At 66.6% G+C, this 57,223-nt stretch carries 50 protein-coding genes, 1 pseudogene and 1 riboswitch (2 of these 52 only partly in view); of the genes and pseudogenes, 21 read left to right on the top strand and 30 right to left on the bottom strand.

Going from position 1 to position 57,223, the window contains the following annotated elements; translation table 11 throughout:
• A protein-coding gene (gene purD / locus AUL32_RS05720) for a phosphoribosylamine--glycine ligase (RefSeq protein ID WP_062112593.1) crosses the window boundary here: on the bottom strand, positions 1-206 show its 5' end (the start). It extends 1,054 nt beyond the left edge of the window; 206 of the gene's 1,260 nt are visible here — the first part of the coding sequence; its start codon is at positions 204-206; its stop codon lies off the left edge, out of view.
• 180 nt (positions 207-386) lie between these two features.
• Between purD and ubiA the strand changes: the two genes are divergently transcribed.
• Positions 387-1,388 carry a 4-hydroxybenzoate octaprenyltransferase gene (gene ubiA, locus AUL32_RS05715; protein ID WP_062112475.1) on the top strand — a complete coding sequence of 334 codons (1,002 nt, stop codon included), beginning with the start codon at positions 387-389 and terminating at the stop codon, positions 1,386-1,388.
• Between the two features lie 11 nt (positions 1,389-1,399).
• Here ubiA and AUL32_RS05710 read toward each other — a convergent pair whose 3' ends face one another.
• The 8 genes from AUL32_RS05710 to ypfJ form a co-directional block, all read right to left on the bottom strand.
• Entirely contained in the window at positions 1,400-1,975 is a 576-nt protein-coding gene (locus tag AUL32_RS05710) for a DUF6101 family protein (RefSeq protein ID WP_061975583.1), read from the bottom strand.
• A gap of 180 nt (positions 1,976-2,155) precedes the next feature.
• Positions 2,156-3,586, bottom strand: coding sequence for an FAD-binding oxidoreductase (locus AUL32_RS05705; protein ID WP_062112473.1), 1,431 nt, complete (start codon positions 3,584-3,586; stop codon positions 2,156-2,158).
• Between the two features lie 51 nt (positions 3,587-3,637).
• Positions 3,638-4,606, bottom strand: coding sequence for an L-threonylcarbamoyladenylate synthase (locus AUL32_RS05700; RefSeq protein WP_062112471.1), 969 nt, complete (start codon positions 4,604-4,606; stop codon positions 3,638-3,640).
• A gap of 93 nt (positions 4,607-4,699) precedes the next feature.
• A complete protein-coding gene (locus AUL32_RS05695; protein ID WP_062112469.1) occupies positions 4,700-4,948 on the bottom strand; it encodes a hypothetical protein in 249 nt (82 codons plus the stop codon).
• Between the two features lie 204 nt (positions 4,949-5,152).
• Positions 5,153-6,637: a glycoside hydrolase family 25 protein gene (locus AUL32_RS05690; RefSeq protein WP_082659314.1), complete on the bottom strand. Its 1,485-nt coding sequence runs from the start codon at positions 6,635-6,637 to the stop codon at positions 5,153-5,155.
• Positions 6,638-7,088: 451 nt separating this feature from the next.
• Positions 7,089-8,174 (bottom strand): acyltransferase family protein, encoded by a 1,086-nt coding sequence (locus tag AUL32_RS05685; RefSeq protein WP_062112464.1) that lies wholly within the window; start codon positions 8,172-8,174, stop codon positions 7,089-7,091.
• Between the two features lie 2 nt (positions 8,175-8,176).
• The gene (gene glyS / locus AUL32_RS05680) at positions 8,177-10,306 is read right to left on the bottom strand and encodes a glycine--tRNA ligase subunit beta (RefSeq protein WP_062112462.1); all 2,130 of its coding nucleotides are present in this window, start codon (positions 10,304-10,306) and stop codon (positions 8,177-8,179) included.
• An 84-nt stretch (positions 10,307-10,390) separates the two neighbouring features.
• On the bottom strand, positions 10,391-11,275 hold the full coding sequence (ypfJ, locus tag AUL32_RS05675; RefSeq protein WP_062112459.1) for a KPN_02809 family neutral zinc metallopeptidase: 885 nt from the start codon (positions 11,273-11,275) through the stop codon (positions 10,391-10,393).
• Between the two features lie 164 nt (positions 11,276-11,439).
• Here ypfJ and AUL32_RS05670 point away from each other — a divergent pair, with 164 nt between their 5' ends.
• Positions 11,440-11,865, top strand: coding sequence for a DUF4112 domain-containing protein (locus AUL32_RS05670; protein ID WP_061975571.1), 426 nt, complete (start codon positions 11,440-11,442; stop codon positions 11,863-11,865).
• 5 nt (positions 11,866-11,870) lie between these two features.
• Here AUL32_RS05670 and AUL32_RS05665 read toward each other — a convergent pair whose 3' ends face one another.
• The gene (locus AUL32_RS05665; protein ID WP_061977762.1) at positions 11,871-13,091 is read right to left on the bottom strand and encodes an alanine racemase; all 1,221 of its coding nucleotides are present in this window, start codon (positions 13,089-13,091) and stop codon (positions 11,871-11,873) included.
• A gap of 146 nt (positions 13,092-13,237) precedes the next feature.
• Between AUL32_RS05665 and AUL32_RS05660 the strand changes: the two genes are divergently transcribed.
• Positions 13,238-14,497 (top strand): amidase, encoded by a 1,260-nt coding sequence (locus AUL32_RS05660; RefSeq protein WP_062112457.1) that lies wholly within the window; start codon positions 13,238-13,240, stop codon positions 14,495-14,497.
• A gap of 333 nt (positions 14,498-14,830) precedes the next feature.
• Here the strand turns inward: AUL32_RS05660 and metF are convergent, their stop codons facing one another.
• Positions 14,831-15,754: a methylenetetrahydrofolate reductase [NAD(P)H] gene (gene metF / locus AUL32_RS05655; protein WP_062112456.1), complete on the bottom strand. Its 924-nt coding sequence runs from the start codon at positions 15,752-15,754 to the stop codon at positions 14,831-14,833.
• Positions 15,755-15,765: 11 nt separating this feature from the next.
• A complete protein-coding gene (locus AUL32_RS05650) occupies positions 15,766-16,767 on the bottom strand; it encodes an ArsR/SmtB family transcription factor (RefSeq protein ID WP_062112454.1) in 1,002 nt (333 codons plus the stop codon).
• Positions 16,768-16,885: 118 nt separating this feature from the next.
• Between AUL32_RS05650 and tsaA the strand changes: the two genes are divergently transcribed.
• Both tsaA and AUL32_RS05640 read left to right on the top strand, forming a co-directional pair.
• Positions 16,886-17,377, top strand: coding sequence for a tRNA (N6-threonylcarbamoyladenosine(37)-N6)-methyltransferase TrmO (gene tsaA / locus AUL32_RS05645; protein WP_062112452.1), 492 nt, complete (start codon positions 16,886-16,888; stop codon positions 17,375-17,377).
• Positions 17,377-17,688 (top strand): annotated as a pseudogene (locus tag AUL32_RS05640) (DUF2293 domain-containing protein); the annotation flags it as partial. The gene tsaA and the pseudogene AUL32_RS05640, both read left to right, overlap by 1 nt.
• A gap of 96 nt (positions 17,689-17,784) precedes the next feature.
• Here the strand turns inward: AUL32_RS05640 and AUL32_RS05635 are convergent.
• The 5 genes from AUL32_RS05635 to ettA form a co-directional block, all read right to left on the bottom strand.
• A complete protein-coding gene (locus AUL32_RS05635) occupies positions 17,785-18,363 on the bottom strand; it encodes an MOSC domain-containing protein (RefSeq protein ID WP_062112448.1) in 579 nt (192 codons plus the stop codon).
• Between the two features lie 8 nt (positions 18,364-18,371).
• Complete coding sequence (locus tag AUL32_RS05630; protein ID WP_062112446.1) at positions 18,372-19,022, bottom strand: DedA family protein; 651 nt, start codon at positions 19,020-19,022, stop codon at positions 18,372-18,374.
• Positions 19,023-19,148: 126 nt separating this feature from the next.
• Entirely contained in the window at positions 19,149-19,532 is a 384-nt protein-coding gene (locus AUL32_RS05625; protein WP_062112445.1) for a response regulator, read from the bottom strand.
• Positions 19,525-21,105: a sensor histidine kinase gene (locus AUL32_RS05620; protein ID WP_244497678.1), complete on the bottom strand. Its 1,581-nt coding sequence runs from the start codon at positions 21,103-21,105 to the stop codon at positions 19,525-19,527. Before AUL32_RS05620 ends, AUL32_RS05625 begins: the two co-directional genes overlap by 8 nt.
• 1 nt (position 21,106) lies before the next feature.
• Positions 21,107-22,756, bottom strand: a complete 1,650-nt coding sequence (gene ettA, locus AUL32_RS05615; protein WP_061975556.1) for an energy-dependent translational throttle protein EttA — start codon at positions 22,754-22,756, stop codon at positions 21,107-21,109.
• Positions 22,757-22,969: 213 nt separating this feature from the next.
• Between ettA and AUL32_RS05610 the strand changes: the two genes are divergently transcribed.
• Positions 22,970-23,266, top strand: coding sequence for a Dabb family protein (locus AUL32_RS05610; protein WP_062112442.1), 297 nt, complete (start codon positions 22,970-22,972; stop codon positions 23,264-23,266).
• A gap of 4 nt (positions 23,267-23,270) precedes the next feature.
• Here AUL32_RS05610 and AUL32_RS05605 read toward each other — a convergent pair whose 3' ends face one another.
• Positions 23,271-24,266 (bottom strand): ribonuclease T2 family protein, encoded by a 996-nt coding sequence (locus tag AUL32_RS05605; protein WP_062112440.1) that lies wholly within the window; start codon positions 24,264-24,266, stop codon positions 23,271-23,273.
• Between the two features lie 95 nt (positions 24,267-24,361).
• Here AUL32_RS05605 and AUL32_RS05600 point away from each other — a divergent pair, with 95 nt between their 5' ends.
• The gene (locus tag AUL32_RS05600) at positions 24,362-25,306 is read left to right on the top strand and encodes an alpha/beta fold hydrolase (protein ID WP_062112438.1); all 945 of its coding nucleotides are present in this window, start codon (positions 24,362-24,364) and stop codon (positions 25,304-25,306) included.
• Positions 25,307-25,377: 71 nt separating this feature from the next.
• Here the strand turns inward: AUL32_RS05600 and AUL32_RS05595 are convergent, their stop codons facing one another.
• The 6 genes from AUL32_RS05595 to ybaL all read right to left on the bottom strand — a co-directional run bounded on the left by AUL32_RS05595 (position 25,378) and on the right by ybaL (position 30,879).
• Entirely contained in the window at positions 25,378-26,094 is a 717-nt protein-coding gene (locus tag AUL32_RS05595) for a GntR family transcriptional regulator (protein WP_062112436.1), read from the bottom strand.
• Positions 26,095-26,200: 106 nt separating this feature from the next.
• On the bottom strand, positions 26,201-26,815 hold the full coding sequence (locus tag AUL32_RS05590; RefSeq protein WP_062112587.1) for a thiamine phosphate synthase: 615 nt from the start codon (positions 26,813-26,815) through the stop codon (positions 26,201-26,203).
• Between the two features lie 11 nt (positions 26,816-26,826).
• Positions 26,827-27,597 carry a thiazole synthase gene (locus AUL32_RS05585; protein ID WP_061975543.1) on the bottom strand — a complete coding sequence of 257 codons (771 nt, stop codon included), beginning with the start codon at positions 27,595-27,597 and terminating at the stop codon, positions 26,827-26,829.
• A gap of 4 nt (positions 27,598-27,601) precedes the next feature.
• Entirely contained in the window at positions 27,602-27,799 is a 198-nt protein-coding gene (gene thiS, locus AUL32_RS05580; protein WP_062112434.1) for a sulfur carrier protein ThiS, read from the bottom strand.
• Complete coding sequence (locus AUL32_RS05575; RefSeq protein ID WP_062112432.1) at positions 27,796-28,758, bottom strand: FAD-dependent oxidoreductase; 963 nt, start codon at positions 28,756-28,758, stop codon at positions 27,796-27,798. Before AUL32_RS05575 ends, thiS begins: the two co-directional genes overlap by 4 nt.
• Before the next feature lie 157 nt (positions 28,759-28,915).
• Positions 28,916-29,028, bottom strand: a riboswitch (TPP riboswitch).
• A complete protein-coding gene (gene ybaL / locus AUL32_RS05570) occupies positions 29,029-30,879 on the bottom strand; it encodes a YbaL family putative K(+) efflux transporter (protein WP_062112430.1) in 1,851 nt (616 codons plus the stop codon).
• Positions 30,880-31,149: 270 nt separating this feature from the next.
• On the opposite strand from ybaL, the gene AUL32_RS05565 reads away from it, so the two are divergent.
• From AUL32_RS05565 to AUL32_RS05515, 11 genes are all read left to right on the top strand, one after another.
• Complete coding sequence (locus tag AUL32_RS05565; protein WP_061975535.1) at positions 31,150-32,406, top strand: sarcosine oxidase subunit beta family protein; 1,257 nt, start codon at positions 31,150-31,152, stop codon at positions 32,404-32,406.
• Between the two features lie 31 nt (positions 32,407-32,437).
• On the top strand, positions 32,438-32,779 hold the full coding sequence (locus tag AUL32_RS05560; RefSeq protein WP_062112428.1) for a sarcosine oxidase subunit delta: 342 nt from the start codon (positions 32,438-32,440) through the stop codon (positions 32,777-32,779).
• Positions 32,776-35,748, top strand: coding sequence for a sarcosine oxidase subunit alpha family protein (locus AUL32_RS05555; RefSeq protein WP_062112426.1), 2,973 nt, complete (start codon positions 32,776-32,778; stop codon positions 35,746-35,748). The genes AUL32_RS05560 and AUL32_RS05555 overlap by 4 nt, the downstream gene beginning before the upstream one ends.
• A complete protein-coding gene (locus AUL32_RS05550; RefSeq protein ID WP_082659320.1) occupies positions 35,741-36,313 on the top strand; it encodes a sarcosine oxidase subunit gamma in 573 nt (190 codons plus the stop codon). The genes AUL32_RS05555 and AUL32_RS05550 overlap by 8 nt, the downstream gene beginning before the upstream one ends.
• 236 nt (positions 36,314-36,549) lie before the next feature.
• Positions 36,550-37,824, top strand: coding sequence for an aromatic ring-hydroxylating oxygenase subunit alpha (locus tag AUL32_RS05545; protein ID WP_062112424.1), 1,275 nt, complete (start codon positions 36,550-36,552; stop codon positions 37,822-37,824).
• A gap of 10 nt (positions 37,825-37,834) precedes the next feature.
• Complete coding sequence (locus AUL32_RS05540; RefSeq protein WP_062112422.1) at positions 37,835-38,938, top strand: hybrid-cluster NAD(P)-dependent oxidoreductase; 1,104 nt, start codon at positions 37,835-37,837, stop codon at positions 38,936-38,938.
• A 4-nt stretch (positions 38,939-38,942) separates the two neighbouring features.
• Complete coding sequence (locus AUL32_RS05535; protein ID WP_062112420.1) at positions 38,943-39,959, top strand: GlxA family transcriptional regulator; 1,017 nt, start codon at positions 38,943-38,945, stop codon at positions 39,957-39,959.
• The gene (locus AUL32_RS05530; protein WP_062112418.1) at positions 39,956-41,998 is read left to right on the top strand and encodes an FAD-dependent oxidoreductase; all 2,043 of its coding nucleotides are present in this window, start codon (positions 39,956-39,958) and stop codon (positions 41,996-41,998) included. The genes AUL32_RS05535 and AUL32_RS05530 overlap by 4 nt, the downstream gene beginning before the upstream one ends.
• Positions 41,999-42,044: 46 nt before the next feature.
• A complete protein-coding gene (locus AUL32_RS05525; RefSeq protein WP_062112416.1) occupies positions 42,045-43,973 on the top strand; it encodes a DUF3483 domain-containing protein in 1,929 nt (642 codons plus the stop codon).
• Positions 43,973-45,139 carry an FAD-binding protein gene (locus AUL32_RS05520; protein WP_244497676.1) on the top strand — a complete coding sequence of 389 codons (1,167 nt, stop codon included), beginning with the start codon at positions 43,973-43,975 and terminating at the stop codon, positions 45,137-45,139. The genes AUL32_RS05525 and AUL32_RS05520 overlap by 1 nt, the downstream gene beginning before the upstream one ends.
• A complete protein-coding gene (locus AUL32_RS05515) occupies positions 45,136-45,906 on the top strand; it encodes a hypothetical protein (RefSeq protein ID WP_062112414.1) in 771 nt (256 codons plus the stop codon). Before AUL32_RS05520 ends, AUL32_RS05515 begins: the two co-directional genes overlap by 4 nt.
• Positions 45,907-46,042: 136 nt before the next feature.
• Here AUL32_RS05515 and betA read toward each other — a convergent pair whose 3' ends face one another.
• Positions 46,043-47,713 (bottom strand): choline dehydrogenase, encoded by a 1,671-nt coding sequence (gene betA, locus AUL32_RS05510; RefSeq protein ID WP_062112412.1) that lies wholly within the window; start codon positions 47,711-47,713, stop codon positions 46,043-46,045.
• A 12-nt stretch (positions 47,714-47,725) separates the two neighbouring features.
• Positions 47,726-49,834 carry a betaine-aldehyde dehydrogenase gene (gene betB / locus AUL32_RS05505; RefSeq protein ID WP_062112410.1) on the bottom strand — a complete coding sequence of 703 codons (2,109 nt, stop codon included), beginning with the start codon at positions 49,832-49,834 and terminating at the stop codon, positions 47,726-47,728.
• Positions 49,835-50,176: 342 nt separating this feature from the next.
• Between betB and AUL32_RS05500 the strand changes: the two genes are divergently transcribed.
• The 3 genes from AUL32_RS05500 (at position 50,177) to choV (ending at position 53,294) form a co-directional block, all read left to right on the top strand.
• Positions 50,177-51,124 (top strand): choline ABC transporter substrate-binding protein, encoded by a 948-nt coding sequence (locus tag AUL32_RS05500; RefSeq protein WP_374700927.1) that lies wholly within the window; start codon positions 50,177-50,179, stop codon positions 51,122-51,124.
• A 110-nt stretch (positions 51,125-51,234) separates the two neighbouring features.
• Positions 51,235-52,089, top strand: a complete 855-nt coding sequence (gene choW, locus AUL32_RS05495) for a choline ABC transporter permease subunit (RefSeq protein WP_062112407.1) — start codon at positions 51,235-51,237, stop codon at positions 52,087-52,089.
• 2 nt (positions 52,090-52,091) lie between these two features.
• Positions 52,092-53,294 (top strand): choline ABC transporter ATP-binding protein, encoded by a 1,203-nt coding sequence (gene choV / locus AUL32_RS05490; protein WP_062112405.1) that lies wholly within the window; start codon positions 52,092-52,094, stop codon positions 53,292-53,294.
• 76 nt (positions 53,295-53,370) lie between these two features.
• On the opposite strand, the gene AUL32_RS05485 is transcribed toward choV, so the two are convergent.
• From AUL32_RS05485 to chvE, 4 genes are all read right to left on the bottom strand, one after another.
• Positions 53,371-53,658: a DUF2218 domain-containing protein gene (locus AUL32_RS05485; RefSeq protein WP_062112579.1), complete on the bottom strand. Its 288-nt coding sequence runs from the start codon at positions 53,656-53,658 to the stop codon at positions 53,371-53,373.
• A gap of 158 nt (positions 53,659-53,816) precedes the next feature.
• A complete protein-coding gene (gene mmsB / locus AUL32_RS05480) occupies positions 53,817-55,022 on the bottom strand; it encodes a multiple monosaccharide ABC transporter permease (protein ID WP_062112403.1) in 1,206 nt (401 codons plus the stop codon).
• Positions 55,012-56,553 (bottom strand): multiple monosaccharide ABC transporter ATP-binding protein, encoded by a 1,542-nt coding sequence (gene mmsA / locus AUL32_RS05475; RefSeq protein WP_061975499.1) that lies wholly within the window; start codon positions 56,551-56,553, stop codon positions 55,012-55,014. Before mmsA ends, mmsB begins: the two co-directional genes overlap by 11 nt.
• A 102-nt stretch (positions 56,554-56,655) precedes the next feature.
• Positions 56,656-57,223, bottom strand: partial view of a multiple monosaccharide ABC transporter substrate-binding protein gene (gene chvE, locus AUL32_RS05470; RefSeq protein WP_061975497.1) — the 3' portion only. Its footprint extends 494 nt past the window's final position; 568 of the gene's 1,062 nt are visible here — the last part of the coding sequence; its start codon lies beyond the right edge, outside the window; its stop codon occupies positions 56,656-56,658.

The following is a 57,223-nucleotide window of genomic DNA, read 5'->3' as shown; positions in this document are numbered from 1 at the left end:
CCGACCACCACGAAGCCGATGCTCCTTTCGCGGCAAAAGGCCACGACGGCATCGTGATCGGCGGGGTCGATCGCGACGCACTCCGCGACCTCGGCGATGCCGGGATTGCCCGGCGCGGCGTAGAGGCGGCCGAGCTCCGGCGACTGGGCAAGTTTCCAGGCCAGCGCATGTTCGCGGCCACCCGAGCCGATCAGAAGAACGTCCATGGTCATTCTTAGCCTCCGCAGGGCCGAAATCGATCGGCGGCCAGGGCGGCCGCGCCTTCGGCTCGGGGATTACGGGTCCGACAAGGGCGGGGTCAAGCCTCGGCGGCGCGAAGACAAGGGCTTGGCGGAGCGACGGCGAGGGCTTGACGGGCGGGGCCTTGCCGGGCTTCTCCCCTTTTCATGCAAAGACCCGACGCTTCATCCAACGGTTCGCCAGACCGCGTTTCGGACGCTCCATCCGACAATTTCGTCTACCGCGTGCTTCCGCGCGCGCTCTGGCCCTATGCGCAGCTGGCGCGTTGGGATCGGCCGATCGGCTGGCAGTTGCTGTTGTGGCCGTGTTTCTGGTCGGCCGCGCTGGCGCCTCACTGGGCCGCGCCCTCGGCCGTGCACACGGGCCTGCCGGATCTGCGCCATCTCGCGCTGTTCTTCATCGGCGCCATCGCCATGCGCGGGGCCGGCTGCACCTATAACGACCTCGTGGACCAGGACATCGACGCGAAGGTGGCGCGCACGCGCTCGCGGCCCTTGCCGTCCGGGCGTGTGTCGAGCCGGCAGGCGAAGCTCTTCCTGGTCGCGCAGGCGCTGGTCGGCCTGCTGGTGCTTCTGCAGTTTAACAGTTTCGCGATCGGGCTCGGCCTCAGCTCGCTCGCCATCGTCGCGACCTATCCGTTTCTGAAACGCGTCACCGATTGGCCGCAGCTCGGCCTCGGCCTCTGCTTCTCCTGGGGCGCGCTGATGGGATGGGCGGCGTTCTGGGGCACGATCTCGCTCGCGCCCGTGCTTCTTTATCTCGGCTCGGTGCTGTGGACGATCGGCTATGACACGATCTACGCCCATCAGGACCGCGAAGACGACACGCTGGTCGGCGTTCGCTCCACGGCGCGCCTCTTCGGCCGGCACACCAAGCGGGCGCTGACCCTTCTCTATGGCGGCGCGCTGGCGCTCTTCACCCTCGCCTTCCTGGCGACGGGCACGGGGGCCTCCGGTCCTGCGTGGCCGGCCTATGCCGCCATCGCCATCGGCGCGGTTCAGATGCAATGGCAGATCAGCCGGCTCGACATCGACGACGGCGAGCAATGCCTGAAGCTGTTCAAGTCGAACGGCCTGTTCGGTTGGATCATCTTCCTTGGGCTGGTCTTTTCCAGCCTTTGGATCCTGTCCTTCCCCCAGCTCGGCTGAACGGTCCCGCGTCAGTTGCGGGCGATGATCTCTTCGCCCGCCACGACCATGCGCATGCCCAGGCCGCCCGGCTTGCGACGGGCGAGGAAGCGCGGACGGCGGCCGCGATGGCTGGAGCGGCGGCGCGTGGCCGGCTCTCCGGTGCGCAGCTTGCCGAAGGTCTCTTCCAGCGCCGTGACGCGGCCATCGGACTCGACCATCAGCATGGGCAGATCGAAGAGTTCGGACCAGCTGCGCCAGTCGGCCGCCACGTCGTAGAGGTCGCAGGCGACCAGAAGCGGCACGGAGAGCTTGGGATTCTCGTGATGCAGTTCGAGCGTCACCGTGACCTCGCCTTCGCCATCCTCCATGGCGCGGGCGGCCACACCCTTGAAGGAGCGCGGCGCCAGGGCGATGGCCACCGGAATGCCGCTCATTTCCAACTTGCGACGGATCACCGCTCCGCGCCGGTCGACGCGATAGGTGATCGTCTCCTCCCCTTCACGAACCTCGAAGGTCTGCTTACGCCCGGCGAGAGCGGGGTCCAGACGGATCGGCATGCTCGCCCATTCGGGCTTCAACGACGTCGGATTGGTAACCAGGCTCATGGTCGCGCCTCTCGTCTCTCTGCTGGAAGCTCTCGGGTTCGAGAGACTTCCCCTTTGCCGATGTATCCCGGCTTTCGATGCTTGGAGACTATAGGAGGCTTATTTCATGCTGCCTAAGAAAGGCAGTTAAGTCTTCCTGACCTTCAACACGGTGTTCAAAAGGTAACTTCAAATAAAACTTTAAAGGAGCTTGCCCGGATTCATAATCCCATAAGGATCGAAGACGGCCTTGATCCCCCGCATGAGGGCGAGTTCCGCCGGGTCCTTGGTGCGCGCAAGCTCGTCGCGCTTCAGCTGACCGATACCGTGCTCGGCCGAGAAGCTGCCGCCGAGATCGGCCACCACGCCGTGGACCAGCGCGTTGATCTCCCCCCAGCGCGCCAGGAAAGCTTCCTTGTCCGCGCCGATCGGCTGGGAAATGTTGTAGTGGATGTTCCCATCGCCCAGATGCCCGAAGGAGACGATGCGCGAGCCTGGAATGGCGTCCAGAACCAGGGCGTTGGCCCGCGCCAGGAATTCGGGAACCAGCGCCACCGGCACGGACACGTCGTGCTTGATGGAGCCGCCCTCGGGCTTCTGCGCCCAGCTCATCTCCTCGCGCATGCGCCAGAAGGTCGTGGCATCGGCCATGGACTGAGCGATGGCCGCGTCCTCGATCTCCCCCGCTTCGAACGCGCCTTCCAGAATGGTTTCGAGAACCGCTCGCGCGTCCTCGCCCGAAACGGGCGACGAGATTTCGATCAGAACATACCACGCATGCGGCTCCGCCAGCGGATCGCGCGCGCCCTGCGTATGCCGGACGGTAAACTCGATGCCGATTCGCGGCATGAGTTCGAACGCGGTCAGGCGCCCGCCCGACAGGACCTCGGCCCGCGTCAGCAGCTTCAGCGCGGCATCCGGGCTATCGAGCCCGACATAGGCGACTTCGCGCCCGGCCGGCTTGGGAAAGAGTTTCAGCACCGCGCCGGTGATGATGCCGAGCGTGCCTTCCGAGCCGATCAGGAGGTGACGCAGGTCGTAGCCGCGATTGTCCTTCTTCAGCCGTCGCAGACCGTGGACGATCTCGCCCGAAGGCAGCACGGCTTCGATACCGAGGCAGAGATCGCGCGTGTTGCCATAGGCCAGCACCGCCGTTCCGCCGGCATTGGAAGCCAGATTGCCGCCGATCTGGCAGGAGCCTTCCGAGCCGAGAGACAGCGGGAAGAAGAGCCCCGCCTCGTCCGCCGCCTCCTGCACACGCTTGAGAACCACACCGGCGTCCAGCGTCATCGTGCGCCCCACCGAATCGACCTCGCGAATGCGATCGAGCCTGCCCAGCGACAAGACGATTTCGCCGTCCGACCGCGGCATCTGCCCGCCGACAAGCCCAGTGTTGCCGCCCTGCGGCACGATTGGCGTGCGGGTCTCCGAGGCGAGCTTGAGGATGGCCGAGACCTCATCGACGCTCGAAGGCCGCAGCACGAGGCGCGTGCGCCCTTTGAACTTGTCGCGTTCCTCGTGAACGAAGGGGGCGATGTCGCCGGCCTCGGTCAGCGCCCGCCCGGGCGGCAAAAGGGCCGCGAAGCGGTTCAGAAGGTCGTCGGAAAGCGGCTGGGAATCGAACGTGTCCATGCCCGGACGCTAGACCGGATCATGGTTAAGGTCGAGATCAAGGGGCTGCCATCATCGGTCGGCGGCGGCGCGGCGCAAACGGTCATTGATCGCCTCGCCCAGCCCTTCGCGCGGAATGGGCGCAACGGCGATCCGCTCGATCTCCGGCGCGTCGAAGGCCGAAAGCGCGGCGAAGAGCCGGCTGGCGGCCTCGCGCAGATCGCCCTCCGGGCTGAGATTGAAGATGCCGCCGGCCTTTTCCAAGCCGCGCACCGGCTCCGGCCCGAAGCCGATCCAGTGCTCGCCGGGCTCGGGCGCGACGGCGTCGAGGCGCACGCGGCCGGCGGGCGCGTAATGCGACAGAAGCTGGCCGGGAGCGGTGATCGCGTCCCCCTCCGCCCGCCGCCGAACGGGCAGCCCCGCTTCCTCGGCAATGCGCTCGGCCGTGAGCGTGCCTGGGCGCAGCAGCAGGATCTCATTGCCAAGGACGCGAATAATCGTCGATTCCAGCCCCTGCTCCGTGGCGCCGCCATCCGCCACCAGATCGATCCGCCCGCGCAGGGTGCGCAGGACATGTTCCGCCGTGGTCGGGCTGACGCGTCCGGATCGGTTGGCGCTTGGCGCGGCCACCGGGCGGCCGAGCGAGGCGATCACCGAACGCAGCGGCCCTTGGGGCAGACGCAGCGCCACGGTGTCCAGCCCGCCCAGCACCAGGGGATGCAGCTCGGCTCCCGGCAGGACGGGGAGCACCAGGGTCAGCGGCCCCGGCCAGAACCGTTCGGCCAGACGGCGAGACACCGGGTCGAACCGGGCGTATCGCTCGGCCATGGCGAGATCGCTGACATGGCAGATCAGTGGGTTGAAGTGCGGCCGGCCCTTGGCTTCGAAAATCCCCGCAACGGCAAGCCCGTTGGCGGCATCGGCGGCAAGCCCGTAGACCGTCTCCGTCGGTACGGCGGCAAGGCCCCCTTCGCGCAGGCACATCAGCACCGCCGCGCCCGCGCCATCGTCCCTCAGATCGATCCGTTTCGTATCCCGCATGAGTGACACCTACGACGCGGCGCTCGGCACGAAAAGAAAAAACGACGGCGCCCCGAGAGGAGCGCCGCCGCTTGATATCGCGTTTCCGAAAAATCAGTTCGCCGTCGCGCCGTTCTGAGCCGGCGGGGTGACGTTGAGCGTCGGCACTTCCACGGTGCGCGTTTCGCTGCCGACCGATACGCTGCCGACATCCACATCGGCCTTGGGCAGCTGCCCGCCCCTCACCGTGACATTCGGCAGGACTGCCTGCTGCGTCTGGCGCACGCTCACCATGTTGTAGGCAAACCAAGCGACGCCGACGATGACGACGAGACCGAGAACCCAACCCAACGCTCTACCCATGATACTCACCCTTTACACCAGCCCGTCCGGGCTTCGAATGGGCAATGAACAGGGTCGAGGCTCGATCGTTCCCGCGAGAGCGACGCAAGCCTGGAATAAACTTTGCGTGGTGAAATGGGGAAACGGGAAAGGGCCGCCTGGACACGCAGGGCCCCCGGAATAGCGACGCGCGAGCGAGAGGATGGGAGGGCAAAGGGCCCTACGTCAACGCGTGGCGTCGAACGCTTTCACGACACGAAGATCGGCCGTCGCCAGACTGGCCAGGGACGTCCAGCGATCGCGCGAGGACGCAGCGTCCGCCCGCTCGTCAGGTTGCTTCCCTCCGTCCGAAGCGGCGGGAACGCGCGTCATCGTCGCCTGCGCTTTTTTCATCAGTTCCGCGATGCGGGATTTCAAATGCTCCCGCACCTCGCTGCGCCGCTCGGGCGGCGGGCTGGCGGCCTCGGTGTCGCGCAGGATCTCGCGCACCGCCTGCATTTCCTGTTTTAGCTGCTTCACGGCGTCGATGACGCTCGCCGCTTCCGGCGCCTGGAGTGCGGCTTTTGCCCCCGCGTCGCCGGGGATCACGGGGTTGACCTTCGGCGTATCGGTCAGCGCCGAAAGAACCGGCGAAGCCGGCTTACCAGCATGCTCCTGGCGAGCCGCCTCAGTCAGAAGCTTCAACGGATCGATCGGCTGACGCCCGCCGCTCGGGCCATAGGCGGCGGCAAACGTCCCGGGCACGACCTGCGCCTGCTCGGCTTCGGCAACCTCCGTCACCGCCGCGTCGGCGATCGCCTGCTTGGACTGGTCGGAGACCGAGGCGATCAGGGCGCCGGCGTCAGGCGTCGATTGCGGGTCCGCGCCGACAAGGCCGTTGAAGGGCCAGGCATCGCGCAGTTCGGCGACCGTCAGGGGCGAGACGTTCACATCGATGTCGTTTTTGGCGCCGGGCACCCGGTAGGGGCAGGACCGGGCACTGCAATTGTGCATGGAGGAGAACTGCCAGAGCGCATAATTGTCCCAATTCCCCGTCGGGAAGACGCCCGTGATGTCGTCGCGATAGCGGGCGTACCAAAGCTGCAGCCGCGACAGGAGCGGATATTGCGCCTGGTTCCGGGCGATGTAATCGGCCGTGTTGCCGTTGGTGTAGAGTACGGGATAGCGGCCAAGGCGGATCTTGATCTGCCGGGCGAAGGTTTCGGCATCGGCCAGCGACATCCAGTCCGATGTGTTGTCTTCGATGTCGAGAGCAATCAGGTCGTCTGCCTCGGGCTGAGCGAAGTCGACGAAATGATCGGCCTGCTCGCGCGGGTTGCCGGGGCGGCCGAGATGATAGGCGCCCCATTTCAGACCCAGCGTCTTCGCCATCTCGCGGCGCGTCAGGTAAAGCTCCTGCGTGACGGAATATTTCCACCAGCGGTTCTTGCACAGGTTCAGGAGATCGCCCGACAGCTTCGCGCAGGACCATTCCGGCGGCAGCCCGTCGGAGGCCTTGCTGATGAAGCCGGCGACGCGCTTGTCCGAGGTCAGCGACTTCCAGTTGATCGGATTGAACTCGTAGGCATCGATCACCAGAGCGCGGTCCGTGTCCTTCCAAGGCTTGTTCCAATCGGCGCTCGCGGGCAGTGCGCCGAAAAGGATCGCGCTGGCGGCAATCGCACACAAGCAGCGCAGGGCAGCCGCGCGAGCGGCGCTCAAGTCAGGCATTCGGGTTCGTCCCCTCGTCGTCGCCGCGCAAGGCCCGAAGGACCGGCGGTGGCGATGCAATGTCCGTGAAGCGGCGCCCCGTATGCGCGCCGCCTGTCCCTCGAGTCCTGAAGGGGCATCCCCTTCGCCAATCGGAGATGTTGTCCACAGCCTGTCCGGCTTGCCGGAGGTCGTGGAATTCCGTCTTGGTGATTGCCGGTCATAAAATGAGAAAACTAGGCTTTCTCATGACTTAGCTTGATCCAACCTGCCGGCGGCGGCGAGCCGGGCACCGGAAGAGGCCTCAACGCGCCCCACAGGCGAAACCACCATGCGCGAGGACCCCATTGACGCCACGCGGTCTCATCGCCGCGAAACGCCTGGGCCGGCCCATGGCGGGCACGTCGTCAGGCCGTCCTTAGGAAACGATTCGCGCCTTGCTCGAGCCTGACGCCGCGAGCGACAAGCGATTTCAGGGGCCGCTCGGCGCGCCGACGCCCTGCAGCACGTCCCGGTCTAGATGGCGCCGAATCCAGCGCAGAACCGGGCGCTCGAAGCCGTAATGGAGGGCGCTGGCTGCGATCAGCGTACCGAGCACAACGCCGATCGGAAAACCGACGAGCCAGACGGCGGGCGCGCGAATGCCGAGATGTTCGAGCCCGAAGAGCAGCGCCCGGATCACGAAGAAATGCGAGAGATAGATGGCGTAGGACGTGTTCCCCGCCCATTCCGCGACGCTTGAGCGCGTCTCGCGGCGCCCGGAGACGGCGGCTAGGACCATGAGCCCAGACGGGATGCCCCATTGGAGGAAGCGCCAGGTGAAGTCGATCTGCGGGAAGGCGAAGAACAGGAGAAGCCCTGCCCCGCCGACCAGCCAGCGTAAGGCGTCCGGCATGCGGAAGCCGCGCGAGACGAGGAGATAGATCGCGATCCCGAGCAGGAATTCGAGAACGATCGGGTCGCTCCAGAAGCGCAGCGCGAGGCTGGACGGCGTAAGCCAGCGGCCGGCGACCACCCCGAGAATGAGAACGGCAAAGGTCGCGCCCAGCGCGATGCGCTGCCGCCAGCCCACGAAGACGGCGAAGACAGCATAGAAGAGCATCTCGTAATTGAGGCTCCAGCCGATATCGAGCAGCGGAAGGGGCACGCCGTCCGGGTTGGCGGCGGGGAAGAACAGGAAGGAGGCCACGATCTGCGTCGGAGTCGTCTCCGCCCAGACGGGCACGCGTGCGACGTTGAGAAGCACGATCAGGAGAACCGTCATCAGCCAGTAAAGCGGCGCGACGCGGGCGAGACGGCGCAGGAGAAAGGTCCGCCACGCCCCCGACTGCCCATGTAGGCTCTGAGAGGAATGCGCCATCACGAAGCCGGAGATGACGAAGAACACATCAACCCCGGCGACGAAGGGAAAGGGGCTGAGCGGCGACTGCTCGAAGCTCAGCCCGTAGTAACGAAGGTCGAGAGCGATCTTGATATGGGCGGCCACCACCATGAGGGCGGCGACGGCCCGCAACCACTGGATCTCGCCGATCCGGCGGCGGTCGCTCCATGCGGCCAAGATCAGCCCGCGATCTTCGAGAAGTCGGCGACGCGCTGCGTGGCGGCGCGAATGCGGGCGAGCAAGGCCAAACGGTTGGCGCGGATTGCTTCATCCTCCACATTCACGAGAACCTTCTCGAAGAAGGCGTCGGCGGGAATGCGAAGACGCCCGAGCGCCGTCGCGGCATGGGCGTAGTTCTCGACCGCCAGCGCCTCGTCCAGTTCCAGTTCGGCGCGGTCCACCGCCCCGGCCAGAACACGCTCTTCCTCTTCCCGCAGCAGGGCGAGGTCGACGCTCTCGGCGATGCGCGTGCCCTTCTTCTCCTCGGCGGCGAGAATGTTGGCAGCGCGGCGATAGGCGGCCAGAAGGTTGCGCCCGTCCTCGGTCTCCAGGAGGCGGCCGAGCTCGGTGACGCGGCGGGCGATATCGAGCAGATCGTCCTTCGCCGCACCGTCCGTGCCGCCGGCCAGAACCGCATCGACCCAATCGTGCCTGGCGCCGGACTCGCGCAGCTGCACCTTCAAGCGGTCATGGAAGAAGGCCAGGAGATCGCCGGACGTGATGAGACGGCCAAGCTGCGGGCGCAGCTCGTTTTCCAGGATGATGCGGATGACGCCGAGCGCCGCGCGGCGCAGGGCGTAGGGGTCCTTGGAGCCCGTCGGCTTCTCGTCGATCGCCCAGAAGCCGACCAGCGTGTCCAGCTTGTCGGCCAGCGCCACGGCGATGGCGATCCTGTCCTGCGGCACCCGGTCCCCCGGTCCCTGCGGCTTATAGTGATCTTCGATCGCGGCCTGCACCGAGGCGTGCTCGTTTTGCAGACGCGCATATTTGCGGCCCATCAGACCCTGAAGCTCGGGAAACTCGCCCACGGCTTCCGTGGTGAGGTCCGCCTTGGCGAGCGTCGCAGCGCGGCGCGCCAACGTCGGATCGGCGCCGACCAGTGGCGCGATGGCCGCTGCGAGATCGGCGATGCGGGCTACGCGCTCGCCTTGCGTGCCGAGCTTGGCGTGGAAGGTCACGCCCAGCGCGTCGAGCTTCGCCATGCGCTGGTCCAGCGGCTTGGCAAGGTCCAGCCCGAAGCGGGCGACCGAGGCTTCCAACGCGGCGAGATCGGGCAGCGCGTTCTGGTCGGTGCGCCAGAAATACAGCGCGTCCGACAGGCGGGCGCGCACGACCTTGCCATTGCCGCGCGCGATCTCGGCGCCGCCGTCCACCGCCTCGATATTGGACACGAGGATAAAGCGGTTGGCGAGCGCGCCCGCGCCGCGCCGGCGCGTGACGAAGCATTTCTGGTTGGTGCGAATGGTGAGCTGGATCATCTCCGGCGGAATGGCGAGGAAGTCCTCCTCGAACGTGCCCATGAGCACGACCGGCCATTCCACGAGGCCCGAGACCTCCTCCAGAAGCCCCTCGTCCTCGACGACCTCGAGCCCTTGAGCGAAGGCCAGATTCTGAGCGTCGGCGCGGATAATGTCCTTACGGCGCTCGGCATCGAGGACGACGCGGGCGCGCTCCAGGCTATGGATATAGTCGTCGAAGCGGCGCACGCGGATCTCGCCCGGGGCATGGAAGCGATGGCCGACGGTCACGTTGCCCGAGCGGATGCCCGAGACCTCGAAATCCACCACGACGGTCTCGCCGTTCTCCGGCCCGAACAGGCAAAGGATCGACTGGAGCGGGCGGACCCAGCGTAGCGAGCCCGGCTCGCGCGAGGCAGCGCCCCAGCGCATCGACTTCGGCCAGGGAAACTCGCGGATGATGCCGGGCATGATCTCGGCGACGATCTCTTCCGCCGCGCGTCCGGGCTTGAGGAGATGGGCGACGTAGAACTCGCCCTTCTTGCCATCGGAGTGCTTGTGCGCCTGCTCGATCGACTCGAGGCCAGCCGAGCGCAGGAAGCCTTCGATGGCCTTTTCCGGCGCGTCGGTACGCGGTCCCTTGCGCTCCTCGTGCACGTCCTTGGAGCGGGCATCGAGGCCGCGAATGTCGAGCGTCAGGCGGCGCGGCGTCCAGTATTCCCGCGCGCCCTCATAGGTCAGGCCCGCTTCCACCAGCGCGTCCGTCACCGCCTTGCGCAAATCTCCCGCCGCCTTGCGCTGCATGCGGGCGGGAATTTCCTCGGAGCAGAGTTCAAGAAGGAGATCGGGCATGGTTCGCTTCGCGGCTGGATCGCTTTTCGCCGCGTCTCACCATGCCGATCCTTCGATTGCAAGCCGATTGCGCTCAGCCTCGGATCAAAGCTGCCCCTTCAGCGTGTCGCACTGCGCCATGTCGCCCGTGGTGGCGCCGCGCTTGAACCACTCGACGCGCTGCGCCGAAGTGCCGTGGGTGAAGCTATCGGGGACCACCGTTCCCTGCGATCGACGCTGCAGCGTGTCGTCGCCGATCTTGCTGGCGGCGTTCAGCGCTTCCTCCATGTCGCCCGTTTCCAGGAGGCCGGCCTGCTGGGTGTCGTGCGCCCAGATACCGGCATAACAGTCGGCCTGCAGCTCCACCCGCACCGACACGGCGTTGCTGTCGGTCTCCGACATGCGTTGGCGCATGTCCGTGGTGCGCTGGAGAATGCCGGTCATGTTCTGCACGTGATGGCCGACCTCGTGCGCAATCACGTAGGCCTGCGCGAAGTCGCCGGACGCGCCGAGCTGGCTGTCGAGCTGCCGGAAGAAGCTCGTGTCGAGGTAGAGCTTCTGGTCGTTCGGACAGTAGAAGGGGCCGGACGCAGAACTCGCATTGCCGCAGGCGGACGAGACGCGGTCGGTGAAGAGAACCAGCTTAGGCTCGCGATATTGCTGGCCCATGCTCTGGAAGCGGCGGTTCCAGACATCCTCGGTGTCGCCGAGAACCACGGCGATGAAATCGTCCGTCTCGTCGGCCGTGCCGTTGACGCCCGGGCCGCTGCTTCGCGTGGTCTGGGTGGTCTGCGTGCCGTCATCCATGCCGATCACCGACATCGGATTGATGCCGAAGCCGATCCAGAGAATGCCGAGCAGAATGATGAGACCGATCCCGCCGCCCCCGGCGCGGATCGGAATGCGCATTCCGCCGCCGCCGAGACCCCCGCCCCCGCTGCCGCGCTGGTCCTCGATATTGCTGCTTTCGCGACGCCCGCGCCATTCCATCACAAGTCTCCCGGTTGCCGCCTACGGTTTCGTGAAGCGGGACATAGGCCGGCAACCGGCGTCGGGAATGGCGATCGGCGCACGAGCCCCTCGCAGAAGGCAGGCCGGCTCACCATTTTCAGGGGGAGAGGCTGCGATCGGCAGCCTTCAGGAGATCCACGACGATGATCGCCACCGCCTACGCTGCCGGTTTCGAGGCCGAGACGATGACGCCGGACCTGACCCGTCGCCTCGCCCGGCTGAACACGCTGGCCCGGTTGATGGACACCGCTATTCGCGTTCCGGGAACCGACATCCGCTTCGGCGCCGACGCGCTGATCGGCCTCGTGCCCGGCATCGGCGATGCGGGTGGCGCCTTGATCGGGCTTTACATCGTCAACGAGGCGCGGCGCATGGGCGTGCCGAAGCGCAAGCTGGCGCGCATGATCGCCAATCTCGGCGTGGACGCCGCGTTCGGCGCAGTGCCGCTGGCGGGCGACCTGTTCGACGTCTACTTCAAGGCGCACAAGCGAAACATCCAGCTGATTCTGGATCATTTCGAGATGGACCGGCGCGACATCCTCAAGGACGTCACGCCGCGCAGGCACTGACGCGTTCAGTCCGCCATTGTTTCCAGACTCGCAAAGCCCTCTGCCGCCCCGCCCTCGTCAAAGGGCTGGGCGACTTCCACGAACGTGTCGGGATAGAAGCCGTTGAAGCGGGTGCGCAGCGACAGCGAGTAGGCGCCGATATGGCCGATCTCGATCCAGTCGCCCGTATCAACCGTTTCCGGCAGCCAGAAGGGCCGCGACAGAATATCGACGGAATCGCAGGTCGCGCCGCAGACGCGGAAGGCGCTTAGACTCTTCGGATCGCCCTTGCGCGAGATGCGCGCGGGATCAGGGATGAAGCGCGCCGGCAGCGTGATCTTGCCGGTCCATGAATCCGACAGCGAAGCCCAGATCCCATCGTTGATATAAAGCCGCCGCCCCTTGCGAAGGAGCACGCGCACGATCAGCGAGAAGGCGCGTGCGACGACGACGCGGCCGGGCTCGGCGACCAGCGGCATGTCGGAAAAGCCCCATTCCTTTATATCACCGCGCAGCCGCGCCATGATCTCGTCCATGGAGGGAATGGTCGGCTTCTTGCGGCGCGGATCGTGCCCGTATTCGGCGGGGAAGCCGCCGCCGACATCCAGGCCCGCCAAGGGCACGTCGGCGCGGTTGCGCACCCAGTCGGCCGAGGCGAGCGCGCGCTCATAGGTGTCGGGGTCCTCGATCTGCGAGCCGACATGGAAGCAGAGGCCGACCTTGAAGCCGATGCGATGGCAGCGCTGGAGAAGCTCCACCGCATGGGCCGGCGCGGCGCCGAACTTCTTGGACAGCTCGTACATCGCATGGCCCTTGGTCTGGAGCCGAACGAAGATGGTGAGCGTCGCGGGGTCGAGATCGAGCGCGCGCACGATGCGCAGAATCTTGGCGACCTCGTCCTCGTGGTCGAGCGAGAGCGTGCGGATGCCGTAGGTTTCGAGCGCCAGGCGAATGTCGGACTGCGCCTTGATCGGATGCATGTAGAGCATCTCGGCATCCGGCGCGACGGCACGCACGGCTGCGAACTCGCCGGGCGAGGCGACGTCGAAGACCTTCACGCCGGCCTTGGCCAGCGTCTCCAGCACCATGGGCTCGCCATTGGTCTTCACGGCATAGGCGGTCTCGCCAGGGAAGGACGCCATGAAGCTTTGCGCGTCGGCGCGCAGCACGTCGGGGCGGAAGCAGTAGACCGGAACGTCCGGGCGGAGCGAGAGGGCCGCGTCGCGGGCCGTTTCGAACTTCTGCAACAATCGTCTCCTTCGTGGCACTTATGGGCTGGACATAGACCTCCAGCCATTCCGGCGAAAGCCGTTCGGCGATATGAGCTCAAACGGATGGCAGGCTTGTGAAGCATCTGCCACAAGATGGAACGGACCCCACCCAAGGCGCGCCCATGCAAGGCTTCCCCCTCGTCTCGCTCGAAGCCTTGACTGAGCGCATCGCGTCGGGTCGCTCGACCCCGGCGCGCGAGATCGAACAAGCGCGGGAGCGCATCCTTGCCGCCGATGAGGCGATCGGAAGTTTCAGTCGGCTGGTCGAGCCCGAGTCGCTTTCGCGCGCCAGCCCGTCAGGCCCGCTCGCGGGCGTCGCGCTCGGCGTGAAGGACATGTTCGACACGTTCGACATGGTCACGGACTACGGCTCCCCCATCCATGCGAACCACCGGCCGCCCGGCGACGCGGCACTCGTGGCCCAGGCGCGGGGGCGCGGCGCGGCGATCATCGGCAAGACCGTGACCACGGAATATGCCTTCGCCAGCCCCGTTCCGACGCGCAATCCGCACGACCTCGCCCACACGCCCGGCGCATCCTCCGCGGGTTCGGCGGCGGCGGTGGCGGCGGGGCTGGTGCCGGCGGCTTTGGGCTCGCAGACGGCGGGTTCGGTGATCCGCCCGGCGGCCTTCTGCGGCGTCGCCGGGTTCAAGCCGAGCTTTCGCCTTCTGCCGACGGTGGGCCTGAAATGCTTTTCCTGGTCGCTTGACACGGCAGGCCTTTTTGCCGCCGACATTCGGGACGTGACGCTTCTGGCCGAGATCCTGTCGGGTCGCCCGATGCGGGTGAGCGAGCAGACGCCCGTCCTGCGCGTCGGCCTCTACCGCTCGCGGATCGACGGGATGCTAAATCCGGAGATGCAAGCCGCCTGGGACCGGGCGGCGCGAGCGCTGGAGAAAAGCGGCTGCACCCTCATCGACATCGCGGAGCCGGACACGCTGGCGGCCGCGCGGCAGGCGCAGGAGCGCATCCAGCTTTATGAGGGCGCGGTGTCGCTCACGCACGAGCGGCGCCACCACGGCGACAAGATGAACCCCGGCCTGCGCGCGATCCTGGACGAGGGCGCCGCCATTCCGCCAGCCGAATACGACCTGGCCCGCCGTGCCGCACGAGCGGGACGACGCGAAACGACGAGGCTGTTCGATACGTGCGACATCGTGCTGGCGCCCTCCGCGCCCGGCCCGGCGCCGCGTATCGAGGATGGGATGGGCGATCCCGCCTTCAACCGGCTCTGGACCCTGGCGGGCACGCCTTGCGTCAACGTGCCGGCCGGCCTGACCTCGAACGGGCTGCCGCTCGGCCTCTCCGTCGTCGCCCGTTTCGGGCAGGATGCCCGCGCGCTGGCCGGTGCCGCGCTTCTGGAAGCATGCCTGAGAGACTGAGCGATCCGGCGCCCATCTCCTCCCCAGGTTTTTATCAAATTTTAACCATCGCAAGTCTCGGGGCCCGTTGGCTTTTCCCGATCCGACGGATTTCGTGACGCCTGCGAGAAACGAATCCGCCTTTACGATGTTAAACGGATCATGAAGACTGGACATATCCGGTGAGAAGGAGATCGTTTTGGAACGGGTGCGCTCTCTCAATCTGCTGATGGCAACCGCTGCCTTCGCCTTCGTCGGCGCCATGGTGGTGGGCTTCATTTCCTGATTTCGCCGAGCGAAACAGGCGTCAGACCATAACGGGAAAAGGGCCGGTCCTTCCGGCCCTTTTTCGTGTCAGGCGGCCTGTTCGACCTCGGTGACCTTGTCGTCCCCACCGCCCGAATTCTTCGGACGCAGACCGAGGATGTGACAGATGGAATAAACGAGGTCGGCGCGGTTCATCGTGTAGAAGTGGAAATCCTCGATCCCGCGCTCGGCGAGATCCAGCACCTGCTCGGCGCAGACGGCCGCCGCCACATGGCTGTGGGTATGGGCGTCCTTCTCCAGCCCCTCGAAGCGCTCTGCCAGCCAAAGCGGAATGGACGCACCGGTGGCCGCCGAGAAGCGGGCGACCTTGGTGAAATCATGGATCGGCACGATGCCCGGCACGATCGGGATGTAAATGCCCGCCCGGCGAACGCGCTCGACATAACGCTCGAACACATCATTGTCGAAGAAGAACTGGGTGATCGCGCGCGTTGCACCATTGTCGACCTTGCGCTTCAGCAGGTCGATGTCCGTGGCGAAGTCCGAACTTTCCGGGTGCTTCTCGGGATAGGCCGAAACGGAGATCTCGATCTCGGGGTCGATGGCCTTGATGCCGGCGGCAAGATCCACGGCGTTGCGATAGCCGCCGGGATGGGATTCGTAGGCACCCCCCGCTCCCGCCTTCCCGTCACCGCGCAGCGCGACGAAGTGCTTCACGCCGGTCTCGCGATATTGGCGCACGACCTCGTCCACCTCCTCGCGCGTGGCATCGACGCAGGTGAGATGGGCCGCCGGCTTGAGGTCCGTCTCGGCCAGGAGGCGCTTCACCGTGTGATGCGTGCGCTCGCGCGTCGAGCCGCCCGCGCCGTAGGTGACGGACACGAAGTCGGGCGAGAGCGGCGCAAGGCGCTGGATCGAGGTCCAGAGGCCGGTCTCCATCGCTTCCGTCTTGGGCGGAAAGAATTCGAACGACACACGGAAGGGCGCGCGTTGCGAACGACGCTGGATCATGGCTCTTTCCTTCAAGCGGCTTCGACCGGGCGCGGCGCCGGGTCGAGAAAGGGGGTCGCGCGCGGGCGCCGGGCGACGAGAATGAGAACGGTCAGCGCATCGGCCCGCCGGCCTTGCAGCGGCAGCGCGCGGATGGATTCGACCGAGAGTCCGGCGGCTTGGACATAGGCGCCAAGCGCCTCCTCGCTGAAGCCGAGGCGCAGATGCGCGTGCTCGGCGCGCAGTTCCTCCAGCCGATGCGGGGCGAAGTCCACGATGGCGAGCCGCCCGCCGGGGCCGAGCGCCCCCGCCGCCTCGCGCACGGCCGCAGCGGGATCATCGAGATAGTGAAGCACCTGATGCAGGGTGACGAGCGCGAAGCTGCCGCGCGGCACCGGCAGGCGATAGGCGTCGCCCTGCCGCACCGTGGCGCGGCTGAGGCCCGCCGCGTCGAGCTTGGCGCGGGCGATCGACAGCATCTCGCGCGAGGCGTCGATCCCCAGCGCGCGCTCCGAGCGCGGCGCCAGGAGTTCGAGCAGCCGCCCCGTGCCGGTGCCGACATCCAGCATGGCTTCGACGCTTTCCTCGCCAAGGCTCGCCAACAAGGCGGCTTCGACCTCGGTATCGGGAACGTGAAGCGAGCGGATGCGGTCCCATTGTTCGGCGTTGCGGCTGAAGTAGAGCGCCGCGCGCTCGGCCCGTTCGCGGCGGACGTCCTCCAGCTTCTCGCGATCGCCGGCAAGCCGCCCGTCTTCGTCCGTAACGCCCGCAAGCAGCGCGTCGGTGAGCGTCGCGACGAGCGGATCGTCGCTACGGCGGAAATAGGCCCAGGCGCCTTCCTGATGGCGAAGCACGACACCTGATTCCACCAAGAGCTTCAGATGGCGCGAGATGCGCGGCTGAGATTGGCCGAGAATCGAGGTCAGGTCGGACACGGTGAGGTCATGGCCGGACAGGAGCATGACCAGCCGAAGCCGTGTCGGCTCGCCCAAAGCCTTGAGAATCTCAACCGTTGCATCGAACGAAGCGCTCATGGACGCGCCTCCTACGCGCGAAACATATAAAGATATGTTTATGTGTTCAGCGGATGGGATGCAAGGGGGACTGGTCCGCGCCTTTGCGTGGCGCGGCGAGCCCCTATAGGCTTAGAGAATGAGCCTTGAGGAACCCTCCATCCGCCCCGGCGAAAGCCGCCTTGCCTTCGATGGCTCGCAGGCCGACGACGCGCGTCTCGTCTTCATCGGCCGCATCCGCTCGCCTTGGACGGAGCGGCGCGATTGCCCGAAGAACATGCGTGCGGCCCGCGAGACCGGCCAGAGCGCGAGCGTCGAAATCGACCTCGCCTTTCGCCCGGCGCTGGAGCGGCTGGAGCCGGAAAGCCATGTCCACCTTCTGACATGGCTGCACCAGTCGCGGCGGGACCTTGCGCTGCAGATGCCGCGCCATGCCGAAGCGGCGTCCGGCACGTTCGCGCTGCGCTCGCCGGTGCGGCCCAATCCGATCGGTCTGAGTCTCGTGCGCCTTCTGGAGATCGACCGGGTGAGCGGCAGGCTGGTGATCGATGCGATCGACGTTCTCGACGGAACGCCGCTGCTCGACATCAAACCCTATTTCGCCTCGGTGGACCGGCTGGAGGAGCGCTGATGGCGACGGAACGGCAGAAGACGATCGCCAAGAACCTGACGCTGCTGATCCCGCGCGTGCCGTTTCTCGATGCGGAGGCGATCCGCGCGGCGGCGGGGTCGCGCCATATGCGCGATCTCTCGCCGGCCAGCGCCGTCTGGCTCGCCACCTTGGCGCATGTCCGCCACCAGCACACCGACTATGACGAGCTGCGGGACGAGGGCTACGAGAAGGACGAGGCGCGCTTCTTCGTGGTGGAAGCGGTCAACGCCGTTCTCGACCAATGGGGCGCCACCCGCCATCTCGTCTCGGAGCCCGACAGCGACGAGGAATGGGACGACGAGGACGAGCCCGAGGATGGCGTGACCAGCGCCCTGCCCCTCAAGCAGCGGCTGAGGCCGGACGCGGACTGACCGCTCTCGATAAGCTCACGCTGGATCGTAGATCCATTGCTCGGGCAACCGAGCCTCGAAGGCTTCGCCCTGGCTCAGGCGGCCCGGCTTTTCGACCCAGGCGACGAGGCCGCGTTTGTGCTTGGCTGCGCGCACGAAGCTGAACTCGATATCCTCACGGCCAGGATGATGCGCGGCGATGGAGCGGCCCGACAGGCGGCACGGCCCGTTGTCGCCATCGACCTTCAGCGTCACGCCGCTCTCGAAGAAAAGGAGCGTTCGCGGCGGCAGGTGGCTGAGGCGCGGGATGCCGTCCAGCACCAGATTGGCGCCGATCCATTCCGGCAGAAGCTCGGGAATGTCGAGATCGCGGGCGACCTCCCCGAGTTCGGCGAAGCTGAGAATCGAAAGCTGGCGCTCGTTGCGGATTTTCGTTCCCCGGGGATACCAGGGCTCGCGCCCGCCCGTCCTGCGGGTCGGCCCGCCATGTTCGTCGCCGGCAATGCCTTCGAAGCCGAGTTCGAGCGTCTCGACAGATGTGGTGACGAAGCCCTTCCCCTCGGTGCGGTAGAGGCCCCCGACCGTTCCCTTGAGCTTGCTGGCGGGCTTGCGCATGAGGCGACTCATCCCTGGCGGTGCGGATGCTCGTCCGACTTCAGGTCGATCGGACGCGTGCGGCGCGTGGGTTTGAAGGTGATGACGCGGTAGAGGTAGATCACCACCACGGCGGCAATGACGATGTTCGACACCGGGCCGACATACTGGTCCACCAGCTCGTATTGCTGCGCCAGGAGATAACCGGCGAAGGCGAGGCCCGCCGTCCAGGCGAGCGTGCCGATGGCCGAGAAGAAGAGGAAAGTCGCGATCGGCATGCGGGCCAGCCCGGCGGGGATCGAGATCAGCGTGCGCACGGTCGGCACGAGGCGTCCGAACAGAACCGCGAGAATCCCGTAGCGGCGGAACCAGCGGTCGGCGGCCTCGACATCCTCCGCCGTCATGGTGATCCAGCGCCCGAACCGATCCGCCAGCTTGACGATGCGCTCCTCGCCCACGACGAGGCCGAGATAGTACCAGGGCAGAATGCCGAGAAGCGAGCCGATCGTGCCGGCGACGATCACGGCCCAGATCGAATGCTGCCCCGTGGCGGCCTGGTAGCCGGCGAGCGGCATGATGATCTCGGAGGGGATCGGCGGAAAGATGTTCTCGAGGAGCATCAGGAAGGCGATGCCGAACACGCCGAAATCCTGCATGAGACCCTGAACGAACTGATCCATGCGGGTGGCTTCCTGACTGTTCTGGTTTTTCGAATGAGTGCGGGGCCATAGCACGCCCGCGCTGCCAGCGCATGACCGCCGCACCGACGAGGCGCGCTCAGCCTGCGGGCGAAGCGCTCACGGCGATCACTTGTTCGTCAACGCCAGCGTTTGGGAAAGCGCACGGGCGATCTGCTCGGTCGTGTAAGGCTTCTGGAGCACGGGATAGACGCGCCATTCGGGGTCGATCCCATCGAGCCCGTAGCCGGTCGCGAAGACGATGGGAATGCCCATCCCGCGCAGACGCTCCGCCACGGGATAGACCTTCGTGCCAGCGATGTTCATGTCGAGAATGGCCGCGTCGATCGCAGGCTTGGCATCGAGCATATCCTGCGCCCGGTCGATGCGCATGGCGAAGCCCGCCACCACGCAGCCGAGATCGTCCAGAATATCCTCCAGCTGCATGGCGACCAGCGACTCGTCTTCCACCGCGAAGATGCGCAAGCCCTGATGTGAGGGGGCATCAGTCATGGGACGGACCCCTCGCCGCGCTGACTTCAGCCATGGGAATAACGAGAGTCCAAGTCAGTCCGCTGCTCCCCAAAGCCAGTTCCAGCCGCCCTTCCAGTTCGCCGGTGACGATGCGCTCCAGCATGCGCATGCCGAAGCCGGGCTTCAATTCGCCCTCGGACAGCGGCAGCCTCGCGCCCGCCTCGTTCCAGACGAGATGAAGATTGTCGTCCCGCACGTCCCAGCGCACGGCCAGCCGCCCGTCCCGCCCCGAAAGGACGCCGTACTTCACCGCGTTGGAGGCCAACTCGTGAAACACCATGGCGAGCGCGATCGCCGCCTTCGGGTTGAGGCTGAGAGGGTCACCCTGCATCTCGAACCGATCCGAGCCAAGGGCTGCCAGTTCGAGTCGGGCGATGGTGGCAAGGTCGGCCGCTTCCCAATGCTGCTCGCTCAAAAGGTTGTGCGCATTCGACAGGGCAAGGATGCGCCCCTCGAAGACGCGGCGAGCCTCTTCCCGGTCGGTCGTTGCGCGGAAGCTGCGCCGCGCCAGAGACTGCACGGTCGAGAGCGTGTTCTTCACTCGGTGGTTGAGCTCGTCCAGCAGAAGGCGCTGGCGGCGCTGGGCCCTAACGCTTTCCGTCCGATCATAGCCCTGGACGAAAATGCCGGATGTCGTGCCGTCGGAGGCTACGACGGGATGGTAGGAGAAATCGATGAAGAACTCGCGCAGACGCCCGGTCTCGGGATCGCGCAGCATGATCCGGCTTTCAAACCCGAGCGCGGCCTCGCCGGTCCGATAGGCCTCGTCCAACTTCTCGAAAAAGCCCTCGCCCTCGATCTCGGGAAAGACGTCGCGCACCGGTAGACCGAGAACCTCGCGTTGGCCGACGAAGTGGCGATAGGCTCGGTTGGCATAGGTGAAGACATGATCCGCGCCATGCAGCAGCGCCACCATGCCTGGCGCCTCCTCGAACAGGGCGCGGAACTGCTGGGCCGGCTTGGTGTCGTCGCGAATGGCCTCCTCGGCCTCGCGAGCGCGCTGTACCAGAGCGACGCCGCCGGAGAAGATGGAGTTCGGAGTGGAAGCCGCCTCGCGCAGAAGCACGAGTTCGGTAATGTCCACCGTGTTCTGAAGGATGTAGCGAACCGCGCCGGTCTCGTCGTTCAGCGGCGTGTGGATGGCCGTCCAATAGCGCTTGGCCATACCGCCGCCCTTCTCGGGCGGAATGGGAATGTCGTACTCGATATAAGCCAGCGTGTCGGGCTTGCCCGTCTCCCGAACGCGGTCGAGCGAATGCCGGAGACGACGACCGGCCTCGCCCGTATTCGGGAAGGCCTCGAAGACATGACGTCCGACCAAGGTCTGGCCGGAATGATCCGTGACGGCCTCGTAGGCGGGATTGACGGCCACGAAATGCAGCTGCGCGTCGAGGAGCATGTGCGGGCTGGGTAGCGCATTGAACAACTGTTGAAAGCTGATGCGATCCAACTCGTGGCCCTTCTTGCGCGAGGCGAGGGCCGCAGTGCCCTCCGTTCCGAAAGTGTAGCGGGGAAGTCCGCTTTGGAAAGTGGCCTTCCCCGTCTCGTTCATGTCAGCGCGTCAGGCGCTTGTAGGTGGGACGCTTCGGGTTCACCGAGTCCGGGCCGAGGCGACGGATCTTGTCGGCCTCGTAGTCGGCGAAGTTGCCCTCGAACCATTCGACATGGCTGTCGCCTTCGAAGGCCAGGATGTGCGTGGCGAGACGATCGAGGAACATGCGATCGTGGCTGATGACCACGGCGCAGCCGGCGTATTCCTCCAGCGCGTCCTCGAGCGCGGCGAGCGTTTCGGTGTCGAGATCGTTGGTCGGCTCGTCCAGGAGGATGACGTTCGCGCCCGACTTCAGCATCTTGGCGAGGTGGACGCGGTTGCGCTGACCGCCCGACAGGGTGCCGACCTTCTGCTGCTGGTCCGGCCCCTTGAAGTTGAAGTTGCCGACATAGGCGCGAGAGTTCATCTCGTACTTGCCGAGCTTCATGATGTCGACGGCGCCGGTGATCTCTTCCCAGACGTTCTTGTTGGCGTCGAGATGGTCGCGGCTCTGGTCGACATAGCCGAGATCGACGGTCTCGCCGATGTTGATCGCGCCGTCGTCGGGCTTTTCCTGCCCGGTGATCATTTTGAAAAGCGTCGACTTGCCCGCGCCGTTCGGCCCGATGATGCCGACGATGCCGCCGGCCGGCAGTTTGAACGAGAGGTTCTCGATCAGCACTCGGTCGCCGAAGCTCTTGGTCAGCTTCTCGACCTCGATTACCTTGTTGCCCAGGCGCTCGCCGGTCGGGATGACGATCTTGCCATCGGCCGGACGGCGCTGCTCGGCCAGTTCCACGAGTTCGTTATAGGCCTTGATGCGGGCCTTGGACTTGGTCTGTCGGGCCTTGGCGCCCTGCTGGATCCACTCGCGCTCGCGGGTGATGGCGCGCGAACGGGCGTCGTCCTCGCGGCCTTCCTGCACCATGCGCTTGCTCTTCTTCTCCAGATAGGCGGAGTAGTTGCCCTCGTAGGGAATGCCCCGGCCGCGATCGAGCTCGAGAATCCAGCCGGTGACGTTGTCGAGGAAGTAGCGATCGTGCGTGATCATCAGCACGGCGCCTTCATATTCGCGCAGGTGCTTTTCGAGCCAGGCGATCGTCTCGGCGTCGAGATGGTTGGTCGGCTCGTCGAGAAGCAGGATGTCGGGCTTGGCGAGCAGCAGTTTGCAGAGCGCGACGCGGCGTTTTTCGCCGCCCGAAAGCGGGGCGACCTGCGAGTCGCCCGGCGGGCAGCGCAGCGCGTCCATCGCCATCTCGACCTGGTTCTCCAGGTCCCAGAGGTTCTGCGCGTCGATGACGTCCTGGAGCTTGGCGCCCTCCTCGGCCGTCTCGTCGCTGTAGTCCATCATCAGCTGGTTGTAGCGGTCGAGAATGGCCTTCTTGTCCGCGACGCCTTCCATGACGTTCTCGAATACGGTCTTGGTCTCGTCGAGCTTGGGCTCCTGCGCGAGATAGCCGACCACCGCGCCGTCCGCCGCCCAGGCCTCGCCCGTGTAGTCCTTATCGACGCCGGCCATGATCTTGAGCAGGGTCGACTTACCCGCGCCGTTAGGACCGAGAATGCCGATCTTGGCGTTGGGATAGAAAGAAAGGTGGATGTTCTCCAGAACCTTCTTGTTGCCGTAGGCCTTGGTCAGGTCGGCCATATGGTAGATGAATTGGCGAGCCATCGAGCGCGCGTCTCCGCAAGGTAAGGAATGGGCAAGAGTTGGCGCACAGGTAAGCCATGGCGCCGCGATGAGCAACAAAGCCGGCGGAGGAAAATGCCGCGCCGCGATCGGACGGAGGCGCGCGGGGGCCTTCCCTCCCCGCATATCCGCCTTGACGCGCCGGGCCGGAGAGCGGATGCAGCAATCCCCGATTCCTTCGAAAGCGGAGCCGACATGATCCGGCATATCGTCTTCTTCAGCGCCAGGGACAAAGCCGACCTGCCGCGCATCAAGGCCGGCCTGGAGACGCTGGGCGGCATCCGGCACCACACGCATTTCGAGGTGGTCGAGAACGCTCGCGTCGATCCGATGGGCAACGATGTCGATCTCGTGGTCTATGCCGAGTTCAGGGATCGCGAGGCGCTCGCCGCCTACAAGGCCGATCCGATCTACGACGCCTCGACCAGGGCCGTGCGTCCCTTGCGCGAGATCCGCTATTCCGCCGACTATGAAGTGCCCGACCGCGCCTGATCGCTCAGCCGAAGCCGGGCGCATCGACCCGCCCGGCGCGGCAGCCGGGAGAGACAGGATCGCCAGCCCGGATCAGCTCCGGCAGGCTCGGCCCCTCGCCCAGCGCGCCGCGCAGCGATATGCGCAGCTCTCCCACCAAGCGCCGGCCCGCCGCGTCGCTTTCGCAGTCGAGAAGGACGCGCTTGCCCGCCCCGTCTCCGAAGGCGGCGTCGAACGCCGCGCGGATTTCGGCCACTGAGACCTCGCGGCCGATGGCCTTGCCGAAGAGATCGCCGACGGGTGAGGCGTTGAGTTCGTCGATCAGGCGGATCGACTCGACGAAGTAAGCTTCCGCGCTGCCCGAGAAACAGGTGCCATGCGTCCAGTATTCGTGCCGCTCGAGCTGCGACACGGTGCCGGGCATGACGCGCTCCAGCGCGCGCCGCGTCTCATCGCTGATCTCCACCGCCGGCAGATCGCGCCAGCGGCCGGCCTCGTCGGCGGCGCGAAGGTCGGGCGAAACGCCGCAATATTCCCGCCCGCGCGGCTGCGGCCAAAGCCCGTGCAGCGAGAAGCCGTGCGCGGCTTCGCCACCGCCACGGCAGTCCGCCCGGCGCGGGCGCGTCTCGCAGAAGGACGGGTGCCAGCTCGCCGCGAGGATGTAGGAATCAGTCTTGGAACCTGCCGACCCGGCCGGCTCGCCGGGCACAACGCGCTCCGCCGAAGAGCTCCCGTCATTGACCCGGCCGCAGCCATAGGCCACCCAGCGGCGCTCGGGATCGGCGCCGGGAACGCGGATGAGATAGTGGCTGCCCGGCATGGCATTGCGACCGAGAAGATCGTAGCTCCTGCCCGGCTCGGTCACGATGCGGCCGGGATTGGCGTCGGAGCGGATGGAGGGTGTTGCGAAACAGCTCGCCTCGGCCACGAACTGCCCGCTCATCGGAACTTGCGCGAAGGCTTGCGATCCCGTCAGCACGAGAGCGAACCCGGCGGCAAGGCTCCAGTCGTATCGACCCATCCGATCGGTCTCCCATTTGGGGCGTATCGATTGCGTTTTCGCGTGGATACGCCAAGTCTTTCGCACGTCCCTGCCCTCATATCGGCTTTATCACCTTGTCCGCCACTTCTTCCGTTCTCGACAGTCCGACCGGCGCCGCGCTTCGCCTCTACCGGTTCATGCCCGAAAGAGCGCCGCGCGCCGTTCTCCTCGTGCTGCACGGCTTGGCGGAGCATGCCGGGCGCTACGATCGGCTCGGCCGGGACCTCTCGGCGCAAGGCGTCGCCGTCTATGCGCCAGACCATCGTGGCCATGGCTCGACCACGGCGGTGGACGGGCCGCTTCGCCGCTTCGGCGGGCGCGGGGGCAGGGCCAAGGTGCTGCGGGACGTGCAGGCCGTGCGCCATCGGGCGGAGGCCGACCTGCCCGGACTGCCGGTGATCGTTTTCGGCCATTCCATGGGCGCCCATATCGCGCTGAACCATGCGCGCGTCTTCGGCGAAGGGCTGTCGGGTCTGGCCCTCTGGAACGCCAGTTTCGAGCGGGGTCTCACGGAGCGGATCGGCGCGCTCGCTTTCAAGGCGGAAAAGGCGCTGAAAGGGTCGGACGTGGCGAGCGCGCTGTTTGCGCGCGCGGGCTTCGACGCGTGGAGCAAATCGGTCAATCCCCGGCGAACCGAATTCGACTGGCTGAGCCATGACGATGCGGCCGTCGATCGCTACCGCGCCGACCCGCTCTGCGGATGGACGCCGACGATCTCCATGGTGGAGGACATTCTGGAATGGCAGCGCGCGGGCGCCGATCTGGCGATGCTAGGCGACCTGCCCCACCGCCTCCCCGTCCACTGCCTCGGCGGCACCGAGGACCCGGCGACAGGCAAGGGCACAGCGGTCCGCCGTCTCGCCGCGCGTCTGGAGGAAGCCGGCAGCCTCGACGTCCACTGCCATATCGTGGCCGGCGCGCGGCACGAGACGCTGAACGAGACCGAACCGATGCGGGGCGAAGCGATGGGCGAACTCTTGCGCTTCGTGGAAGCCTGCGCGGCCAGACGGAAAGGCTGACCGTTTTTGAGGCGAAGGGAGCCTCCGCCGATCCATGGGCGGAAGAATGGTCAATGCCTGCCAGGGCGATCTTAGTCGGCTTGATAGTCGAGATCGTCGCCGAGGTCGCAGCGGGCGATGCGCAGTTCCAGCGCCCGGTTCTGATAGGAGTAGATGACGCGATCGAGCGTTAGAAGCGCTGTCTCGCCGCCGAGCCCGAAGGCTTGCCGGTCGGTCTCGCTGGCCAGCGTGCTGCCGATCTTCTCGATCTTGTAGGTGGCGATGTCCTGCCCGGTCCAACGCGCCGAGGCCAGGCGCCGCATCTCGTCCGCGCCCATCGTGTTCGAATGGCCCCCGACACGCAGGAACACGTCCTCCACCATGAACAGCCGGCCAAGATGGGTGCGCCGGCGCTCGAAGGCGAGAACGGGCGTGCGCTCGTTCACCTGCAGGCGTTCGGCGACGACCGGCCGAGGCAGAACGAGATCGACCGCCCCGATCACAACCTCGCCGGACACCCGGTTGCCACTCCGATCCGCGATGTTGGAGAAGCGGCTGCGCATCTTGTCGCCTTCAAAATCGACGACGATCGTGCCCTTGCCCTGATGCCGCTCCAGAAGCTTGTTCTCGGTCAGGATATCGAAGGCCTTGCGCACCGTTCCAAGGCTGATCCCAAGCGAACGGGCGATCTCCGCCTCGTTCTCGATCAACTGGCCCGGCGCCCAGGTTCGATTGATAATTCGGGACACGAACTCGTCGGCAACCTGCTGATAGAGCGGGCGCGTGTTGAACGGTTTCGCGAGCGACATGTACGTTCCCTGATTGATATCCTACGCAGGAGAACGTTATTAGGGTTGCAGATAAATGCAACTTAAAAGTGCTGCGGTGCACCGATTTAAGGTTGCATGCCTTCGCTTAGCTGGTTGCACCGGCCCCGCGCGTCAATGCGATCCACTCCCGCACGCGTGCCTCCGGGTCGGCATGCAGCGTGATGTCGGTCACGACGGCAGTGCAGTCGGCGCCATGCCGAAAAACCTCCGGCGCACGTTCCGGTCGCAGCCCGCCGATCGCGACGAGCGGCAGGTTTCCGATCCGCTCGCGCCAGACGCGCAAGCGCTCGGGCGTCTGCGGCGCCCAGGGCATCTGCTTGAGGATCGTCGGCCAGACCGGCCCCAGCGCGACATAATCAGGCTTGGCCGCGAGCGCGATGTCGAGTTCCGCCTCGTCATGGGTGGAGAGGCCGAGCTTCAAGCCGGCGGCGCGGATGCTGGAGAGATCGGCCTCGGCCAGATCCTCCTGGCCGAGATGGATGAAATCCGCCCCCTCATCGGCGGCCAGCCGCCAATGATCGTTGACGACGAGCTGGCACCCATGCGCTTGGCACACGGCGAGCGAGCGGCGGATTTCTCCTCGCAGCGCCGACTCGGGCTTGTCCTTGGCGCGCAGCTGAACGAGCCGCACGCCTAGCGGCACGATGCGCTCGATCCAATCGGCATCGGGCATCACGGGATAGAACGGGTCGAGGACCAAGGAGCTCGGGCTCACAGAACGGCCCTTCCGAAAACGGGGGTCGAGGGGGCGGCCATGTCGCGGGGCTCCATGGCGCCGGCCTCGAAGCTCAGCCGACCGGCTTCCACCGCGAGGCGGAAGGCGCGCGCCATGGCGACGGGATCGCCCGACGAGGCGACGGCCGTGTTGAGGAGAACGCCGTCATAGCCGAGTTCCAGCGCTTCCGCCGCGTGGCTCGGGCGGCCCAGCCCGGCATCGACGATCAGCGTGACCTCGGGAAACTGCGCGCGCAGCGAGCGCAGCCCATAGCGATTGTTCAGCCCGAGCCCCGAGCCGATCGGCGAGGCCCAGGGCATGAGAACGCGGCAGCCCGCCTCCAAGAGCCGGTCGGCCACGACGAGGTCTTCGGTCGTGTAGGGCAGAACCTCGAACCCGTCCTCAGTCAGGATGCGGGCGGCCTCCACCAGGCCGAAGACGTCGGGTTGCAGCGTGTCGGCATGGCCGATCACCTCGAGCTTCACCAGCGAGGTTCCCAGCAGCTCGCGCCCCATCCGAGCCGTCGTCACCGCTTCCTTCACCGTGTGGCAGCCGGCAGTGTTGGGCAGGAAGTCCGCGCCGAGATCGCGCAGCTCGTCCCAGAAGCCGGGGCCGCGCGCGGCGCCGAGATTCTGTTCGCGCCGAAGCGAGACGGTGACCAGCGCGGGCTCAGCTGCGCGGATCGCATCCCGCATCACGGCCGGGGATGGATAAAGTGCGGTGCCCAGCATCATGCGAGAGGCATAGTCGCGGTCGTAGATGCGCATGGCGTCAGCCTCCCTGCATGGGGCTGAGCAGTTCCACCGCGTCGCCCTCCGAAAGCCGGATCTCGGCGCGCTCGGCGCGCGGCACGAATTCCCGGTTCACTGCGGTCGCCACCGTTTCGGGCTCGACCCCGAGTTCAGAGAGAAGCCGATCGAGCGTGGCGGACGCGACCTCGCGCCGCTCGCCGTTGAGATGAAGGATCATGCCGCCTCCATGAGGGACTGGATTTCGAGACAGGCCTCGGCCGACAAGGCCGGCGCCAGAAGGAAGCCGTGGCGATAAAGCCCGGTGAAGCTGACGACCCGGCCGGTGCGGGTGACGCGCGGCAGATTGTCGGAAAACGCCGGACGGCAGGCCGCGCCGGTTTCCAGGATCTCGGCCTCGGCGAAAGCGGGGTGCAGGGCGAACACGGCGGAGAGGAGTTCCACGGTCGAGCGCAAGGTAATCGGACCGGCGCGTTCGCTTTCGATCATGGTCGCGCCGACCATGAAAACCCCATCCTCGCGCGGCACGACATAGATCGGCCAGCGGGGATGCAGCAGCCGCACCGGGCGGTCCAGGCGCACATCGCGGCTGCGGATGATGAGCATCTCGCCGCGCACCCCGCGAAGCCCGGGCACCTCGGCGTTCAGACCCCGGCAGTCCAGCACCGGCTCGTCCGCGAAGGCATCGGGCTCGGCCTGCGAGCCGAACAGCACCGTGCCGCCGCCCTCCTCGATCCGGCGGACCAGAAGCGCCAGCGCTTGGCGCGGGTCGAGATGGGCTTCGTCGGGATAGAACAGCGCCTGACGGAATCGGCCGGCGAGATCGGGTTCGAGATCCGCCACACCTTCCGCGTCCAGCATCCGGTGCCCGCGCGTTCGCGATGCGAACTGACGAAGGTCGGCGCCGTCGCGCGGCGCGGCGAGCACCAGGGTTCCCTTGCGGCTCACCGGCGCACGTTCGGCCCAGAAGTCGATGCCGCGAAGACCCGGCTCGATGATGGCGGGATCGGCCGTCGCCGCTTCGCAATAGGGCGCGAGCATGCCGCCCGCGAGCCAGGATGCCGCGCGCTGGCCGAGTTCGCCGGCCGCCTCGTGAATCACCACGCGGCGCCCCGCCTCCGTCAGCCTCGCGGCCGTCGTGAGCCCGGCGACGCCGGCGCCTAAAATATGGACGGTCATGCCGCGATGCGCCCGTGAGCAAGCGTCGGTGAAGGATGGGTCGCGCGCATGCCTCGTCTTCCGCCGATTTCGACCCGGCGCGCGAGGCTGTGGGCGGGGCGTTCCAGCGGCGCGAAGCCCTTTCGAACCATCGAGGTTCGAAGTGCCGCGCCAGCCGGAGTCGAGATCGCTCCATCCCTACGCCAGTGCGAACTGGATCAGGTTCTTGGGGTCGCCGAACATCGCGTCGGCCTCTCAGTTCCCGCTAGCGGAACTCCCCCTGGACTATCCTCAAGGTAAGCGTTCGGTGGGGCGTGTCAACTCGCCCTCGCCCGCGCCGGTGAGTTCGGGAAGGATCGGCGCCTCGTCCGGCAGGAGCGGCCCCCGGGCACCCGGCGCGTCGGAACCGAGGTCGAGAAGATGGTCTGCGATGGCCTGCGCCGTCACCTCGTCGCCGTTCACCACCATGTCGGCCCCGGCCTGGATCAGCCGCTCGCGTTGCTCGCCGGAATGGACGCGCGCCGTGATGCGGATCTCGGGATTGGCGGCCTTCGCGGCGGCGATCATCGCGACGGCCTCGAAACTGTTGGGGAAGGCCAGCACGAGATCGCGCGCACCGGCGATGTTGGCGGCCTCCAGCACTTCGGGCTTCACCGCGTTGCCGACCACCGTCTCGAACCCGCTCGCGCGCACCCGCGCAACGCGCTTGTCGGCATCCTCGATGACGACGAAGGACCGACCGGCATCGGCCAGCCGACGCGCGATCTTGGAGCCGACGCGGCCGAAGCCGACGAGGATGAGATGGCCCTTCTGTTCGGTCGGGCGCAGGAGATCGTCCTCGATCGCCACGCTGCCGCTCGGAATATGCGTCGGCGCTTCCGCCGCCGGGAGCTCGGATGGCTCCTCCGACGCGCCGCCGAGGGCAGAGCGCTCCTGCGTCTGCCGCCATCGATCGACCCAGGCGAAGAGAAACGGGTTGAGCACGATCGACAGGATAGCGCCGCCCAGAATGAGGTTTTTCGCCTCGGGCGGCAGGATTTTAAGGTTAAGCCCAAGCGTCGCGAGGATGAAGGAGAACTCGCCGATCTGCGCCAACGAGACCGAAATGGTCAGCGCCGTCGCCGTTGGATGCCCGAACAGGCGCACGATGGCGAAGGCCACCACGGACTTGCCGATGACGATGATGAGCAGCGTCGCCAGGATCGGCAGCGGATCTTCGATCAGCGACAGCGGATCGAACAACATGCCGACCGAGACGAAGAAGAGCACGGCAAAGGCGTCGCGCAGCGGCAGCGAATCCTCGGCCGCGCGGTGGCTGAGATCGGATTCGCTCATGATCATGCCGGCGAAGAAGGCGCCGAGCGCCAGCGACACGCCGAACAGCGTCGCCGCGCCGAAGGCGACGCCCAGCGCGATGGCCAGCACCGCGAGCCGGAACAGCTCGCGCGAGCCCGAAGCCGCCGTGAGTTGCAGCAGCCATGGGATGACCCGGCGGCCGACCACAAGCATGAGAACGACGAAGATGCAGAGCTTGAAGATCGTGACGAGCAGAATGCCCGGCACGCCGAATCCGAGATCGGTGGTCATGCCGTGGCCGGCACCGGCCGCGTCGCCGCCCAGCGGCCCGGCGAAGGCCGGCAGGAGAACCAGCGCCAGAACCATGGCAAGGTCTTCCACGATCAGCCAGCCGACCGCGATGCGCCCCCGCCCCGTTTCGATCAGCCGCCGCTCCTGCATGGCGCGCAGGAGAACCACCGTCGAGGCGACCGACAGCGCGAGGCCGAAGACGAGGCCGGCTCCCAGGCTCCAGCCGAGCAGCCAGGCGAGACCCATACCGAAACCCGTGGCGGCGGCGATCTGCACGATGGCGCCGGGCAGCGCGATGGCGCGCACCGACAGGAGATCACGCAGCGAAAAATGCAGGCCGACGCCGAACATGAGGAGGATGACGCCGAGTTCGGACAACTCGCCCGCCAGCCCCTGGTTGGCCACGAAGCCGGGCGTGAAAGGGCCGGCCACGACGCCCGCCAAGAGATAGCCGACAATCGGCGAGGCGCCGATGCGATGCGCTATCGTGCCGAGCAGAAAGGCGAGGACCAGACCCGCGACGATGGTTTCGATCAGCGGCATCTCGTGCAGCATCGTCGGATTCTCCCGGCGCTTGAAACGACTCCAGTGTCGAGGTGGCCCTTCGGTGTTAGGCGATGGCGCCGTCGGATGCAGCATAAAAGACGCGAGCGCCCTGCCCTTTTTCGCCCGACGTGGCACCGCGCGACGGAAAGGGTGCTTGGCCCAGCATGTCGCATCCGGCAAACATGTCGGATTTGTACAAACCCGACGCCGCTTCCGTCATCGCAAGCCGGGTTTCGCGGGTGCGAATGTCGGGTCCGACACCGCAGATCGGGACGATCCATGCAGAGATTCTCCGCCCTTTCCGTGATCGCCAAGGCGCTCGGCTCCAACAAGGGCTGGCAGGCGCAATGGCGCGACGCCTCTCCGAAAAGCCGCTACGACGTCATCATCGTCGGCGGCGGCGGGCACGGGCTGGCGACGGCCTACTACCTTGCGAAGGAGCACGGGATCCGCAATGTCGCGATCCTGGAAAAAGGCTGGATCGGCGGCGGCAACACCGGCCGCAACACGACGATCATCCGCTCGAACTACCTGTTCGAAGAATCGGCGGCGATGTACGACCATGCGGTGAAGTTGTGGGAGGGTTTGTCGCAGGACCTCAACTACAACGTCATGTTCTCGCCGCGCGGCGTGCTCATGCTCGCCCATAACATTCACGACATTCAGGTCTTCAAGCGCCATGTACACGCCAACCGGCTGGCGGGCGTCGACAACGAATGGCTGACGCCGCAGGAGTGCAAGGACTTCTGCCCGCCGCTCAATATCGACGCGTCGACCATGCGCTACCCCGTGCTGGGCGGCGCCCTTCAGCGGCGCGGCGGCACAGCGCGGCACGACGCGGTGGCATGGGGCTACGCCCGCGCCGCCTCGGCTCTCGGCGTCGATGTGATCCAGAATTGCGAGGTGACGGCGATCCGGCGTGGGGCCAACGGGGCCGTGATCGGCGTCGATACGACGCGCGGGCCGATCGAGGCCGGCAAGGTCGGGGTCGTGGCGGCCGGCAATACCTCGGTCGTCATGGCCATGGCCGGGCTGCGAATGCCGCTGGAAAGCTATCCGCTGCAGGCGCTGGTGTCGGAGCCGCTGAAGCCGATCGTGCCCTGCGTCGTCATGTCGAACACGATCCACGCCTATATCTCGCAGTCCGACAAGGGCGAGCTGGTGATCGGCGCGGGAACGGACGCCTACACGTCCTACACCCAGCGCGGCGGCCTCCATATCGCCAACCACACGCTGGATGCGATCTGCGACCTCTTCCCGGAATTCCGCCGGGTGCGGATGCTGCGCTCCTGGGGCGGCATCGTGGACGTGACGCCCGATCGCTCGCCGATCGTCGCCAAGACCGCCGTTCCCGGTCTCTACGTCAATTGCGGCTGGGGCACCGGCGGCTTCAAGGCGACGCCGGGCTCCGGCAACCTCTTCGCCCACACGATCGCTCGCGACGAGCCGCATCCGATCAACGCGCCCTTCACAATCGAGCGCTTTCGCGACGGCGTGCTGATCGACGAGGCAGCGGCCGCCGCCGTCGCCCACTGACCCGACCTTCCCTCCCTCGCGAGGCCGACCCATGCTTCTGATCACCTGCCCTTATTGCGGACCCCGCCCCGAGCTCGAATTCCGCTATGCCGGCGAAGCGCATGTCGTGCGCGCCGAAACGCCGTCCGAGATCGGCGCCGACGAGTGGGGCGCCTTTCTCTACACGCGCGCCAATCCACGCGGCCTCCACGCCGAGCGCTGGCGCCACATTCACGGCTGCGCCCGCTTCTTCAACGCGCTGCGCGACACGCGAACCGACTTCTTCGAGGCGACCTACGAGGTCGGCCAGCCGCGCCCCTCCGGCACCGAAGAAAACCAGCCGGCTCTCAGCGGCGACAATGTCGGCACCTGGTCCGGGGAGAGCGCTCGATGAACCGGTTTCGCACCTCGACTTGCGGGCGGATCGATCGCTCCGCCCCGCTCTCCTTCACCTTCGACGGCCAGAGCTACCAGGGCTATCAGGGCGACACGCTGGCCTCGGCGCTGCTCGCCAACGGCGTGCATCTCGTCGGCCGATCGTTCAAGTATCACCGCCCGCGCGGCATCGTGACGGCCGGCTCCGAGGAACCGAACGCCTTGGTCGCGGTCGGCCGCGATGAGGCACATTACGCGCCGAATCTGCGCGCCACGCAGGTCGAGCTCTATGACAAGCTGCGCGCGGAAAGCCAGAACCGCTGGCCGTCGCTCGCCTTCGATGTCGGCGCTGGCAACGACCTTCTCGGCAAGTTCTTCTCCGCCGGCTTCTACTACAAGACCTTCATGTGGCCGCGCTCGGCCTGGGAAAAGCTTTACGAGCCGATCATCCGCCGCGCAGCGGGCCTCGGCCGCGCTTCGACCCTGCCCGATCCCGACCGCTACGCCCAGCAGTTCGCCCATTGCGAAGTGCTTGTAGTCGGCGCCGGCCCGGCCGGCCTCGCCGCAGCCCTCGCCGCCTCGGAAAACCCCGAGCAGCGCGTGATCCTCTGCGACGAGCAGAGCGAGATGGGCGGCTGGCTCCTGCACGAATCGCAGGCCGCGATCGACGGCCACACCGCGCCGATCCAGGCGATGCATATGCTGCACGAGCTGCGCTCGCGCCCGAACGTGACGCTACTCCCGCGCACCACCGCCTTCGGCTTCTACCCGCACAATCTGATCGGCCTCGCCGAACGGGTCACCGAGCATCTTTCCAACCCCGCGCCGCACCTGCCGCGCGAGCGGATGTGGCAGGTGCGGGCCGGCCGGGTCGTCTTCGCCACCGGCTCGATCGAGCGCCCGCTCGTGTTTCCCGACAACGACCGGCCGGGCATCCTGATGGCCGAGGCCGCGCGCCAGTTCACGCTGCGCTACGGCGTCCTGCCGGGCCGCCGTGCGGTCGTCTTCACGGCGGGCGACAGCGCCTATCGCGCGGCGATCGACCTGATGGCGCATGGCGTCGAGATCGCCGCCATCGCCGACCTACGTGAAGCCCCGAGCGGGCCCTATGTCGACAAGGCCCGCGCCGCCGGCATTCCCGTCTATCCCGGCACCTCGGTCTCGGGGACGCAGGGGCGCCTTCGCATCCGCTCCGCGACGCTGAGCCGGAAGGGCTGGCACTCCGGCGAGACGATCGAGTGCGACTGCCTTCTCATGTCCGGCGGCTTCACGCCGACCATCTCGCTCTTCTCTCAGTCGCGCGGCAAGATGCGCTGGGACGAGGCGGTGGAAGCCTATATTCCCGCTGAATCGGTCGAGAACGAGCGCTCGGCCGGCGCCTGCCGGGGCGTCTTCGACCTTGAGGGCGCGCTGGCGGACGGGCATCTCGCGGGCGGCGGCGGGGCTTCGCCCTACCGTGTCGAGGAAGAAAGCGTCGGCCACGCCGCATTCCGGGGCGCGACCTTCCACGATCGCGACCCGCGCAAGGTGAAGGCCTTCGTGGACTTCCAGAACGACGTGACGGCGAAGGACGTGCGCCTCGCCACGCAGGAGGGCTTCCGCTCCATCGAGCATGTGAAGCGCTACACCACGACGGGCATGGCGACCGACCAGGGGCGCCTGTCCAACATCAACGCGCTGGCCATCGTCGCGCAAGAGTTGAAGCGCCCGGAAACCGCGATCGGCCTCACCACCTTCCGCCCGCCCTATACGCCGACGACCTTCGGCAATTTCGCCGGCATCTCGCGCGGCCCGCTCTTCGATCCGATCCGCACCACGCCGATCCACGGTTGGGCGGTGGAGCACGGCGCCCGGTTCGAGGATGTCGGCATCTGGAAGCGCGCGCATTACTTCCCCCAAGCCGGCGAGGATCTGCACGCAGCGGTGGCGCGCGAGTGCCGCGCGGTCCGCTCGGGGGTCGGCATTTTCGACGCCTCGACGCTCGGCAAGATCGAGGTCGTCGGGCCGGACGCGGCAGAGTTCGTGGACCGCCTCTACACCAACCCGTTCAAGAAGCTCGCCGTGGGCAGCTTGCGCTATGGCGTGATGCTGCGCGAGGACGGGTTCGTGATGGATGACGGCGTGGTCGCCCGCATCGCGGAGGACCGCTTCCACCTCACCACCACGACGGGCGGCGCGCCGCGCGTGCTGAACCACATGGAGGATTATCTCCAGACGGAATGGCCGCATCTCGACGTCTGGCTGACCTCGACCACCGAGGAATGGGCGACCATCGCGGTGCAGGGGCCGGACGCGCGCCGCGTCATCGAGCCGCTGATCGAAGGCGTCGATCTCTCCAAGCAGGCCATGCCGCATATGACCTGGCGGGCCGGGCGCATCGTCGGCGTGCCCATGCGGCTCTGGCGCGTGTCCTTCACCGGCGAACTCGGCTTCGAGATCAACGTGCCGGCGAGCGAGGGTCGCAAGGTCTGGGAGGCCATCTTCGCGGCCGGCCAGCCCTTCGGCATAACACCCTACGGCACCGATACCATGCACGTCCTGCGTGCGGAGAAGGGCTATATCATCGTCGGCCAGGAAACCGACGGGACCGCCGTGCCCGACGATGTCGGCCTGAACTGGGCCGTGGCCAAGAAGAAGCACGACTTCGTCGGGATGCGCTCGCTCGCCCGCCCCGCCCTCTCGTCGGCCAATCGAAAGCAGATGGTCGGCCTTTTGACGCGAGACCCCGCCGTGGTGCTGGAGGAAGGGGCGCAGGTCGTGGACCACAAGCCGGACAGCAACGCTCCGGCGACCGTCCCTGCTCTCGGCCACGTCACGTCGAGCTATGCCTCGCAGACGCTGGGCCGCTCCATCGCCCTGGCCCTGGTGCGGGGCGGCCGGTCGCGGTTCGGCGAGATCGTGGACATTCCCATGCCGGGCGGGCGCATCGCCGCCGAAATCGTCGATCCCGTGTTCCACGACAAAGCCAATGAGCGCCTCGATGCTTGACGCCGTCACCGTTTCCGCCGGCCCGGCTCCGGTCGTCCTTCCCTTCGGCAGGCCGTCCGCGCCGGTTCTGATCGAGGCCCTGCCCCCGCAAGCGCGCTTCTTGCTGCGCCTTAGACACGACGCGGGCTTTCCCAAGGTCGCGGAACTGTTGGGCGTCGCCCTGCCGCGTGAGGCCTGCCGCTTTGCCGAGAACGGATCGCGCCGGGCGATCTGGCTCGGGCCGGACGAATGGCTGCTCGTCGCCCCCTATGCGGAGGCGGGACACCTGTTCGACGGGCTGGAGCAGGCGCTCGCGGAGATCCCGCATTCGCTGGTCGAGGTCAGCCACCGCTCGCTGGGATACGCGATTTCGGGGCGCGAGGCGGCGAGCGTGCTTGCGGCCGGCTGCCCGCTCGATCTCGACCAGCGCGCCTTTCCCATCGGCATGGCGACGCGTACGGTGCTGGCGAAGACCGAAATCATCTTGCAGCGCACGGGCGAAGAAAGCTTCCAGCTCGACGTCTGGCGCTCATTTGCGAACTACACGCTGGGCTATCTGGTCGAGGCCGCGCGCACCCACGGCTGATCCATCAGGCTTTCGATCAACGCTATGCGCGACGCCGGCATTCCCCTGCCGGCGTCGCGCTTCGTTTGGGCTTTGCTGCAGGTGCTAAGCCCTTCGCTTCGCACAATAAACGGGCGATCTGACTATGTTGAGGCATGTCGCGTTTCTGACAGTTTGTGTCGCAAACGTGGAAGTCGCGAACTCGGAATGGTTCCAGACTGACCGGCGTCGCCACCCTTCCTCGGGGGAATACCCGCATGTTGGACCGCACCGCCTCTCCGCTTCTTTCGCTGATTCGCCGCCGCCGGCAGGGCTACTCGCTGGAAGCGCCGTTCTACACCAGCCCCGAGATCTTCGCGGCCGACCTGGAAGCGATCTTCGAGCAGACCTGGCTCTTCGTCGGCGTCGAACCCGACGTGCCCGAGCCCGGCGATGCGATGACGGTGGATATCGGCACCAACGCGATTCTCATCGTGCGCGACGACGACATGCAGGTGCGCGCCTTTCACAATGTCTGCCGCCATCGCGGCGCGCGGCTGGTGCATGAGGAGAAGACGACGGTCGGCAATCTCGTCTGCCGCTACCATTCCTGGACCTACGATCTCAGCGGCGCCTTGATCCATGCCGAGCACATGGGCTCGGAGTTCGACCGCAAGTGCCATGGGTTGAAGCCCGTGCATGTGCGCTCGCTGGAAGGGCTGATCTTCATCTGCCTCGCGGACGAGCCGCCGGCCGACTTCGACGAGATGGCCGCGGCCATGGGCCCCTATCTCGCCCCGCACGACATTCGCAACAGCAAAGTGGCCTTCCAGCATGATCTGATCGAGCCCGGCAACTGGAAGCTCACGATGGAAAACAATCGCGAGTGCTACCATTGCGGGGCCAACCATCCCGAGCTCACCGTGCCGCTTTTTGCCTACGGCTTCGGATTCGCGCCCGAGGAGCTGGACGAGGCCGAACGCGAGCAGGCCGCGCGCTATGCCTTCCTGACCGACGACAGCCATGCGGAGTGGGAAAAGGCCGGCATCCCGAGCCGGATGCTGGAGCATCTCGACGACATGGTGACGGGCTATCGCACCGAGCGCCTGCCGCTCGACGGCGACGGCGAGTCCCACACGATGGACACGAAGGCCGCCTGCCGTATTCCTATGGGGCGCTTTCCCAGCGCCAAGATGGGCGGGCTGCATTTCTGGACGCAGCCCAATTCCTGGCACCATTTCATGGGCGACCACGCCGTCACCTTCTCGGTGATCCCGATCGATGCCGAGCGCTCGCTCCTTCGGACCAAGTGGCTGGTCCACAAGGACGCGGTGGAAGGCGTGGACTACGACCTCGAAAACCTCATCGGCGTCTGGATGGCGACCAACGCGCAGGATTCCGAATTGGTCGGCTTCTGTCAGAACGGCGCGCGCACGACAGCCTACGAACCCGGTCCCTACTCCCCCCATACCGAGATGCTCGTGGACAAATTCTGCAACTGGTACATCGGCCGGATGCGCGAGCATTTCGATCCGTCCACGCCGGCGCTCTGAGGCCGCGAGGATGGACACGACCGCCTCCGCCATGCCGACCGGCTTCCGCCTCTGGGACCCCGAAGAGGACGACGTTCTTGTCTGCCGCGCCGTGCGGGAGGAAACGGCCGATGTGAAGACCTTCGTCTTCGCGCCGCGCACCCGCCGGCAGTTCGTCTTCGACCCCGGCCAATTCCTGACCTTCGAGTTCGAGATCGGGGGCGAGACGATCCATCGCTGCTACACGATCTCGGCCTCACCGACCCGGCCCGACACTTGCGCCATCACGGTGAAGCGCGTGCCGAACGGGCCGGTGTCGAACTGGCTGCACGACGAATTCAAGCCCGGCATGATGCTGAAGGCCACCGGGCCGATGGGCGAGTTCTCGTGGACGCGCCAAGTCTCGGCGAGCAACAAATATCTTCTGATCTCGGGCGGCAGCGGCGTCACGCCGATGATGTCCATGACCCGCTCGGCCTACGATCTCGCCGAGATTCGCGACGTGGTCTTCCTACACGCCGCCCGCACGCCGGCCGACATCGTGTTCGAGGACGAGCTCGCCGTCATGAGCCGGCGCAACCGCTCGATCCGCGTCGCCCATGTCTGCGAGGCGGATGCGCCGGGGCGCGGCTGGTCGGGCCTGCGCGGCCGCCTGACGCTCGGCATGATCGAGGCCGTCGCGCCCGATTTTCGCGAGCGCGAGGTCTTCGTCTGCGGCCCCTCGCCCTTCATGAAGGCGGTGCGCGCGCTGCTGGAAAGTGGTGGCTTCGACATGGGCCGGCACCACGAGGAAAGCTTCAACTTCGAGGACCTGTCCGCCGGCGAGAAGCAGGAGGTGGAGGTCGCGACGGACGAGATGGCGCCCGCCGCGCGCACGTTTCGCATCGAGTTCGCCAAGACCAAACGCGTGGTGGAATGCCCGGAGGACATGCCGATCCTGGAGGCCGCCAAGCGCGCGGGCCTTCGCTTGCCCTCGTCCTGCACCAAGGGGCTTTGCGGCACCTGCAAGTCGAAGAAGGTCTCGGGCGATGTCGAGATGACCCACCAGGGTGGCATTCGCCAGCGCGAGATCGACGCCGGGCAAATTCTCATCTGCTGCGCCCGGCCGCGCTCCGACGTCGTCATCGAGCGGTGACGCCATGGGCGCCGGCGCACCCCTGCTTTCCAGCCTCACCCGCTTCGGCTTCCTAACCCTGCCCAACTATTCGTTGATCGCCGTTTCGGCGGCGATCGAAGCCTGCCGCATGGCCAATTACGTGGCGGGCCGCGAGATCTATGCCTGGCAGGTTTTGACGCCGGACGGCAAACCGGCCAAGGCCTCCGGCGGCCTGACGCTCGGGCCGACCGAGGCCCTGAACGCAGCCTCCGGCTTCGATGTCCTGTTCGTGTGCGGCGGCGTCGACGTGCGCCAGGCGGTGGATCGGCGCACGCTGGAGGAGCTGCGCCGGGTCGCCCGGCGCGGCCTGCCGCTCGGCGCGCTGTGCACCGGCAGTTTCGCGCTGGCCGAGGCCGGGCTTCTCGACGGCTATCGCTGCGCCATCCATTGGGAAAATCTCGGCGCCATCCGCGAGGAGTTCGAGGCGGTGGACTTCGCCGACGATCTCTTCGTGATCGACCGCGACCGCTTCACCTGCTCGGGCGGCTCGGCGCCGATCGACATGATGGGCGCTTTTATCGAGGCGCGGCTGGGCCGGCCGACGGCCGAGCGCATGTCGGAACAGTTCGTGCTGGATCGCCTTCGCGGCGGCACCGAGCCCCAGCACGCCCCGCTCCGCTCCAAGCGCCTGCACCATCCCGCGCTGGAACAGGCCGGCGCCCTCATGGCCCGAACGATCGGCGCGCCGCTGACGGTCGCGGCCGTCGCCGCGCGCGTCGGCCTGTCCCCGCGCCAGTTGGAGCGCCTGTTTCGCCACCACACCGGCATGGGGCCGGCGGAATTCTCCATGACGCTGCGGCTCGACCATGCGCGCGAGCTTCTGCGCCAGTCCGACCTTGCCGTCACCGCCATCGGCGCCGCCTCCGGGTTCGTTTCCTCGGCGCATTTCTCCGCCGCCTATCGCCGTCGTTTCGGCCATGCGCCGCGCGCCGAGCGCGGCCCCACGCGGCCTGTCCCCCTTCCCCTTTCGTCCGTTCCGCTTTCGGAGACCCTTTCATGATCGCTCACGCCGAAGCGCTTCTGAAACCGCTGACGATCCGGGGCGTGACCTTTCGCAACCGCGTCATGTCCACCAGCCACGCGCCGGGCTACGGTTCGGACGGCAAGCCGCAGGAGCGCTACCAGCTCTACCACGAGGAAAAGGCGAAAGGCGGCATCGGCCTCACCATGTTCGGCGGCTCGTCCTCCGTGGCGATCGACAGCCCGGCGACGCCCTGGGCGCAGATCTCGTTGACCGACGACAGCGTCGTGCCGCATTTCCAACAGTTCGCAGAGCGCATTCATCGGCACGGCGCCAAGCTGATGATTCAGCTGACGCATATGGGCCGGCGCACGAAGGATAACACCGACAATTGGATGCCGACCATCGCGCCTTCCGTGCGCCGTGAGCCGGCCTCGCGCTCAACGCCTAAGGAGATGGAGAAGGAAGACATCCAGCGCGTCGTTCGCGGCTTCGCGGATGCTGCACGGCGGGCGCGCGAGGGGCAGCTCGACGGCTGCGAAATCTCCGCCGCGCATGGCCATCTCCTGGACCAGTTCTGGTCGCCCTCCGTGAACCGGCGCACCGACGAATATGGTGGCTCGCTGGAAAACCGAATGCGCTTCGGCATTGAGGTGCTGGAAGCCATGCGCGAGGCCGCGGGCGAGGATTTCCTAATCGGCATCCGCATGTCCGGCGACGAGATGGTGGCTGATGGCCTGTCGCAGGACGACCTCCTGAAGATCGCCGCCGAATATTCCCGGCGTGGGCTCGTTGACTTCCTGAACATCATCGGCGGCCAGGCGCGCGATCACATCGCTCACGCGATCTCGCTGCCCAACATGAGCTTTCCCGTCGCACCCTTCCTGTTCCTGCCGAGCGCGGTGAAGCGCGAAGTGGACGTTCCCGTGTTCCACGCGCAACGCGTGACCGACCTCGCCACCGCCGCCCGCGCCGTCCACGAAGGGCATGTGGACATGGTGGCGATGACGCGCGCGCACATCGCCGATCCGCATCTCGTCAAGAAGCTGCAGGAAGGGCGCGCCGACGACATCCGCCAATGCGTGGGCGCGGGCTACTGCATCGATCGCATCTATGTCGGCGGCGACGCGCTCTGCCTTCAGAACGCGGCGACCGGCCGCGAGGCCAAGATGCCGCACGTCATTCCGAAGACCGACGGGCGGCAGAAGACCGTCGTCGTGATCGGCGGCGGTCCGGCGGGCTTGGAGGCGGCGCGCGTTTCGGCCGAGCGCGGGCACCGCGTCGTCCTGTTCGAGAAGCAGGCAAGCCTCGGCGGGCAGATCAGCATCGCGGCCAAGGGCACTTGGCGCGAGGCCTTGTCGGGCATTCCGCGCTGGCTCGCAGCGCAAGTCTCCAAGCTAGGCGTCGATATCCGGCTCGGGACAGAGGCGACGGAGGCGGCCGTTCTGGCCGAGCGGCCGGACGTGGTGATCGTCGCGACCGGCGGCCTCCCCAATCTCGGCCATGCCAAGGGTGCGGAGGAGCACGCGATCTCGACCTGGGACGTGCTCACCGGCAAGGTGGAGCCGACCGGCTCGATCCTTCTCTATGACGAGCAGGGCCAGCACAACGCGTCCTCCACGGCCGAGTTCATGGCCAAGCGCGGCTGCCTGGTCGAGATCGCCACGCATGACCGGATGATCGGCGAGGAGATCGGCACCACCAACCAGCCGATCCATATCCGTGAGCTCTACAAGCTCGGCGTGGTGATGACGCCCAACATGGAGCTGATCGAGGTCTATCCCGAGGGCAATCGGCTGGTGGCGGCCCTGCGCAACACGCATACCGACGCGGAAGAAGAGCGCGTGGTGGACCGTGTCGTGGTGGATTACGGCACGCTGCCGGTGGACAGGCTCTACTTCGACCTGAAGGCGCAGTCGGCCAATCACGGCCAGATCGACCAGGAAGCGCTGGTCGAGGGTCGGCCGCAGCCCAATGGCGGCGGAGGCTTCCAGCTCTACCGGCTGGGCGACGCGGTGGCGGGCCGCAACATCCACGCCGCGCTCTACGACGCCCTGCGCCTCTGCAAGGATCTCTGACCATGCGCCGCGCCGCCCGCCGTGCCGGCGCCAGGGGAGCCGAAGAATGAGCCTCGCCCTTCCGCTTCTCGCTCTTCTCATGGTCATCGTGGCGCTCGTTCGCCTCGCGCCTCGCATCCGCCTCTGGCGCGCGGGCGCCCCGGCGCACGTGAACTGGGCCCAAGGCCTTGCCGCCGTGCCGCGCCGTTATCTCGTGGACGTTCATCATGTCGTGGCGCGCGATCCCTACGCCGCCCGAATGCATGCGGCCGTCGCGGGCGGGCTGCTGGGCGCGACGGGCCTGGCGCTTCTCGGCCTAGTGCCGCCGCTGGGTGCGTCCCGGCTGTTCTGGGGCGTCGTCGCGCTGCTGTTTCTCGCCATGCTGGCCGGCGCGCTCGCCGTCGGCGCGCGGCGCGTGCCGACCAAGCCGAAGCGGCTTTCCGGCGGCGCCTTTCAGGTCCTTCCCTTTCTGCTTCTCGCCTATGCCACCGGCGGCTCCCTCGCCGCGGGGAGCCTCGCGCTCGCCCTCCCCACGGCTCTATTCGTTCTCGGCCTAGTGCTCGCGGCTGCGGGCGGTCTCGGCCTTGCCTGGCAGACTGGTGGCGGGCCGATGCGCCATGCGGTGACCGGCGCCCTGCATCTTGCCGCCCATCCCCGCCCCGGCCGGTTCGAAGGATGTCGCGAGACCGCGCTCCGGCCGCTCGATCTCGATGCGCCCAAGCTCGGCGTGGAGGCCCCGGCCGATCTCGCCTGGAACCGGCTTCTCGGCCTCGACGCCTGCATACAGTGCGGCCGCTGCGAGGCCGCCTGCCCCGCCTTCGCCGCCGGCCAGCCGCTCAACCCCAAGCGCCTCGTGCAGGATCTCGCCAGCGCGATGACGCCCGGCGGCAACCCGGCCTATGCAGGCAGCGACTATCCCCAGGCCCGGTCCGTGGCCGGTGTCAGCGGCTTTCACCAGCCGATCATCGGTGAAGGCGCCTTGATCCATCCCGACACGCTGTGGAGCTGCACCACCTGCCGCGCCTGCGTCGAGGAATGCCCGATGATGATCGAGCATGTCGATGCGATCGTCGATCTGCGTCGCTTCCAGACGCTGGAACAGGGCGCCGTGCCGCTCAAGGCGGAACAGGCACTTCTCGACCTTCGCGGCGCCGACGAGCCGGGCGGCGCGCCGCTCAGCGCGCGCGCGGACTTCGCCGCCGGCCTGCCGGTGCCCGTGATGGCCGCCAAGGGCGAGGCCGAGATCCTGCTCTGGCTCGGCACCAACGCGTTCGACCTGCGGACGGGCCGGACCTTGCGCGCGCTGGTCCAGCTCCTTCAAGCCGCCAAGGTGGATTTCGCGATACTCGGCGCAGAAGAGCGCGACTGCGGCGATCTTGCCCGCCGGCTGGGCGACGAGGCGAGCTTTCAGCGGCTGGCGCGGCTGAACATTGAAACGCTCTCACGCTATCGCTTCCGGCGAATCCTGACGGCCGATCCGCACTCTCTGCACGTGCTGCGCAACGAATATCCCGCGTTCGGTGGCCAATACGAAGTGGTCCATCACACCGCCTTTCTGGACGAACTTGCGGCGGCGGGCCGGTTGCGGTTGCGCGCGCAGGCGCCGCAGATCGTCACCTATCACGACCCCTGCTATCTCGGCCGCTACAATGGCGAGTTCGACGCGCCGCGGCGGCTGCTCGACCGGCTCGGCCTGGAGCGGCGCGAGATGGCGCGCTCGGGCAAGCGCTCCATGTGCTGCGGCGGCGGCGGCGGCGCGCCGGTGACGGACGTGGCGGGCGAGCGGCGCATTCCCGATCTTCGCATGGGGCAAGCCAAGGAGACGGGTGCCGCCCTGGTCGCGGTCGCATGCCCGCAATGCACGGCCATGCTGGAAGGCGTCGTCGGCGAAAGGCCGGACGTGTTGGACGTCGCCGAACTCGTGCTGCGCGCCCTCGACACCGCCCCCGCGACGCCGGCCATGCAGACAGGCGCGCGCCTGCTGGAGCCTGCCTGATGCGCGCGCGTCGTGACCCTCGCGCTGAGCGCGCGACCCATCTCCTGGCCGCGAGCAGCCCCCGTCCCCGCTACGACTGGACGCAGCGGATCGGGCGTCCGCGCCGCGACCCGCGCGCGGAAGCGTCGGCTCAGATCGCGCGGCGCGAGCCTCGCCTTCGGCTCGACCGGCAGCAGCATGCGCCGGTCGCCTTCGCCGCGCAGGTTCCGCTCGTCTCCGCGCCCGATGCCGCGCCAGCTGCGATCGTGGTGGACGATGCGGCGCTGCGCATTCTCGTGGTCGCCGATCCCGGCTCCGGTCCACTCACCGCGCTGGACCGCCAGCTTCTGGCCGCCGCCCGGCTGGCCGCCGGCAAGGCGGGCGGCGTGGTGTTGGCGATCGACCGCGAGGCACCGGAGGCCGGGGCCGCCGGAGCGGACCGTGTCGTGATCCTTGCCCCGCCGCCCCATCCGGCCGATCGCTTCGAACAGGTCGCCGCGCTGCACCGCTCGCTTGCTCTGCCCCATCTCGTGCTGGCCGAGACGCCGGGGGGCGGCGATCTCGCCCGGCGCCTGGCCGCCCGCTTCGCGCTGCCCTTCTTTCCCGGCGTCGAGCAGATCGGGGCGCGCGGGCTCGTGCGTGCCGTGCGGGGCCGAAAGGTCGATCAGGAGCGTGCCGAGCTTCCCGGTCTCCTGACCCTTGTGCCCGACATGGTGCCGCTTCGGGCGGAGGCGCCGCGCGAGGGCAAGATGGTCACCACGCCAGACCTTCCGCCGTCCCATCGCACGGTGGAGCGGGTGCGGCCAGCGCGCGGCTCGCTCGCCCTTGCCGATTCCGACTTCGTCGTCTCCGCCGGCAACGGCATCCGGGATTTCGACCTGTTCCGCGCGCTGACGCAGGCGCTCGGCGGCACGCCGGGAGCGAGCCGCGTGGTCTGCGACAGCGGCGACATGCCCCGCGCCGCGCAGGTCGGCGCGTCCGGTACGGTGCTCGCCGCCGATTGCTACCTCGCCTTCGGCATTGCCGGCGCGCCGCAGCATCTCCAGGGCATTGCCGGCTGCGTCCATGTCCTGGCCGTCAACACGGACCTGCACGCCGCCATGGTGGAGCGCGCGGAGCTTTCCATCGTGGCGGACGCTCATCCCGTGATGGCGGCGCTGCTGCGGCTTCTGGAGGAGGACGCATGAGGATCGCCGTGCTTTTGTCCGCGAGCCTGCACCCCGTGTCCGGCCAGCCCGCGCTCTCCCGCGTGGAAGCGCAGGCCGTGACGCTGGGTCTGGCGCTTGGCGGCGAACTCGTCGGCTTTCATGCTGGGCCAAGCCTCGAGGCGCCGCGCGCCGCGCTCGGCCACGGGCTGCCGCGTCTGGTGCATCTTCCTTTGCCCGAGGGCGACGATCCCGTGCCGGTGCTCGCCGCCGAACTCGCCCGGTTTGAGCCAGACCTCGTGCTGACGGGGCCTCGCTCGGTCGGCGGCGACGAGACGGGGCTCGTGCCCTATCGGCTGGCCGAGGCGCTCGACATGCCGATCCTGGCCGATGCGGTCGATCTGCGGCCGACATCGGACGGGTTCGAGGTGGCGAGCGCGCTTCCCAAGGGCGAACGCCTGATGACCCGCCAGAGCGGACCGCTCGTCCTCACGCTCCATCCCGCCGCTCCGGCCGCGCGCGCCTATGCGTTCGCGCAGGAGCGTCGGGGTCGGATCGAAACGCGGGACGCGGTGACGACGACCGCTATCGAGGAGAGCCCGGTGGAGCGCCCGATGCGCCTTCGTGCCAAGGTGAAGGCCGTCGCGGCAGGAGGCAGCGCGGCCGATCGCCTGCGCGCCGCGACCGAAACAACGTCTGCCAAAGGGGGTCAAAAGCTAGTCGATCCCGACCCCGAAATGGCCGCCCGGGCCATTCTCGACCATCTACGGGCCATCGGCGCCGTGCCGGCCAAGCGGACGAGGGCCTGAAGTTCACGACGATTCGAGCCTCCGCGTGAACCCGATGCGGCGGCCTGTTTCTCAATGACTCGTCGGTGATGCACATCGAGCATCATGAAGTTTGCTGCCGGCGCGAAGGACCGTCGCCGGCACCACAAGCGTCGGCCTACATCACCCCTTGCGCCGGCGCAGGGAGATAGGCGACGCGCTGGTAGGGCACGTCGGCGCGCGGAAGGGCCGCGCGGTCGCGAATGATGTCGGCGGCCTTCTCGGCGATCATGATGGTCGGCGCGTTGAGATTGCCCGTCGTGATCGAGGGCATGATCGAGGAATCGACCACGCGCAGCCGGTCCACTCCGATCACCCGCGTCTGCGGATCGACCACGGCCAGCGCATCTTCGGCCGCGCCCATGCGGCAGGAGCAGGACGGGTGATAGGCGCTCTCCACATGCTCGGTGATGAAGGCGTCTATCTCGGCGTCGGTCTGAACCGCATCGCCCGGCTGGATCTCCCGGCCGCGATAACGGTCGAAGGCGGGCTGGGCAAAGATCTGGCGCGTCAGCCGCACGCAGGCGCGCATCTCCGCCCAGTCGTCGGGATGGCTCATATAGTTGAACAGGATGCTCGGCGGCGCGGCAGGATCGGCCGACGCTAACCGGACATGGCCGCGCGATTTCGAGCGCATCGGCCCGACATGGGCCTGAAACCCGTGCTCGGAGGCAAGGCCGCGCCCGTCATAGGTCACGGCCAGCGGCAGGAAATGATATTGGATATCGGCATGCTCCACCTCGGGCCGCGAGCGGATGAAGCCGCAGCTTTCGAAATGGTTTGTCGCCCCCAGCCCCTTCTTGGTGAAGAGCCAACGCGCCCCAATCGCCCCCTTGGCGAAGGGCGTCATGGAGGAGAAGAGCGTGATGGGCAGCTGGCAGGCGACTTGGAAATAGAATTCCAGATGGTCCTGCAGGTTCTCGCCGACCCCCGGTCGATCGGCCACGACCTCGATTCCGTGCCGGCTGAGCTCCGCCCGCGGCCCGACGCCGGACAGCTTGAGGAGCTTGGGCGAGTTGATGGAGCCGGCCGACAGGATCACCTCGCGCCGGGCGAGCGCTCGCCGCTCAGTGCCGCCCACGCGATAGGCGAGGCCGGACGCGCTCCGCCCGTCGAACAGGATGCGCTCCACCAGCGCGTGAATTTCCACCTTCAGGTTGGGCCGGCCCAGCGCGGGTTTGAGATAGGCGTTGGCGGTGGACCAGCGACGGCCTTCGTGGACCGTCATGTCCATCCGGCCGAAGCCTTCCTGCGTCGCGCCGTTGATGTCCTGGTTCAGCGCATGCCCGGCCTGCCCCGCCGCTTCCACGAAGGCCTCGTAGAGCGGGTTCTCAAGCGTGCCGTAGGTCGTGTGCAGCGCCCCTTCGTCGCCGCGATAGGGATCGCCGCCGACGCGGCGGTGCTCCGCCTTTCGGAAATACGGGAGAACGTCGGGATAGCTCCAGCCCGCCGCGCCCTCGCGCTCCCAACGGTCGAAATCGGCGGGAGCGCCCCGGACATAGACCATGCCGTTGATCGAGGACGATCCGCCCAGAACCTTGCCGCGCGGGCAGTTGATCCGGCGCCCGCCCAAATGCGGCTCGGGCTCCGACGCGTAGCCCCAATTGTATTTCTTCATGTTCATCGGGATCGACAGCGCGCTCGGCATCTGGATCAGAAGCGAGCGGTCGGAGCCGCCGAATTCGAGAAGCAGAACCGTGCTCTTGCCATCCTCGGTGAGGCGATTGGCAAGCACGCAGCCCGCCGACCCGGCGCCGACGATCACGTAATCGAACTGTTCGATCTCCATCGCCATCCCCGATCAGTAGGGCGCGTCGACGCGCCCGAGATTGACGTAGACGCTCTTGGCCTCGGTATGGGCCAGAAGCGCCGCGCGGCCATTCTCCCGGCCGAGGCCGGATTCCTTTGTGCCGCCGAAGGGCAGTTCGATCGGCGTGATGTTGTAGGTGTTGATCCAGGTCGTGCCGGCTGCGAGCCGCGCCACCGTCCGGTGCGCCCTCGCCAAGTCGCGCGTGAAGACGCCGGCGGCGAGACCGAAGCGCGTGTCGTTGGCGCGGGCGATCACCTCGTCCTCGTCACGGAAGGACAGGACCGTCATCACCGGGCCGAAGATTTCCTCGCGCACGATCCGCATTTCGTCCGAGCAGGCGTCGAAAATCGCCGGCCGCACGAAGAAGCCTTTGCCAAGCGTCCCCTCGACGACGCGCTCGCCGCCTGCGACGAGGCGCGCGCCCTCCCGCCGCCCTTCCTCGATATAGGACAGGACCTTGTGCATATGCGCTTCGGAAATCAGGGCGCCGACCTGCGTTGCCGGATCGGTCGGGTCCCCCACCACCATAGCGCGGGTGCGCGCCGCCAGCTTCTCAAGGAAGGCCTCGCGCACGTCCTCGTGCACGAAGACCCGGGTGCCGTTGGAGCAGACCTCGCCGGCGGAGTAGAAATTGGCCAGCATCGCGCCGCCCACGGCGTCGTCGAGATCGGCGTCGGCGAAGACGATCAGCGGCGACTTGCCGCCGAGTTCCAGCGTCACCTGCTTCAAGGTCGCACTGGCGTCGGCCATCACCTTCTTGCCGGTGCCGACCTCGCCGGTCAGCGAAATCTTGGCGATGCCGGGATGGCGCGACAGGAGGCGCCCGGTGCGCCCGTCGCCCTGCACGACATTGAAGACGCCCGCCGGGACGCCGCATTCGGTCATGATCTCGGCGAGCTTGAGCGCGGTGAGCGGCGTCAGCTCCGCCGGCTTTAAGATCACGCTATTGCCGGCGGCCAGCGCGGGCGCGGCCTTCCAGCAGGCGATCTGCAGAGGATAGTTCCAAGCGCCGATGCCAGCGACGACACCGAGCGGCTCGCGGCGGGTGTAGCCGAAGGCTTGGGGGCCGAGATCGACATGCTCGCCCGCGATGCCTGCCGCGAGACCTGCGAAATATTCGATGCAATCCGCCCCCGACAAGACGTCGACGGCCTGCGTCTCTTGGATAGGCTTGCCGGTGTCGCGGGTTTCCAGAAGCGCCAGTTCGCCGTTGCGCTCGCGCAGGCGCGTGGCGACGCGCTGCAGGATGCGGCCGCGCTCGGCGCCCGTCATCGCGCCCCAGCCACGCTGCGCCTCGCGCGCCAGGGCGACCGCGCGATCGACCTCCGCCTCTCCGGCGATCACGATCTCGGCCAGCACCTCGGAGGTCGCCGGGTTGATCGTGGCGAAGGTTTCGGCATTGGGATCGAGCGGGAGGTAATCGCCGCCGATATGGCTGGTGAGAACGCGCAGGCCCCGGGCACGGGGCAGCTTTGGCTTTTCCGCCGGGCTGCGCGGCCGGGCGCCGGCGATCTGCGAATCCGCAAAGCTCGTGGCGATGGCGCGCGCCGCCAGACTGTCGGTCTCGCCGACGTCCGAAAGGGTGGAACGCAGCCAGAGCCCGTCGATCACGGCGGCGATGGAGACGGCGATGCGCTGGGCGTCGGCATCGGTGCACAGAGCCTTCAAGTCGTAGCGCAGGTTCGACAGCATGCGGCGCTGATAGACGCGCTGGACCCGCTTCAATCGGGGCGAATGAAGCACCTGCCCCCAGAAAGCCAGCCAGACGGAACACGTCCGCGCGTCAAACTCCTCGGGCGCCAGATTGGCGTCGATCACCGCCTGGATGCGCTCCCTCGGCCCCTCGGCCCGGGCAAGGCGAAGCCGCGCGCTGTCGGAGACGCGGCTCGCCAGATGTCTGAGCGTGGCTTCGAGCAGGCCTTCCTTGTCGCCAAAATAATGCGCGACGAGCGAGGGCGCGACGCCGGCCCGGCCGGCGATCTCGGACAGGCTGGAGGCCGCGAAACCGACGTCGGCCAGCGCGTCGATCGTCGCTTCCACGAGCTGGCGGCGGCGCTGGTCTTCGCCGGCGAATCGGGTGACAGTGTCAGTTCGAGCCATGCTTCACTCTCCGCAACGCATCTGGCGATAGCAGAGATTGATCGCTCATTCAATCAAGCGGAATGGCGACTGATGGCCATAAGCAAGCCGCACGATAAGCCATCAAGCTCCTCAATACTTAGCACGCACTGCACAAAAACAAACCAAGCTGCCTCAGACTTGGAACAGTGCGGCGCGCGAAGCCAAACAATTGAACGTTTGTTCAATCATCCCCTTGACAGGTTGCCTCATAGCATCTGGAATGGTTCGCAACAGGTCGATTGTTCGACCGATCAATCGCCGACATCGTGTATTTTGCGCCGACGAGCCCTTTGGTTCCCCGTGACAGGAGCATACCGAGTGATGATGTCCCCCCGTATGACAAAAGCCTGCGTCGCCCTCGCTTTCGCTACATTCGCCCTTCCCGCCGCGGCGGCGGAGCCGGCGTCCTGCAAGGCGGTCCGCCTCGCCGATGTGGGCTGGACGGACATCACCGCCACCACGGCCTCGGTTTCCACCCTCCTTTCGGCGCTGGGCTACACCCCGAAGACGGATATCCTCGCCCTGCCCGTCACGTTCGCGTCGCTGAAGAACGGCGATATCGACGTCTTCCTCGGCAATTGGATGCCGACCATGGAAGCCGATCTCGCGCCTTACAAGAAGGAAGGGTCGATCGAGACGATCCGCATCAATCTGGAAGGCGCCAAGTATACGCTAGCCGTTCCCACCACGCTCTACGACCAGGGCATGAAGAGCTTCGCCGACATCGCCAAGTTTCACGACCAGCTCGGCGGCAAGATTTTCGGCATCGAACCCGGCAACGACGGCAACCGCCTGATCCTCAAGATGATCGCCGACAACAAGTTCGATCTCGGCAAGTTCGAACTCGTGGAATCCTCCGAACAGGGCATGCTCGCGCAGGTCGCGCGCCAGACGCGGGGCGACAAGCCGATCGTCTTCCTCGGCTGGGAGCCCCATCCGATGAACAGCAGCTTCAAGATTTCCTATCTTTCGGGCGGCGACGAGGTGTTCGGCCCGAACTACGGCGGCGCGACGATCTACACGTTGACCCGCAAGGGCTTGTCCACCGAGTGTCCCAATCTCGGCAAGCTCCTATCCAACATCGTGTTCTCCCTACCCATGGAAAACGAGATCATGGGCGCCATCCTGAACGACGGCAAGGCGCCGGAGGCAGCCGCCAAGACATGGCTCGCCGGCCATGCCGACACCTGGAAGCCCTGGCTGGCGGGTGTGACGACCTTCGACGGCAAGCCGGCGGACGAAGCCGTGACCGCCGCCTTGGCGAAGTGATCTCGCGAGGCTGACTGGCGCCTCGTTCGCGACGCGAACGGGGCGACCCCGCCGCTCCCTCCCCATACTCCCGGCGCCGCCCGCCCCTTCTTCCCCGAGGATCGACCGGAATGCTCGACTGGCTCACCGACCATAAGATTCCGCTCGGGGTCTGGCTGCGCGATTTCGTCACTGCGCTCACAACCAATGCGCAGGGCTTCTTCGATGCGATCTCGCTGGTGCTGGGCTCCTTGATCGACGGACTGACCACCGGCCTGTCGTTGATCCCACCGATCGTCTTCATCGCGCTCGTGGCGGGCGGCGCCTGGCTTCTCCACCGCTCGCTGGCGCTCGCCGGCTTCGCGGTCCTGTCTCTGCTTCTGATCGTCAATCTCGGCTACTGGACCGAGACGATCCAGACCCTTTCGCTAGTCTTCTGCGCGACGCTGGTCTGCGTGGTGATCGGCGTCCCGCTCGGCATCGCGGCGGCCCATCGCCCGTGGGTTTACACCGCGCTGCGCCCGTTTCTCGATCTGATGCAGACGATCCCGACCTTCGTCTATCTCATTCCGACGCTCGTGTTGTTCGGCCTCGGGGCCGTGCCCGGCCTCATCTCCACGGTGATCTTCGCCATCCCGGCGCCCATCCGCCTCACCTATCTCGGCATCGCCGCCGTGCCGCTGAGCCTTCGCGAAGCGGCAAGTGCCTTCGGTGCCACGAAGCGCCAGCTCCTCTATAAGGTGGAACTGCCGCACGCGCTGCCGACCATCATGGCCGGCATCACCCAATGCATCATGCTGAGCCTCTCGATGGTTGTGATCGCGGCTCTGGTGGGCGCGGACGGGCTCGGCAAGCCGGTGGTACGCGCCCTCAACACCGTCAATATCGGCATGGGCTTCGAGGCGGGTCTCGCCATCGTCATCCTCGCCATTCTGCTCGATCGCATCTGCAAGGCGCCCGAAGCGCGCCGCGCGAAAGGACGTTGACCATGGAGACGAGCAACCTCCCGGCGATCGAGTTTCAAAATGTCGACATCGTGTTCGGAGAAAGGCGGGCGCAGGCGCTCAAGCTGATCGACCAGGGCCGCACACGCGACGAAATCCTGCAGATGACGGATTCGGTGCTGGGCGCGGCGGGCGTGAACCTGTCGGTTCATCGTGGCGAGATCTGCGTGCTCATGGGACTGTCCGGCTCGGGGAAGTCCACCATCCTGCGCGCGGTCAACCGCCTGAACGAAGTCGCGCGCGGCGAAGTGCTGGTGCGCCATCGCGAGCGTCCGGTGGATGTGGCAAAATGCGACGACGTAACGCTGCGCGACATCCGCACGCACACCGTTTCCATGGTGTTCCAGCAATTTGCGCTCCTGCCCTGGCGCACCGTCCGGCAGAATGCCGGTCTCGGCCTCGAACTCCAAGGCGTATCGCTGGACGAGCGCACGCGCATCGTGGACGAGAAGCTCGCCATGGTCGGCCTGACGAAATGGGCCGACAAATATGCCCATGAGCTGTCGGGCGGAATGCAACAGCGCGTGGGCCTCGCGCGGGCCTTCGCCACGGATGCCGACATTCTCCTGATGGACGAGCCATTCTCGGCGCTCGATCCGCTGATCCGCACCAAGCTGCAGGACGAACTGCTCGAACTGCAGAAGACCATCCGCAAGACGATCCTCTTCGTCAGCCACGATCTGGACGAAGCGATGAAGCTCGGAAACCGGATCGCCATCATGCAGGACGGCCGTATCGTTCAGTCCGGCCAGCCGGAGGACATCCTACTCGCGCCGGCAACGCCCTATGTCGCCGAGTTCGTGCGCCACATGAACCCGCTCAATGTCCTGCGCGGTTCGGCGGTGATGCGGCCCGTCCGCTCGCTGAAGCGCGAGGACGGCGCGTTGCTTCTCGATGAAGCCGGCGGCGTGCGGCTCCAGGTCGATGCGTCGGATCGGCCGGTCCGCGTTCATATCCAGGGCAATGGCGGAACGCTCGGTCATGCCGACGGCGAGGAAGGCCGGGTCGACCATCCCTGCGACGTCATCGTCGCGCCGGTCTATCTCAAGCTGAGAGCCGCGATCGCCCTGAAGCGCCAGACCAACCATCCGATCCTGCTCGTGGACGAACTCGGGCGGTTGGCTGGCCTTTGCGACGACGAGGAGATCTATCGCGGCTTGCTGCAGCGCTCCGAGTCCCGCCCCTGAAGCCTCTCATCTCGCCGCCTCAACTGGCGGCGAAGCGCATCCGCTTTTCCTGGAAATGTTCTGAGCGAAGCGGCCGTCAGGCCTCGCGCGCCCAGTCGAAGACCAGGTCCTCGCGGAAGGCGAAGCGGACGATGTGGTCGGCGACGACCTGCTCCAACTGATCCAGTGAACCCGCTTCCTCGGTGCGCAGCGTGATCGACAGCGCCTCCGCGCTTGCGTCCAGTACGGTGACGCCAGAGGGAAGCTTGATCTCGCCATGCTCAGGCGTGAACTCCACAGGAAACTTGTGAGCCCAATGTTTGCAGAGTTGCTGTAGATAGCGGCTCGCATGGGCGGTGGGGACGACGGCTCGGCTCTCGTTCATAATCTTGACCTCAGACATCCACTTATCCGGAGGCGTCCTACACGAGGACCGATGCGATGTCCGCCGAAGTTGGGGTCACAAATGGCAACGCGCACAAAAAAAGCGCCGGGATCGCTCCCGGCGCCTTTGGATGTCTGCCAATCACCTGATGGCGGAGATCAGGCCTTGTTGCGGTTGTAGACGTCGAAGCAGACGGCGGCCAAAAGCACGAGGCCCTTGATGACCTGCTGGTCGTCGATGCCGATGCCCATGATCGACATGCCGTTGTTCATGACGCCCATGATGAAGGCGCCGACCACCGCGCCCATCACCTTACCGACGCCGCCATAAGCTGACGCACCGCCGATGAAGCAGGCCGCGATAACGTCCAACTCGAAGCCGACGCCGGCCTTCGGGGTTGCCGAGTTCAGGCGGGCGGCGAAGATCAGGCCGGCCAGTGCGGCCAGGACGCCCATGTTGACGAAGGTGAAGAAGGTCAGACGTTCGGTGCGGATGCCCGAAAGCTTGGCGGCCTTTTCGTTGCCGCCGACGGCGTAGATGCGGCGGCCCGCCGTGGTGCGCGTCGTCATGAATCCATAGACCGCGATCAGCAGCGCCATGACGATCAGGACGTTCGGGAAGCCGTTATAGGATGCCATCAGATAGGTGATGAGCATGATCGCGGCGGCGATGAAGATGTTGCGGCCGGCAAACAGCGCCATCGGCTCGTCGAGATGACCGGCCTTGGCCTGCTTGGCGCGCTTGCGAATGGAGAGGATGACGAGCACAGCCGTCGCGACCGCGCCGATGAGGAGCGTTGTCATGTGCAGGCCGGCGGTCCCGGCGAGGAAGTCGGGGATGAAGCCCTTCGACAGCTTCTGGAAGCTTTCCGGGAACGGGCCGATCGAGGCCGAGCCCAGCACCTTCAGCGTCAGGCCGCGGAAGACGAGCATGCCCGCTAGCGTGACGATGAAAGACGGCACCTTGAAATAGGCGACGAGATAGCCCTGCGCGGCGCCGATCACAGCGCCGACGAGCAGACCGATCCCCGCGGCCGTCAGTCCGTTGAACCCGTAGTTCACCATGAGCACGGCGCCGAGGCCGCCGATGAAGCCGGCCACCGAGCCGACCGACAGGTCGATATGGCCGGTGATGATGATGAGCAGCATGCCGATCGCCATGATGACGATGTAGCTGTTCTGAAGGATCAGGTTGGTGAGGTTCAGCGGGCGCATCAGAACGCCGCCCGTCATGAACTGGAAGAAAGCCATGATGACGACGAGCGCCATCAGCATTCCGTATTCGCGGATGTGGCCGCTGAGGAAGCCCCAGGAGGCGCCCTTGCCTCCGCTCCGCTCGGTCTCGTCGACGGTCTTAATGCTCATGGGTTTGTGCTCCGGAGCGGATGATGGCACGCATGATATTTTCCTGGGAGGCGTCGGCCGCCGTCATTTCTGCGACGATCCGGCCTTCGTTCATCACGTAGATCCGGTCGCACATGCCGAGGAGTTCCGGCATTTCCGAAGAGATCATGAGAACGGCCTTCCCCTCATCCGCCAGCTTGTTGATGATCGAGTAGATTTCGAACTTGGCGCCGACGTCGATGCCGCGCGTCGGCTCGTCCAAGATCAGAAGATCGGGGTTTGAGAAGAGCCACTTCGACAGGACGACCTTCTGCTGGTTGCCGCCCGAGAGGTTCAGCGTCTTCTGCAGGATGCCGGAGGAGCGGATCTTGAGCTGGCGGCGATAGGTCTCCGCCACCTCCTGCTCCTTGTGCGGATCGATCACGCCGCCCTGGCTGATGCCGTCGAGATTGGCCAGCGAGATGTTCTGCTTGATGTCGTCGTCGAGGATCAGGCCGAGATGCTTCCGGTCCTCGGTGACATAGGCGATGCCGGCGTCGATCGCGCGGTTGATCGTGGACACGTCCACCACCTTGCCGCCCATGCGCACTTCGCCCGAGACGTTGCGCCCGTAGGAACGGCCAAAGACGCTCATCGCGAGTTCGGTGCGCCCGGCGCCCATCAGACCGGCGATGCCGACGATCTCACCCCGCCGTACGTTCAGCGAGACGTTCTTGAGCACCTGCCGGCTGGAATTGAGATGGTGATAGGCGTTCCAGTCCTTCACCTCGAACAGCATCTCGCCGATCTTGGGCTCGCGCTTGGGATAGCGATCCTCCAGCGAGCGGCCGACCATGTCGCGGATGATGCGGTCTTCCGAGATCGGCTCAGCAACGCAGTCGATGGTCGAGACCGTCGTCCCGTCGCGAATGACCGTGATGCGGTCGGCGACGCGGGCGATCTCATTCAGCTTGTGCGAGATGATGATGGACGACATGCCCTGCTTCTTGAATTCCAGAAGCAGGTCGAGCAGCGCCTGGCTATCGCTTTCGTTCAAGCTGGCGGTCGGCTCGTCCAAGATCAGAAGGCGCACCTTCTTGGCCAGCGCCTTGGCGATCTCGACCAGCTGCTGCTTGCCGATGCCGAGATCCTTGATCAGCGCCATCGGGGATTCGCGCAGGCCGACCTGAGCCAGCAGCTCGCGCGTGCGGGCATGCGCGGCGTCCCAGTCGATCACGCCCCACCGGGCCATCTCGTTGCCGAGAAACATGTTCTCGGCGATCGACAGGAGCGGCACGAGCGCCAGCTCTTGGTGAATGATGATGATGCCGAGCTTCTCGGAATCGGAAATGTCCTTGAAGGACCGCACTTCGTTCTCGAAGTGGATGTCGCCCTCGTAGGTGCCATGCGGGTAGACACCCGACAGGACCTTCATCAAGGTCGACTTGCCCGCGCCGTTCTCGCCGCAGATGGCATGGATTTCGCCGGCCTCGACCGAAAGATTGACGTTGTCCAGCGCTTTCACGCCCGGAAACGTCTTGGTGATGCCGCGCATTTCTAGAATGGGAGCCATCGGCGACCTCGAAACTGGCGGGCCGGATCCCCCTGGAAGGAGGCCGGCCCTGTTATGTCTGGAGGGGCGAAGGGTCCGCCTTCGCCCCGCCCGATGCTGATGTTACTTGACCTGGTCAGCCGTGTAATAGCCGCTGTCGACCAGCGCCTGCTTCACATTGTCCTTCGTCACGAGGACGGGCTTCAGGAGGTAGGACGGAACGACCTTGACGCCGTTCTCGTAGGTCTTGCTGTCGTTGACGGTGACTTCCTTGCCGGCGGCCATGGCATCGACCATGTCGACCGTGACCTTGGCGAGTTCGCGCGTGTCCTTGAAGATCGTCGAGGTCTGCTCGCCCGCGACGATGGACTTCACGGACGGAAGCTCGGCGTCCTGGCCGGAGATCACCGGCATTTTCTTGTTGCCGGAACCATAGCCGACGCCCTTCAGCGACGAGATGATGCCGATCGACAGGCCGTCATAAGGCGAGAGAACCGCATCGACATTCTTGTCGGTGTAGTAGGCCGACAGGAGGTTGTCCATGCGAGCCTGGGCGACCGAGGGGTCCCAACGCAGCGTGCCGACCGTCTCCATGCCCTTCTGGCCCGACGGGATCACGAGCTTGCCCTGATCGATATAGGGCTGCAGCACGCTCATCGCGCCGTTGTAGAAGAAGAAGGCGTTGTTGTCG

This window comes from Aureimonas sp. AU40 (genome assembly GCF_001463785.1).
Classification (GTDB): Bacteria; Pseudomonadota; Alphaproteobacteria; order Rhizobiales; family Rhizobiaceae; genus Aureimonas.
The sequence above is the reverse complement of the archived record's forward strand: the minus strand, read 5'-3'. Positions and strand labels throughout refer to the sequence as shown.

Coding starts and splice junctions, on each gene's coding strand:
- ubiA (WP_062112475.1), top strand. CDS start 387: ATGCAAAGACCCGACGCTTCATCCAACGGTTCGCCAGACCGCGTTTCG.
- AUL32_RS05710 (WP_061975583.1), bottom strand. CDS start 1,975: ATGAGCCTGGTTACCAATCCGACGTCGTTGAAGCCCGAATGGGCGAGC.
- AUL32_RS05705 (WP_062112473.1), bottom strand. CDS start 3,586: ATGGACACGTTCGATTCCCAGCCGCTTTCCGACGACCTTCTGAACCGC.
- AUL32_RS05700 (WP_062112471.1), bottom strand. CDS start 4,606: ATGCGGGATACGAAACGGATCGATCTGAGGGACGATGGCGCGGGCGCG.
- AUL32_RS05695 (WP_062112469.1), bottom strand. CDS start 4,948: ATGGGTAGAGCGTTGGGTTGGGTTCTCGGTCTCGTCGTCATCGTCGGC.
- AUL32_RS05690 (WP_082659314.1), bottom strand. CDS start 6,637: ATGCCTGACTTGAGCGCCGCTCGCGCGGCTGCCCTGCGCTGCTTGTGT.
- glyS (WP_062112462.1), bottom strand. CDS start 10,306: ATGCCCGATCTCCTTCTTGAACTCTGCTCCGAGGAAATTCCCGCCCGC.
- ypfJ (WP_062112459.1), bottom strand. CDS start 11,275: ATGGAATGGCGCGGGCGTCGCGAAAGCAGCAATATCGAGGACCAGCGC.
- AUL32_RS05670 (WP_061975571.1), top strand. CDS start 11,440: ATGATCGCCACCGCCTACGCTGCCGGTTTCGAGGCCGAGACGATGACG.
- AUL32_RS05660 (WP_062112457.1), top strand. CDS start 13,238: ATGCAAGGCTTCCCCCTCGTCTCGCTCGAAGCCTTGACTGAGCGCATC.
- metF (WP_062112456.1), bottom strand. CDS start 15,754: ATGATCCAGCGTCGTTCGCAACGCGCGCCCTTCCGTGTGTCGTTCGAA.
- AUL32_RS05650 (WP_062112454.1), bottom strand. CDS start 16,767: ATGAGCGCTTCGTTCGATGCAACGGTTGAGATTCTCAAGGCTTTGGGC.
- tsaA (WP_062112452.1), top strand. CDS start 16,886: ATGAGCCTTGAGGAACCCTCCATCCGCCCCGGCGAAAGCCGCCTTGCC.
- AUL32_RS05635 (WP_062112448.1), bottom strand. CDS start 18,363: ATGCGCAAGCCCGCCAGCAAGCTCAAGGGAACGGTCGGGGGCCTCTAC.
- AUL32_RS05630 (WP_062112446.1), bottom strand. CDS start 19,022: ATGGATCAGTTCGTTCAGGGTCTCATGCAGGATTTCGGCGTGTTCGGC.
- AUL32_RS05625 (WP_062112445.1), bottom strand. CDS start 19,532: ATGACTGATGCCCCCTCACATCAGGGCTTGCGCATCTTCGCGGTGGAA.
- AUL32_RS05620 (WP_244497678.1), bottom strand. CDS start 21,105: ATGAACGAGACGGGGAAGGCCACTTTCCAAAGCGGACTTCCCCGCTAC.
- ettA (WP_061975556.1), bottom strand. CDS start 22,756: ATGGCTCGCCAATTCATCTACCATATGGCCGACCTGACCAAGGCCTAC.
- AUL32_RS05610 (WP_062112442.1), top strand. CDS start 22,970: ATGATCCGGCATATCGTCTTCTTCAGCGCCAGGGACAAAGCCGACCTG.
- AUL32_RS05605 (WP_062112440.1), bottom strand. CDS start 24,266: ATGGGTCGATACGACTGGAGCCTTGCCGCCGGGTTCGCTCTCGTGCTG.
- AUL32_RS05595 (WP_062112436.1), bottom strand. CDS start 26,094: ATGTCGCTCGCGAAACCGTTCAACACGCGCCCGCTCTATCAGCAGGTT.
- AUL32_RS05585 (WP_061975543.1), bottom strand. CDS start 27,597: ATGCGCATCTACGACCGCGACTATGCCTCTCGCATGATGCTGGGCACC.
- thiS (WP_062112434.1), bottom strand. CDS start 27,799: ATGATCCTTCATCTCAACGGCGAGCGGCGCGAGGTCGCGTCCGCCACG.
- AUL32_RS05575 (WP_062112432.1), bottom strand. CDS start 28,758: ATGACCGTCCATATTTTAGGCGCCGGCGTCGCCGGGCTCACGACGGCC.
- ybaL (WP_062112430.1), bottom strand. CDS start 30,879: ATGCTGCACGAGATGCCGCTGATCGAAACCATCGTCGCGGGTCTGGTC.
- AUL32_RS05565 (WP_061975535.1), top strand. CDS start 31,150: ATGCAGAGATTCTCCGCCCTTTCCGTGATCGCCAAGGCGCTCGGCTCC.
- AUL32_RS05560 (WP_062112428.1), top strand. CDS start 32,438: ATGCTTCTGATCACCTGCCCTTATTGCGGACCCCGCCCCGAGCTCGAA.
- AUL32_RS05555 (WP_062112426.1), top strand. CDS start 32,776: ATGAACCGGTTTCGCACCTCGACTTGCGGGCGGATCGATCGCTCCGCC.
- AUL32_RS05550 (WP_082659320.1), top strand. CDS start 35,741: ATGCTTGACGCCGTCACCGTTTCCGCCGGCCCGGCTCCGGTCGTCCTT.
- AUL32_RS05545 (WP_062112424.1), top strand. CDS start 36,550: ATGTTGGACCGCACCGCCTCTCCGCTTCTTTCGCTGATTCGCCGCCGC.
- AUL32_RS05540 (WP_062112422.1), top strand. CDS start 37,835: ATGGACACGACCGCCTCCGCCATGCCGACCGGCTTCCGCCTCTGGGAC.
- AUL32_RS05535 (WP_062112420.1), top strand. CDS start 38,943: ATGGGCGCCGGCGCACCCCTGCTTTCCAGCCTCACCCGCTTCGGCTTC.
- AUL32_RS05530 (WP_062112418.1), top strand. CDS start 39,956: ATGATCGCTCACGCCGAAGCGCTTCTGAAACCGCTGACGATCCGGGGC.
- AUL32_RS05525 (WP_062112416.1), top strand. CDS start 42,045: ATGAGCCTCGCCCTTCCGCTTCTCGCTCTTCTCATGGTCATCGTGGCG.
- AUL32_RS05520 (WP_244497676.1), top strand. CDS start 43,973: ATGCGCGCGCGTCGTGACCCTCGCGCTGAGCGCGCGACCCATCTCCTG.
- AUL32_RS05515 (WP_062112414.1), top strand. CDS start 45,136: ATGAGGATCGCCGTGCTTTTGTCCGCGAGCCTGCACCCCGTGTCCGGC.
- betA (WP_062112412.1), bottom strand. CDS start 47,713: ATGGAGATCGAACAGTTCGATTACGTGATCGTCGGCGCCGGGTCGGCG.
- betB (WP_062112410.1), bottom strand. CDS start 49,834: ATGGCTCGAACTGACACTGTCACCCGATTCGCCGGCGAAGACCAGCGC.
- AUL32_RS05500 (WP_374700927.1), top strand. CDS start 50,177: ATGATGTCCCCCCGTATGACAAAAGCCTGCGTCGCCCTCGCTTTCGCT.
- choW (WP_062112407.1), top strand. CDS start 51,235: ATGCTCGACTGGCTCACCGACCATAAGATTCCGCTCGGGGTCTGGCTG.
- choV (WP_062112405.1), top strand. CDS start 52,092: ATGGAGACGAGCAACCTCCCGGCGATCGAGTTTCAAAATGTCGACATC.
- AUL32_RS05485 (WP_062112579.1), bottom strand. CDS start 53,658: ATGAACGAGAGCCGAGCCGTCGTCCCCACCGCCCATGCGAGCCGCTAT.
- mmsB (WP_062112403.1), bottom strand. CDS start 55,022: ATGAGCATTAAGACCGTCGACGAGACCGAGCGGAGCGGAGGCAAGGGC.
- mmsA (WP_061975499.1), bottom strand. CDS start 56,553: ATGGCTCCCATTCTAGAAATGCGCGGCATCACCAAGACGTTTCCGGGC.